Source organism: Streptomyces sp. NPDC021115 (assembly GCF_044333065.1).
In the GTDB taxonomy this organism is placed as follows: Bacteria; Actinomycetota; Actinomycetes; order Streptomycetales; family Streptomycetaceae; genus Streptomyces.
This window is the reverse complement of the sequence record NZ_JBIRQF010000025.1, coordinates 1-57,223: the sequence shown is the minus strand read 5'-3', so window position 1 is coordinate 57,223 and position 57,223 is coordinate 1. Positions and strand designations below refer to the sequence as shown.

Below are 57,223 nucleotides of genomic sequence, written 5' to 3'. Positions count from 1 at the left end.
CGCTGTTGATGCCCGGCAGTTTCATCTGGAGCAGTTGGCCACCTATGGGGATCCAGGGCGTGATCCCCGTGGGCGGGTCGTCTCGGTTGCGCATCTGGCGATCGCACCACGCCTTCCTGAGCCGGTCGCGGGAACGGATGCCGCGAATGCCTCATGGATTCCGACGGACACAGTCCTTTCCGGGCAGGTGAAGCTTGCTTTCGATCACGATCGGATAGTGACGGACGGAATTGAACGTGCCCGCACGAAGCTCGAGTTCTCCGCATTGGCCACGGCGTTCTGTGGAGACCCATTCACCATCGCCGAGTTGCGGCAGGTGTACGAGGCGGTGTGGGGCGTCACGCTCGACACCCGGAATTTCTACCGGAAGGTCCAGGCCGTGGACGGGTTCATCGTTCCGGCCGGGACGGGACGCAGGACCACGGTGGGGCGCCCCGCACGCCTGTTCCGCGCGGGACCGACCACGGTGCTCTCGCCTCCGCTGGTCCGGCCCGCGCCAGCACCGGCGGGACAGCAGGTGGATGAACAAACAGAGGAACACGCAAAGGAATGAGAATACATGTCAAATGACCTGGTGGTGATTCTCGCTGCCCTCAATCTCGAATACGAGGCCGTGCACAGGAAACTGGCCGATCCACAGGTGACCGTACACAAGAGCGGCACGCGGTTCGAGGTCGGTACCGTGCCGGGCACCTCGTGCCGTGTGGCACTCGGCCTGACGAGCAAGGGGAACCATTCGGCCGCAGTGCTGGCGGAGCGCGCGATCGAGCACTTCTCTCCGGCAGCCGTACTGTTCGTCGGTGTCGCCGGGGGCATGCGGAGCTCGATCGCGCTGGGCGACGTGGTGATGGCCACCCATGTGTACGCCTACCACGGCGCGACCAGCGAGGACGACGGACTCAAGGCGCGGCCCCGGGTGTGGGAGGCGCCGCACGGCACCATCCAGCTCGGCCAGCATCTGGCCCGGATGACGGACCGGGTCGGCCACGCATCGGAGAACGGGGAAGTGCCGCGGGTGCACTTCGGCCCGATAGCCGCCGGTGAGGTCCTGCAGAACTCGCGGAACTCCGCCGAGGCCGCATGGCTCCGGCAGCACTACAACGACGCGTTCGCGATCGACATGGAAGCCGCCGGCGTGGCACAGGCCGGCCATCTCAGCAGTCTGCCGGTCGGCATCGTCCGCGGCATCAGTGACCGGGCGGACGGCACGAAGAACGGTGCGGAGGACCGCGAGCGGCAGCCACGCGCCGCGGCGAACGCGGCGGCTTTCGCGGTACGGCTGGCTTCAGAACTGATCAAGGAAGCGGAACTGGCAGAGAAAGCGGAAGAAGAGGAGCGGACCGTCATGGCCCAGAAAGACAGAACTGGCAGGGGCAGCGGAAGCGTCGTCAACACGGCCTTTTCCAGCACGGTGGGATTCATGGCCGGAGAGGTCACCGGCAGCACCATCCACGTCGGCGGGGCAACTCCGAAGGCGTCCACCCCGACGGAACTGGTCGCGGAGCTGGACCACTTCCGTGACCACCTGACACGACACCACGCCAACGGGACCCTCGACGCGGACACTCTCCACGAGGCACAGGGCGAACTGAGCATCGCGAGGCGCGCAGCGGAGAAGTGCACCGCGAACGCCCCGGCGCATCCGAAGAAGGCAGCTATGGCGCTCAGGAAGTTGCGCGGCCTGCTCGCCGACCACCCGGAACTGGCCGCCGGTCTCGCGTCCCTGATCGCGGCGGCGGGTGACCCGGTATGACCGAGGGCTTTCCCTCCACGCACAACGAGGCGCACGATTCCTTCGTCGGCTTCCAGGCCTCGGACGTACACGACTCCACCATCAACATCGTCCCGCCGGACGCTTCGCCCCAGAAGAAGTACGAGGTCGGGGTCCGCTGTCTGGAAGAAGGCTTGCCCGGCCGGGCGCGGGAACTGATCTGGGACGCGATCACCCACAACCACGACGGCCCGCAGATCCGCTTCCACTGGACGCTCGCCATGCTCAGCAAACGCGCCCACCACGACCTCAGTGCCGAGGAGCGCCGTCAGCTGGACCGGACGCGGGACGTCATGCAGGGCTACGCCGAGGACAAGGACTGGAAACCCGGTCTGCAGGTCGTCTTCGATCTGCTGGCACTGCCCGGCAAAGCTGACAGTGAGACCGCCGCCGTGCTGAAGCGGCTGGGGGATCTGGCACCGCCCCAACGTGACCTGATCGTCCACCACCTCGACCTCGTGCTCACCAGTCGGACAAAAGCCACCCTGTGGGCCGAAATCTGCGAGCTCGCCAAGGCCGGGCAGTTCCGTGGTGACCGTTCCCTGCGGGTCCGGTACTACTTCGAGCCCGATCCCATCGGGGCACGGACCCAGCCTCCCGCGGAGAGCACCGCCTTCCGTTACCGTCCTCGTCTGGCGGCCTGGACAGGTCTGTTCGTCGTCGCCGCGGGATTCCTCGGGATCTCGGCAGTGATCGCGGAGCCGCTGACCGCGATCGTCGAGCTGCTGATCGCGCTCGGCACCGGATTCCTCGCCGCCCGGTTCGGCCAGCGATGGTGGCACAACAAGCACCGGCTGCAGGCCAAGGAGCAGGAGCTGGACCAAGCGTCGAACCAGGAGCCGGTACCGGATCCGGCCGCCCCCTCCCCCGCACCCGCGGGCGGCGGAGCCCCCGCCGCGGACGGGTTCACCAGCCGCGTCCGCAAGTCCTTCGAGCACTACTTCGGCAAGTACGTGCCGCACGGGTTCGACCATCCCGAGTGGCTCGCCCACTCCGCTGGCATCCGCGCCGTTCTGGCCGCCGAGGTCGCGTTCCTCTACCGGGAAAGCAGAATCAGCGTCGACCGGGTCAACTGGCTCATCCGCTACCTGGCCCGGGACGCCAAGGACCGCCATCACAACGGCGCGCTGTTCGCCCACCGGCAGCGGTACCGGACTCCGGTGACGACGAAACTCGCCTGCGGGCTCGCCCTGGCCGTGCTGGGCGTCACGTCCCTGGCCATCACTGTCACCGCCGCGACAGGTTCGGCGGGTGCGTTCCACGGCCTCCTCACCTTCGCCGTGTTCTTCGGCGCCATCGGGAGCGGGCGCCGGGCAGCTTCGGTGTGGCTGGACATACGCAGCGAGGAACAGCGGCTCGTCGAGGAGACGCAGGAGTACCACCGGCGGATGTACGCCCGTGAGGAGGAGTTCCAGCGCTGGAAGGAGCGACTGGAAGCCATCCGGCCCTCCGACGCCGAGATGGAGGCGTGGCTCAGCCACGACAAGGTCCTTTTCACCGCCGATGTGCTCCGTCACCACCAGCTCACCTGGTACGACATCATCGCCCACACGATCCTGACGACACCGGCACGCCCCTACAGACGAGCACGGCGCCGAGGCGGCCCCTGGCGCTACTCCCGATACACCCTCCGGCTGTTCCTGGCCACACGGAACGGTATCCGTGAGATCAGCACCGAAGTCGACTTCGCCCGCGCTACTCGCCCGGGCGAACAACGCACCAACTACCGCTTCAACGCCTTCTCCTCCGTACAGGTCACTGAGGACGACCGCATCGGCTACGAGATGGCGCTGCTCCTCTCCAACGGCCCCGCCAGAACCATCCGGATTAAGGACGCCGACAGCCACCAACTCGAACCGTACGAGAACGCCCGGGACCTCTCGCAGAACAACCTCGACGCGGCCGGCTTCGCCCATACGTTCCGCCTCCTGGAGGGCATCGCCGCCGACGGGAAGGCATGGATCGAGCGGAACAACGCCGACAGTCCACCGCCCGCGGACAGCACCGACTGAGTCCTCCCGGACCGGATCCGGAGGCCGACCGTCCAGGGAACTGTCGAGAGCACGGCAGCTCCCTGAAGGTCCAGGCACCACGGGCCGAGTACGGGTACCACCGAGCCACCCCTGCCAAGGTGTTGGGATACGAGGGTGACAGCCAGTCATGACCGCCAGTAACAGGAAACGGAGCACCAGCGCCGTACTCCTTGCCGAGTACGCACAGATCAAGGAAGAGCAGCGTGCACGTATCGGCTTCAGGGACAACCTGCTGTACGTGACTCTTGCGGCCGTGACCGCCGTCGCGGCCGTCGCCGCGCAGACGGACTACCCACAGCTGATCCTGGCCCTTCCGGTGGTGTGTCTTGTGCTCGGATGGACGCACCTGGTCAACGACGAGAAAATCTCAGCCATCGGGCGCTACGTCCGCACCGAGCTCGCGTCCCGACTCGCAGAGGCCACAAACGTGGAGGAACCGCTGTTCGGCTGGGAGACCTACCATCGCAGCGATGCCAGACGGGTCTCGCGCAAGACCACACAGACAGTCGTCGATCTGGTGGCCTTCCTCGTCACTCCCTTTGCCGCACTCATCACCTTCTGGTGCCACAACACGGATAGCGCCCCTCTGGTCGCGGTCTCCATCCTGGAAGCCGCCGGACTCGTCGTCCTGGGTGTGCGGTTCCTGCAATACGCCGAGAGGTGAGATGCTGCCCGACGCCACGGACTGAAAACTCTTTCTGAGGCGTTCCGGGGTTGATTGAGGCTCGGCACTCGTCTTGATCACTGATATGCGTCTGCTGGCTCGATTGTGCGGTTCTACAAGTCGATCTTCATTCTTTCGGGCGGAGAGTCCAGTATCTCTGCGCAGGGGAAGGGCCGTCGGGGCACGCCGATGGTGAGCAGCAATGAGCCCGGAGCAGGTTCGCCGGCGAAGACGGCGTCGAACGCGGCGGTGAACTTGCTGTCCCGGTCCCGGATGAGGAACCGGAAGCATCCAGCCCTGTCTCCGAGGTGCATGAGCAGGTTGCGGGCGAGCTGAGTGACCCATGCGCCGCTCGGGTGAGCGGTGACACCCAGGACGTGGACGCGCCGGGTGGCAATCTCCATGACGAAGAAGACATAGAGATGTCTGAGGAAAACGGCCTCCACGTGCATCAAGTCACAGGCGAGCAGCGTGTGGGCCTGGGAGTGCAGGAAGGAGCGCCAGGTCTGCTGGGAGGCGCGTCGCGGTGCGGGCGGCAGGCCGAAGCGGCGCAGGACGCGGCGGATCGTGGCGGCGGCAACCCGATGACCGAGCCGCCGCAGCTCGCCTTGGATCCTGACATATCCCCAGGTGGGGTTCTCTCGCGCTAGGCGCTGGATGAGCGCGACTGTCTCTTCCGGTAACGGTGGCCGACCGGGCCTGGCTGGTGCCTGTCGCCATTTCCAGCGCACCAGACGGCGGCGCCAGGTCAGCAGGGTGCCCGGGGTGACCAACCGATGGCGGCGCAAGGCGGATGGCAGGTGCCGGGCGAGAGCGGAGAGCACGGCACGGTCAGCCCATGAAAGCCGCGGCCGCTCGATCTGTCGGCGCAGCACGAGGAGGCAGCCCAGCAGGGGCAGAAGATCAGGTAACGCAGTCGCAGACCCACGATCACTGATCATGCCCATACGTGGGCGATCACAAAGCTTCAGGTCAACCACCGTGCGTCAATAAAGACACCCTTCAACCCGCAAGGGTGGCTTACCAGCCGACTCGAAGACAACGTCACCTGGATGAACAGAGCCACGCCAGGCCGCGGCCCCGGCAAACGCCCGCAACTTCTACACCCTCACGGCCGAGGGCTACCGCGCCGCTCGGTACGAAACACAACACCGCACCAGGGCCTGAAGAATCCGACAGATCATCCGAACAAACCCCAACAAGACGCCTGGACAACACCGAATAGAGATGTCGTTGCCCAAATGCCTTGTAATCAACTTGTCGTTCGGACCAACCGCTAATGAGCGGCGAGGATCTCCTCAAGAACGACCGACGCATCCGCCGGGAGGCCGTCGCCATCGCGAACCGCTCCGGCGCAGACGACCAGGGCCTTCCAGAGTGCCCAGCCTTGTCCACGCTCCCAGGTCGCCTTGTCTACCCCTAGCCGATCGCGAAACGCGGCCCGGCTCGTGCCGGTCAACATCGTCCACGCGATCGACAGATCGCAGGTCGGGTCTCCGACTCCGCAGGTGCCGAAGTCGATGACAGCCGCGAGCGCACCGTCCTTCACCAGAAGGTTCCCCGAGGCCATGTCACCGTGGAACCAGGCTGGCTTACCATCCCATGAGGCTCGCAACGCCCGTTCCCAGATCTCCTCGGCGGCCTCGATCCGGATCAGGCCGCCCAACGTCTCCAGGGCTGCCCGGGCCCACCCGTCGTAGGTCGTCAGTGGTCCGCCTCGGAACCAATTGTGCAGTCCCGGGCCCGGTCCACCTGTCGGGTCGATCCGCTGCAGAGACACGAGGAACTCCGCAAGGTGGAGGGCGAACGCCGTCTTGTCCCCGACGGCGGCACGGGCCGCAGGCTCGCCACCGATCCACCGATAAACCGACCAGCTGTGCGGAAAGCTCTCATCGGGCACGCCTCTGGCCAGCGGAACCGGGACCTCCAACGGCAACGCGGGTGCGAGCACCGGCAGCCACCGGTGCTCCTTCTCCACCGCCAGCGCGTACTCCTCGGCAGTCGGTAGCCGCACCAGCATCTCGTCACCGAGGCGAAAGGTGCAGTTGTCCCAACCCTGCGCATCGACCGGCCGAACCTCAAGGTCGGACCACTGCGGGAACTGCGCGGCGATCAACCTGCCCGCCACCGCGGCGCCAACTGGTTTCCGGTCCGGCAACGGTAAAACCTCGGGCGTCTCGTTCATCGAAGGCGACCGTACGACGCCCCATCGGATCACCACAAGCGATTTCCGATCGTCCCGAACTCAGTCCGGGATGTCCGTCCCCCGGCCCCAGCGGCTCGAAGCAATGCACCCCAGCCGCTGCCCCGCCAAACGCCGCACCTACTACACCTTCACAGCCGAGGGCCACCGAGCCGCCCGGCGCGAAACCCAACACCGCACCACCGCCTGAGAAGTCCGACAGATTTATCGGACGAATCCTCGACAAGATGCCTGGACAGCACCCCAAAAACGCCAGGTCACGTTCCCACCGACCGACAAGTCAAATCGAAACCTACACTCGGCCCGGACACTGAACGAGCGGGCGGCCCCGGCTCACACCCGGCCTGGCGCTCACCGAGCTTCCCCACTCAGTTGGTGACTTGATCAAGTGGGCGACGAGTAGACCTGGTCGTTTTCCGGAATCCCCATTGACTCGAGCGACGGAGCCGACGACTGCCAGTCCGGGTGCATGCCTCCTACCAGGGCGGATGACATTCTCGGCAGACGCAGCGTCGAGACCGCGCTCGACATGACCGACCACAAAGCGGCGCTCGCTCGGCCGTGCCCGGAGTGCTCCGGCGAGCTGGTCATCGAGCGCGGGGCGGGAAACGGCCGACGGTGTGGTGCTCGGACTGCGGGCGTACCTGGCACGAGCCAGAGCCCGCCGCGGCCTGACGGCGGCCGGGCTCGACGCGTGAGGCGCGCTGCCCTGGCCTACCGCCTAGGTGGCACGGACAGAGGAACCGCTTTCGGTTGCCCGTCCCATTGGGCCAACAGCTTTACCGGAATGGGCTTCCCACTCGCTCCTGGCATGCGCAATCCGTGGCTGTCATCGGGCGGGATAGTCACGCCCGATGACAGCCAAGTGAAGGCATACGGCAGGTCCCGCCCCAAGAAGCGGACGTTTTGAGCGACGGCGTCACCGGCGTTGCGGACCCGATATCGATCGCCTTTCACGTGTTCCACCACCAGCCTGACCTTAGGCGCGGCAGCCCGCCGCCGCTCCTCCGCCTCCTCGCGCTGAAGCGCGAGCGAGTCTTCCGCAGCGACGGCTGAGCGCTCCGCCGCATCCGACGAGCGCTGAGCCTCTCTGGCCGAATCCTTCGCGGCGTCAGCGGACCGCTTGCCCAACACGTAGCTGACCGCCACCCCGACCACCGAAAAGAACAGTGCTACCCACGCGGGCACATCCCCCATGTCCATGGGCGGACGATAAGGGATCCCCCCCCAAGCACAGGGGTCACCACCAGGTCCGGTCCGCCGCTACGCCACTCGATTAGCTCCGGATCGTCGAGCCGGGCGTCCTCCGGGGCGCCGGCGCGTCGCAGGAACTCCAGCAGATCAGTTGGCCCGTGCGCGAGGCCGACGATCTCGCCCCGGATCGTGACCCGCCGACCACCGCTGGGCGACGGCGGGTGCACGATGACGGGCGGGCGCTCGGTCATGTGTCCAGCGTGCGCCGGTGACCAGGCCGGCGCATCCCAGAGTCTCAGCGTCAGGCGGAGCGGACTGGGCCGAAGTACGCAGGCGACAGGAACAGAGCCTCGAACGCCTTTGAGCCGCGCCGCTGGCGTAACCACTCGCACAGGGGCGTCAACAGCCCTGTGATCATGGCCGTGAGTACGGTGGCGTGCAGGTCCTCCGCCTCGTCGCGGCCGACCTCGGCGAGGAACCTCTCGTACTTCGCATCAATGACCCGCTCGAAGCCGCCCAGGGACTTCAGGAATGTCTCCGCGGCCGCGCTCAGCGCCGCCGCGGCGCACACATCGGTACGGGCCAGGTCGTCGGTGTCCGCCACGGTCAGGCGTCCGGTGATGTCCCGGAACGCGTACCGGTGGATGGCGTCGACCGGCTCGGTGACGCCGTACTGCCGGGCCGCGGCCCGTGCGATGGTCCGGGCCGCGCGGTCGCACGCGCCCTCCATCCTGCGAGACGGACGTCGGAGGCTGACAGCGATCCCGGCCCACCGGTCGCGGTGACTCGGGCCGTGACGAGCCTGCTAACTCGTTCCGGTTCGCTGCCCTGTTCGGGCTGATACGTCGACGCTACGGGCGTGCGGCCTTGCGTTGTCCGGCAACCGCGCGGTCGCGCACCTTCGTGGCTGCCGCGGTATGCGGGTGGGTGCCGCCGAAGGTACTCTCGCAGGCTCGTACGGCGTCATCGCCGAGGTGCCGCACGTCGTCCCATGTGAGCTTCTCCGGTCGAGCGGTGGTGACCGTTCGCCCCAGCCACTTCACCACGATCGCTGGGAACATCCCGACGCCTCGCATCTGCGGTGTATCCCCCCGTTGGAGAGAGGTGACGATGTCCGCCGTCACTTCGGCATGCGCCAGGCGTATGAGCGCGTCGTCCTCAGGGCTGTCTCGGTCGAGTCGTAGCTGGGCGAGGTGGGGGAGGACATCGTGAACCAGTCCGAGCGCCTCTTCCCACCGACGTTGGCGCACTACAGCCTTCGCGCGGTGCATCTGAGCGACCATACGGCCCGGATGGTGCGCGCCCTGTGTTCTCCACAGAAGCCCTACGGCAGCGTGCAGTAGCCGCTCGCTTTGCTCGTAACGCCGCATGTCGTAGAGGGTGTTGCCCATCGCGTGCTGTACTTCGGCCATGAAGCCCAGCACGTCGCACTGCACCGGGGAGAGTTCTCTGGTGAACGGACCGCTCGCGTTCTCCCTGAGGATGTCCCTCGTACTGGGGCCGGTTCGCCCGGCCAGCGACAGCCCGTGTGCGTGGGCATCCTTCTCCGCCCGAGCCAGGACCTGTCGGAGCACTGCCTCAGCTTCGGGGAAGTCGCCGCAGCCCCTGCGTAGTTGGCCGAGCGCCAGGTCGTCCTTCAGATCGCCTCGCCCGGTCTTGACGATCTGGACCGCGAGCGGCAACCCCTCCTCGTACGCGCCCAGAGCCAAATAAGCGTCCCGCACCCGGCGCGCGGCCGCGACGGCTCGTGTCGGATTGTGGCTGTCGCGCCACAGCAGTGCCATCGCGTGCGGCGTGAGCAGGCGTAAGGTGGAGCCATCCGGAACCACCGTCACCGCGTGATCCAGAAGAGCGGCGGCATACGCGCACACCTGGGCGTGTTCATGGGACATCTCGCGTGCGGTCTCCGCCTGCGTGGCTGCGTCTCTGCTGACGCAGGGCACGGCGGGTGCGCCGGGTTGTCCGGACGCCGTGACGGAACGGACGGTGAAGTGGCTGAGATCAGCTGATACGCGATCCGCGGAGAGGTCCGGTATGCCGACCGAGGCGATGGCTGCGGGGGACAGCACGTACAGAGGCAGCGGCGCGTCCGCGAGGCAGGACAACAGGTGCCGTACCGATAGGGGCGAGCCCTTCCGCGGGGTGCTAAGGGCGCCCTCTCGCTGTGACGGAGGTACTCCATCCGATGAGGTGAGGGAGGCGGTAGCCGTCGTTGGAGACGCCGGTAGCTGACGGATGACGGCGACGGCGGCCGCCGCGGCGTGGGCAGCCGCCCGTGGCTGGTGTTCGGCATCGGCGTCCGGATACTTGTTGCCGTCGGCCTTGTCGCTGATGCCGCGTATGGTCAGCGCGTCGATGTGACCGATCTGGGCGGCGTGCGCCATTCCCGCGCTTTCCATCTCGATTGCCGCGACGTCGTTGTAGTGCGTATGCACTTGTCGACGCAGTGCGGAGGCAGAGGAGTTGAGCACTACGTCCCCGGCTGCGATGGGCTTGAAGTACACCTGTGGTCCCCGCTGCCCTTCGGCGTTCCCCGAGGCCGGCTCCGGCCGCCACGACGCCGAACGCAGGGCGAGACGAGCGGTCTGCAGCAGCGCGTGGGAGCCGGCCCAGCCCTCCGGGCGAGCCATGAACCCTTCGGGGGTGTCCTTGCCTCCGTGGATGGCGTGGACCCGGGTGGCGATCACGACATCGCCGAGCTCCACGTCGTCTTTGAGCGCGCCGGCGACACCGACGAACAGCAGCGCGCCGGGGGAGAAGAGCTGGCGGGCCTGCTCGGTGACGACGGCAGCCGGACGATTGCCTTCCCCGAGCTCCGCCAGCGCCACCTGCCAGGGTGTCCCGTCCAAATCGCCCACTTCGAAGACCGTTCCGGTCTGATGGCGAACCACGTCACAGCCGGTCAGGTACTGGCGCACCGACTGGTATTCCAGACCCAGTGCCGTAAGGATCACCACTGTGCTGCGCAATCGCGTCGCCCCGGTCATCCAGGTATCTACGCCCATCAGTACTGTATAGCCCTCTCCCGGCGGGGGCGTTCGGGCGGGGCTCGCGCGACCACCGGAGCGATGGCGCCTCTTCCCGGCGATGAGCTGCCTGCCTCGACCGGGGCACCGGCTGCCGGATCCACGCGCCCGTCCGTGCCGACGGACGGTCTCGCACCCTCCTGGCCACCGGGAACCCTGTACGTGCCAAAAGCCTCATCCGTGCTGCGCGCACCCTGTGGGTGCCGAATATTACATCCGCCCTGGTCAGGTGCCGGGTGTTCTTGAGGGGCTGGTAGCGGTCTCATAGGTTTCGAAACCTGCATAGTTGCGTTGTTCGGTGGCTCGCGATGCACCGCGTCGAAGTTGCTCCATGTGCCACTTGACCGCTTCCGCCTACGGCGTCGTACAGACCTTGACGGCGCGGCAGATCCGCGAGAGTCTTAAAGTAGAGCATAGAGGGAGAATTGCCGCGCGACTGGGGGTCAAGGGGTCGCAGGTTCAAATCCTGTCGTCCCGACGGTGTTTACGCAGGTCAGGGTCGGTTTCCGCGGAAGCGGAGACCGGCCCTGATTGTGTTTGTGGGGCTCTTTCTGGTCCCCAGTGTGGCGTCGATCATGCCGCTCTCTCTTCAATCCTGTGGACATGGCGGCAATACTCCATGCTTTCGAAGGTATTTCCCCGCTTGTTCGGCGGAATCTATGACTGAATGGTGCTGGCCCCATCGGTGAACGGTCAAGTGCGTTTGGGGCCGGTCAAGTGGGTTACGGCAGGCGATCCAGGGGGTTCTCGGTGCGGAGTTGTGTGCTTTCTCGGCGGTGTTTCGTTGTGGAGGTTGCACAGTAGGGAGGGCGGTCGGGAGCGTGGTGATTTGTGGTCAGGTGGTGGGTGAGTGTGGTGCTGGCGCGGGTGAGGTGGCGGATGTCGGGGTGGAGGTAGCGCTGGGTGGTGGTGATCTGGCGGTGTCCGGCGATGTGTTGGAGGACGTGGAGGGGGATTCCGGCGTCGGCCATCCAGGTCAGTCCGGTGTGGCGGAGGTCGTGGCGGCGTAGGTGTTCGTAGCCGAGCTGGGCGACGACGTCGTTCCAGTGGGTGGCGTCGCGCAGGACGGCGGTGGTAATGCGGCCGCCGCGTGGTCCGGTGAAGAGCCGGGCGTGTGGATCGCCTCGGGCTGCTCGGAGGTGCCTGGTAACCAGGGGGCGTAGTGGGGGAATGATGGGGACCTGGCGAGCGCGCCTGCCTTTGGTGTGTTTGGCGGTGAGTCCGCCGGGGGCGGGGGTGGTCTGGCGGCGGATGGTCCAGATCCACTGGTGGGTGTCGATGTCGCTGGTGCGGGTGGCGGAGACTTCGCCGATGCGGGCTGCGGTGCAGGCGTTGTAGATCACGACATCGCCCCAGCCGGGGTAGTGGTCGTGGGAGGCGTCGACGAGGGGGGCGGAGAGCTCGGTCAGGGTGGCCCAGTCGGGCAGGGCGAGGGCGCGGGGGTCGTCGAGTTCGTCCTCGGTGGTCTGGTATTCGCGTTGCCAGTTGGTGATGTGGGCGGGGTTGTGGTCGAGGATGGCGTCCCGGACGGCTTGAGCAAGGGTGCGGGTGAGCATGGCGAGGGTGTTCTTGACGGTGGATCGGCTGCAGCCGTCGGCGATCCAGCTGTGGACGGTCCGGTCAATGGCGCCGGTGGTGATCATGTTGAGGGGGATGTGGCCGAGGTCGGGTGCGATGCGCAGTCGCCAGCCGGCGAGGTAGGGGGCGTGGGTGGTGGTCTCCAGGCCACGCAGGATGACAGCCATGTTGTGATTGCCATAATCGACCAGGCGAGTGGAGGCGAGGGCTGGGCGCAGGGTGGTGCCGGTGGCGTCGGCGAGTAGGGCCAGCCAGTGGGTGACCAGAGCGGGATCGACGCCGTTGCGGGTCGCGTCCACCAGCAGAGAGGTCCACCTTTGCGCCTGCTCCGCCGTCGCAGGGGCAGGGGAGCGGCCTGGGTCGGGAGGGGGTTCGGCGTCGCGCGTTGTGCGGAGTGCGTCGTGAGGAGAAGTCGTCGGCAGGAGGACTCTATAGTCGTCGGGAAAGAGCGGATAAGTATCTATTGCGTCATTCATGCTCCTGATCTTCTCGCTCGGTGGAGCGACGTTCGATGGACCCGTTGCTTGGCCCGCGATAGGTCGGCATGGCGGCCTCTGGGGGCCAGCGCAGCACCGTGCCGGGGCGTACGAGCAGCCGTACGCATGGAGATCGCTTCCAGCGATTGCACATTGAACTACTACCTCGATAGTCGGTCTCCGCTCGTAGATCACGCGACCACCTTGCGGCCGTATTCCCCCGAGGGTCCTCCTGGCTTGCGGGGATCCCTTGCCGTGGTCCCGTCGTCTGGCAGATCCGAACCAGCAGGTCAGCCCGGGTGACATGCCTCCCGGCACCTACAGGGGTAGGCACGAACTTGGCGCCTGCGAATTAGCGCCCGGCGGGGCTTGCCCTCGGCAGACGGCAAATCCGACCGCCGCACCGGCTCCGCACCTACACAAACCCCAAGACGAGGTGCCGCTTGCGGTCGGTGGGCGTCAGGCATGGTCAATCGTTGTGGCGATGCCGGACGCCCTGAGAAGTTCAGCAAGCAGGGAAACTTCCACAAGAGTTCCCCGATACCCTTCTTCCTCGGCAAACTCCATGGCCGATTGCTTCGCCTCGCCGATGGATACCCCGAAGGTATTCCGGAACGCTCTGAGGACCTTTCCTCCAGAGGTAATCGGTCCCTCGACTCGGAGGCGTCGATACCCGTGCTCGGCCAGGATGAGCCGCCGTACTTCGTCCGGAGCGGCGCCCCAATCACCGTCGTGTGAAACGCCACAGTCATCGCAGGCCCACTCAAGTTCCCAGCGGAGCCTGCCCTCCTTCACCAGTTGCACCGCCCACCCTTCGCAGGACCGACCGCAATCGCCGCACGGCTCAATGAGCCTGGCTGCCTGCTCAATCATCACCAGCCTGCGTTTTCATGCATCTGTCCGCCGTTTTGTAGAATTGCACGGACATGCCGGAGCCGTCGCGACGGTGGTGTGTGCCACCGCGTCCGGTGATAGGCAGGTCTGGCGGGCTGCCTCGACCAGCCGGAGCATTATGTGTGAAGTTCTGGGTGTGTGTTTTATTCGCTTCCGTCAGTGCCATCCACCAATGCTCTCCGGGCTTCCTCCAGAGACTCCGCCATCTCTTCTTCGTCCGTATACGGGAGCCCTTCCCCTGGGCGGTACAGGGAGACGGGTTCGCTGAGGATCTCATAGACGTCCGAGTCAAGGAAGTAGTCGATGATGACCGCTTCGATCTGACTCACGATCTGCATCGATCTGTCCTGGCCGGATAGAAACTCGTCGATCAGCTTGAGTAGAGATTCCCGTGGGTTCACGGCAAAGTTACCTGCTTTGGGATCATCACTGTGACGACATATTGAGGGTTGCTCGCGCTGACGGCTACGAATGGCTTTCCTGGGAGCGAGGGGGCTCTCACCTGAATGGTATCCCTGTACGGATCGAACTTGATCTTTGTCCCCTTGTTCAGAATGTGGTCCACCACGTCCAGTGTCGTAGGTGGACGGCCAGGCCCGCTTCCGGCGACGCGCTCGGCAGCGTGTGCTGAGAGTGTTCGGCCACCAGGAGTGATCAGCCTTGGGACGTGGAGGTTGATTTCCTGCCGGTGGGAGAAGACGCGGTCATAGCGAACCAACTCGCCCCGAGGAGCCGAAGGCAAGGGCTCCGGAACCATGTAGGAAGGCTTTTTGGGCGCGAGGCCGTCTGGATCTGCCCAGATGTGGGGGTTGTGGACGTAGGTGGTGGGGTTGGGCGAGGGTGCCAAGCCGAGGGGGTCGGGGGTGAGGTAGCGGGCGGTTTCGGGGTCGTAGTGGCGGTGGAGGTTGTAGTGGTGCCCGGTTTCCAGGTCGTGGTACTGGCCGGGGAAGCGGAGCGGGATGTAGGCGGTGGCGTCGGTGTTCCAGGTGGTGGTGCCCCAGAGGGTGGTGCGGGACTGCCAGGCGGTGTGGCCGGTGTCGTCGACGAGGTGGGTGGGGGTGCCGACCAGGTCGGTGATGATCGCGTAGAAGCGGGCGTCGATCTCGTCCTGGGGCGTGTCGACGGTCGGGGCGTAGCGAGTGGTCTGGGCGAGGGGGATCAGCCCGGTCTCGTCGTGGTCCCACGTGAGGTTCTGCCGACCGGTCCAGTCGGTCGAGGTCGTGCTCTGTTCGATGAGGGTGGCGCCGTGCCAGGTGAAGTGGGTTTCCTCGGCGACGGTGCCGTCGGAGGCCAGCCGTTGTTTGGCGGTGCGCCGGCCGAGGGGGTCGTAACCGTAGCGCCAGGTGGTGCCGTCGGGGGTGACCACCTGGGTGAGGCGGTCCTCGGCGTCCCAGGTGTAGCGCCAGGTGTCGGGTTTCCTCGACAGGCGGGTCTTCTGGCGCAGCGTGGTGTGGCCTGCGGCGTCGTATTCGTAGCGGGTGGTGCCCGCGGTCCGTATTCGAGTTCCGGTGTAGGCGCGTTCGCCCGTCGCGTCCGCGCCGGGGTGTTGCTGGGGCCAGGTGGCGTGGGTCTGGTTGCCCGCCGAGTCGTAGGCGTAGGACTCCTGCCAGGTGGCGGCCTGTACCTGGGTGACGCGACCGGCCGGGTCCAGGGTGAAGCGCCTGTGCCCGGTCGTGGTGTCCTCGAGACCGGTGAGGTAGCTGTCGTGGCGCCAGGTGTAGGTGTGTCGCAGCAGGCTCTGCGGGCCTGCGGTGCAGGACTGGCCGATGAGGCGGCCCGACGGGTCCCATGCTTGAGTCAGGGACAGTCCCCCGGCCCAACTCCGTTGGGTTTCACGGCCTGACGCGTCATGGGTGACGGCCAGCTCCCTGCCTCCGGTGGCCAGCGTCGTGCGGTTGCCCCCAGCGTCATAGGCGTAGGTGGTCTCCGCCCCCGCTGGGGTACGGCGGGAGGCGAGCTGCCCTGCCGCGTCGTAGGCCAAGTGCAGGGTGCGGCCGTCCACGGTCTCGGACAGCATGCGGCCGAGGGGGTCGTAGGCCCGGTTCAGCTCGGTGTCCGGGCCGACGGCTTCGAGCAATTCTCCGGCCGGGGCCCAGCGGAAGGTCGAGACCTGCCCGGCGGCATCCTGGGCCACCAGGCGGCCCAGCGCGTCGTAGGTGTAGTCGGTGCGTCGGCCCATCGCGTCGGTGCGCGAGATGAGTTGGCCGACCGCGTCGTGCTCGTAGGACACCCTACGGTCGTCGAAGTCCGTCTCGGCTATCAGATGGCCTGAACCATCGTAGGTGTAATTCCACGTCAGGCCCTGCGGGTTGGTGACCTTGGTCAGCCGCAGGGCCGCGTCGTGCTCGAACTCGTGGCGGACGCCGTCCGGGCCGGTGCGGGCGGCCAGGAGGTCGAAGTGGGTGTACTCGTACGCGGTCGTGCCGCCGACGGGGTCGGTGTGGGTGAGGCAGTTGCCCTCGCCGTCGTACGTCCAGGACTCCGCCGCCCCGTCCGGGCCGGTGCGGCGCAGGAGTCTGCCTTCGGGGCTCCACTCGTAGCGGGTGATCGCGCCCAGTGGGTCGGTCTCGGCCACGGTGCGGCCGAGCGTGTCCCGCTGGTAGCGGGTGGTGGCCCCCAGGGGGTCGGTGATCTCGACCGGGAGTCCGGCCCCGTCGCAGCGCAGCCGGGTCGTCGCGCCCAGCGGGTCGGTGACGGCGAGCAGGCCGCCGCGCGCGTCGTAGAGGTAGTGGGTGGTGGCGTCCAGTGGGTCGGTGAGCGAGGTGCGGTTGCCTGCCGCGTCGAAGGTCTGGCGCCACACCGCGCCGCCCGGGTCGGTGATCTGCACCGGGTTGCCTTGGGTGTCGAGTACCGCGCTGATCTCGCTGCCGTCCGGCCGGATCACGGCGGTCAGGTGCCCGTGTTCGTCGTAGCGGAAGCCCGTGGTGCGGCCCAGCGGGTCGGTCTCGGCGACTGTACGGCCGACCTGGTCATACGCGGTGCGGCTGATCGCGCCTGCCGCGTCGATCTCACCGACGACCTGGTGTGCCTCGTCGACCAGATAGCGGGTGACCGCACCGTCCGGGGAGGTCAGGGTGGTGATCTTCAGGCCGGGGAAGTCCGGGTCGGTCTCGTCGTAGTCGATGCGGAGGGTGAAGTGGCCGCCTTCGCCGCGCTGGGCGGTGACCCGGTCGCGCTCGTCGTAGGCGTAGGAGTACCAGCGGTTGTTCGTGTCGGTCCAGGAGGTGATCCGCCCGGCCCGGTCGTAGACGAAACGCAGCGGCAGCCCCGAAGAGCCCGTGGTCTCGGTGAGGTGGCCGTCGGTGTAGCCGTAGCCCATCACCCGCACGTCCCCGGCGTACAGGCCAGTGATCCGCCCGTTCTCCGACGTCAGCCGCAGACGGTAACCTCCGCTGTGCAGGATCTCGACCGGCGCCCCGGAAGCGCCGTCGTAGGCGAAGGTGATGCGGTTGCCGTTGCGGTCGGCGATCTCCCGCAGGAGTGCCGCCGCGCCGTCGTGGTACGGGGTGAAGGTGCGGATGAGCCCGGCCTCGGGGTCGGTGACGGTATACGTGCCGCCGTCCGTCGTCCGTGCCAGCGGCCACCGCGGCCCCTCCGCGGGCAGAACCGCGGTGCCGCCCGGCACCGGATGCGGGTAGGCCAGCAGCAGACCGTCCTCGGTGAAGAAGACCACGCCCTGCTCGTCGGCCTCCAGCCGCTGGTCGGCGGTCGAGGCCCAGGTCGGGCCGAACCACCGCCCGGCGCGGTATCCGGAGTCCACCCGGCGGGAGAACACCAGCGGCAGCACCCCCGCCAGCTCCACATCCGTCTGGGGCAGGAACATCCGCCCGGTCGCTAGGTCCACCGGGTCCGTACGGCCGTGCCGGATCCGGTCCCATGCACGGGAGAACACGCCCCGGCCACCGCCCCGGAGGGCGCCGCGCGCCCACTGCATCGTCTCGCGCGCCGCCAGTCTGGCCCCGACGCGGGAGGCGATCGGGGCCAGGGCGCGCGGGGCAAGGCCCATCAGCAGTGTCTCTGCCAGCCCTCCGCCCATGGCGAGTTCGAGCGGCAGCGCGTACGGCATGGCGAACATGGCGAGGGTGAGGAGGAGGGGAAGGCCGACCTCGAGGAGCTTTTCCAGGAAAAAGTGGTCGGTGCCGAGGATGCGGTAGCCGGAGAGGGGCGCATCGCCGTCGGCGATCGCCGACCAGCGGGACAGCAGCAGGGCGCCGACGACGAGGCTGCCCGCGCAGACCGCGATGCGGAACTGGACCAGGGCGATCGTCTCACCCAGGGGAGACGCGTTCGCCGTCCGGTAGCCGTGTACGGCGGAGATCAGGCGCCACAGCGTCAGGGCCAGCCCGGCCAGACCCACGCCGACCAGGACGTGCAGCCCGGTGCCCTCGGCGAAGTACTCCTGCAGATCCTTCGTGGACGGGAAGGAGCCCACCGCCAGATACACCAGGGAGGGGATGGCCAACAGCAGGCTGAGTACCAGGAGCACCTTCTCGTGCCCCGGAAGGCGGGGACGCTGCTCCCGAGCCCGGCGCCACAGCTGCCGGAAGGTCACACCACGCCATACCTCCTGGCTATGGGTCGCATCCATTTGTCGGGTCTGCCGGGCGACCGACTCGCGCAGCGGCTCCAGCTTCTCCGCACGGGCCCGGGGGTGGGCTGCGGCGTACAGCAGCGCTCTGCGCTGCCGGGCGTAGCCCAGGGCGATGATCCAGGTGACTGGAAGACGCAGCAGGGCGTACCTGAAGAGGGCTTCCGGGGCGGTCCGGCCCTGGAGTTCGGCAGCTAGCGCGACATCAGGCTCGCGCCGTCGGCCTAGGCGGGACCGGCGCATATCCCAAATCCACGCAGCGGCAAGGCAACCCAGGATGATCCATAGGCCCCAGTCCCCGGCCAGCTTCTCCCGCCACTCCATCACGGTGTGGTCGCCCGGGAAGGCCGCGGCGTAATTGGTCACCCAGTGGATCGCCACTGCCCCGGCCATCGGCACCAGCGCCGCGAACCGGGTCAGCGCGCGGGAACCACACCACAGCAGGCCCACCGCCAGCCCGCCGAGCGCGCTGGCGAAGATGTGCACCTCATAGGGGAGTACCGGCCCCCCGACTTCGACGGCGCCGGTCGGTGAGGGAAACCAACTGCCGACGATCTGTCCGGGGCCGGGAACGTACGGAGGGTCGACCAGTCCCTCTGCGATCTGCCAGCCCCCCTCAGTGAAGGGAACGGCCTTACTCCCGGACTCGGCATACATCAGAAGCTTTTCCAGCAGACCGAAGCCCGCCCCGGCAGCGCCGCCCAGCACCACGAAGTCCGCCAGACCCCACTGCATCCGCCCGCGCAGCGCCCACCCGGCGACCAGGAGCGGTGTGACCTTGATCAGCTCCTCCACCACCGGAGCCGTCGTCCACGACACCACATCCATGACGGCCGCCAGTGACTTCTCCCTCGCGGTCGCCAACTGACGGGCCACCAGAAGTTCAAGCAGCATCGAGAGCACACCGCAGCCGTACGCGCCCACCCCGAAGGCGAGGAACACCGTCGGCCACCGCACCGTCCGCACCGGCCAGGACAGCAACAACAGCTGCAGCACAGCCCATACCGACGCAGCAGCCATCCAGAACGCCACGCCCTGCAACCCCCTCCAACAGTGCCATTGATCCGTCACGCTAAGTCGAGCGGTTGTTACGCACAAGGGGCCGCATTGGGCACGCAGCACATGGTGCCTCGATCTTCGCACTCGGCAGGGTCAGAGAGATGACCTTGGAGGAGACTTGGCTGGCGGTCCGCGCGCACGCGGAGGCCGAGGACGGCGAGGTACTCTTCGCCGACCAGGTGGGTACCCGCTGACCAGGTCACCGACCGCGCCTGGGGCGCCAGGGGGTGTACTCCGGCCGTCCGCCACACAGACAAGCGCTTCTCCGTCAGCGCGATGTCCGAGAGCAGCGCGAAGAGCCGGATGCACTTCATGGTCTTCACCGAGACCTTCGAGGGTGACGTCATGTGCCGCTTCCTGGAGCGGCTCGCGGGGGTACTTCGGCGGGAAGGTGTACTTCGTCATGGACTCCAGGGTGACGCCGCGGCAGAGCCGGTCGGACAGGAGGCTCAGACCGTCGCCGGGAATCGCCTTTTCGGCGAACGCGGAGGGGCCGGCGGCGTGCAGACTGCCGCCGCAGGCGAGGAGGAACTTGATCTGTCTGATCTTCGTCCTCGCGTACACCCGCGGTGGGCGGATCGGGGAGAGCGTGAGCGTCCACTGGCACGGGAAGTCGATGTCGCCGATCGGGGCCGTGATCTCGACTGTTGGGGTTGACCTGGTCGGGCTCGAACGGGCTGATGGCTAATCGGCCGTCGCGAACGGCGATGGTGATCTCAAGGCCAGTGAGAAGGGCTACCCGGAGCGCTCCGCGTCAGTCCTCCGCTGATCTGCGGGCGTTCGAGCCGAGGGGTGCAGCGGTTGCAGTGGCTGGTCGGCATGTTCCCGGATCCCGATCACCCTCCGGAGGGCAAGCTGTTTCTGATCCCGGTTTCGAGGGTTCGAGAAGATCTATGCTGTGGCCCCCAGGTGAAGCTCGGCCTAGTGCGATGGTCTCCCACGAGAGAGAATTCGGACTTCCCGATTGGACGCGCAGCAGGTCGTGCGCGCTGGCAGCGGCGTCGAGCTGAAGCGTGTGGGTGGCGGGAGGCGGGCCCCGTGAGCCCACGTTCCTCGTCAGGCCAGCAGTCGGCAGGCGCAGACGCCCTTGGTCTGGCACCCGTCCTGGCACACCACATTCTGCACCGCCTCCCCCGAGGGGCGGACTGACCACCGAGATGTCTTCGCCAGGCATCGACCAGACCACCGTGAACGATGGCACCTCTCGTTGTCGGTGGTGCCGTTTATCTTGTTTACACCTGAAGTAGCAGTACTGACTGTGTATTTCAGGGAGACATGGTCGCAGGAAGCTCGAAAGCGGGGCGGCAATGATGCAATGGGACAGCAGCCGACTGGATCCGGACGACCTGATCAGGGACCGCGAGGTCGACAACGCCCAGGACGACCGGCTGGCTCACAGGCACATCGCCGACCAGCTTCGCGACGTGGTGCTTTCAGTCCCCACACCGACCAACATCGCTGTGTGGGGTCCCTGGGGCTCCGGCAAGTCGGGCGTAGCCAATCTGCTGAAGGAGCTGCTCGAGCAGCGGCGGGGTGTGCGGTTCGTGCGCTTTGATGCCTTCAAGTATGCGGAGAACCCGCTGCGCAGGAACTTCATCGTTGCGGTTGCCACGGCCCTGGGGGACAAGGACCCGAAGTTCCACGACGGGCTGTACGGTGGCCGGGTCGCCGTGAAGCTTCAGTTCGAGAAGAGCGACGTGTGGCGCCTGTTGAAGATGTTCGGCCTGACGTTCGGAGCTGTGGTCGCCTTCTTCGGGGCCGCCATGGCGCTTTTCGCTTGGTTGCACGGAGGGGCTTTCCGGCCCACGTTCGCGAACATGGCGGCCGGAGCACTGAAGGCGGGCATCGCGCCGGCAGCCCTGCTGACGTCCTTGATGCTCCTCGTCTCGCGCACCCTCACGCGCGAGCACAAAACGGAAGCCGCAGACAGTGACGAGCAGTTCGAGAAGCTCTTCTGCGACCTGATTGCACGTTCTCGCGAAGAGCGGCTCGTCGTGTTCGTGGATGAGCTGGACCGGTGTAATCCCCCCGACGTCGTGGCAACGTTGGACGCCCTGCGCACGTTCTTGGGAGCTGGCGGTTGCGTCTTCGTCGTCGCCGCCGACCAGCAGGTTCTGGAAGAGGCTCGACAAGGTATTCCAGTACCAAATCAGCCTCCCACCGCTATTGGTGCCGAAGGTGACCAGCTTCGCTGCCGATCTGGTGCGCGGGCGGAGCGGCGTCTGGGCAGCGATAAACATCAACCTGGTGGTGAGTGTCCTCGTACCCTCCCATGTGCGCAGTCCCCGCCGGGTCAAGTCGCTACTGAACACGTTCGTGCTGACGTACCGGCTGGCTCAGCGACGGGCCGCCGACGGGCTGCTGGAGACTGATCCGTCAACGCGTGCCGAGGAGATCGCGAAACTGGTCTGCCTGCGGGTGGAGTTCCCCCTGTTCGCCAGGGATCTGCTGCTGGACCACCGCCTGTGCGAATGCGTACTGGCGCTAGACGCAGATCCCAACGCCCATCTGGCCCTCCATGTTCAAGAAAAAGTCAGGGAGGCCGCGCGCAGGTATGCGAACCTCGACGCTCCCGTCGACCACCATCTCAGCGAGCCTGAGGACCTTGATGACGAGGACGATGAGGTGAAGGCGTCCGACGATCAAAGGCATCACGGTCAGCAACTCGTGTCCTACCTCAAACGGACAAGGAAAGTGTCAGGCCCGAGCCGTGACCTGATCTTCATGGAGACCAGCGGCAGCGTCTTCGGGCTGCCAGCCGTTGTGGCCGAGACCCTGGAGCAACAGGCACAGAACGGCGAGCTGGACGCCGTACTGTCTTCCGTCGAGAGCCTGCCCGCCGAAGAACGCTCAGCTGCGCTGGCTCTGCTGACACAGCAGACACGGGACGCGATCGGTGTGGAAGAGGAAAACGTCGCCTACGCCGTCCTGGCTGTCTGCGGGGACCCAGACATCTCTCTGGCCGGCACGGCGGACACAGCGGTCGAGACTCTCACACCGATTCTGACGAGCTCCTCCCACCAACTGCCGGACGATGTACTGGCCGGATCCTGGCGGCTGGCACTAGCGAGTGACCGTCCGGCAGCTCTTGAGATGCGCACGATTCTCCTCAGGCACCCTTCAGTCAGTGAGAGCGCTTCGGCGGCCGCCATGGTGGTGCGCCATGTCGAGCCGGCCATGGCGGCGGGCTCAGACCTCGTACAAGAGCTGGTGTCCCGTCATCTGCTGGGCGACGAGGAGGATATGGCGGACATGCTTGCCAAGCTCTCGGCCCCGGATGCTGAGATCCTCATGCCGCGGGTCGGCCCTCATGTCGCGAAAGCGCTCCGAGCGGTGATCGAGGAGCACGAAGAATGGACGAAAGCGCAAGCTCAGCCGGGAGTCGTCGCGTCGGAACCTTTGCCGGAGCCGAGATCTCCTGCCGATGCGCTGCGCAGATTGGATGAGCTTCTGGGGCACTGGTGCGAGGGGAGCCCGGGAGCAACCCATGCCGTTGTGGGAATGCTGTTGGCAACAGACAGCAACCTTGGTCGGGACATCGTGGAGCAGCACGCGACCGCGATTCCCACAGTGCGGGAGACTGCCCTGGCACAGGCGGTGCTGACCAGCGCCCGGCGACGTTCGTCCTACTTGTGGCCGACGTGGCTGGGGCTGCTGGACCCGCGGTCATCCATCGACGACATGACCGTGCACTTTCACACCCTCCTGGAGGACTTTTGGGCGAGTGTGAGCAAGCCTGAAAAGGCCCTGGAACCCGATGCGGTTGGGCGCGTTGCGGACAGCTTCATGCGGATCTTCGACCACCAGCCCCCAGGGCGGCATCCGCACATCACACCTGCTGTCCTGCCATCGCTGTCCTGCCCTTCCAGCGATGAGGAAGCCGCCGAGCAACTGCGGCTGCTCGGTGTGCTCCAGCCGCTGGAGAACAGCGGTCTATTGAAGCGCACGGACTTTGTCCCCCATCAAGTGGCGGTGCTCAGCGAGTTGCTCGCCGATGGGGACGACCTCGCCATTACGCACGACAGCGCGATTTTGGCCTACGTCGAGTCGGTCATGACGGACTGCCTGCGCGGGCTGGGATCTCCCGGGTCGGCACCGCTGAGTACGCAGGAGGCGCATGCTCTGGTGGGCACCCTCGATGGCTGCGCCTGGCTCCCGGAACCCGAGCACATCCGACTACGGGTCCACGCGCACCATCTGCTGCTGGCGGGCGGCATCGACAGAGGAGGTCTTCAGGCATTGCCGTCGGCAGCGACCATGGCCGACTACGCTCGCAGCCACCGCAACCGTGTCGGCGAAACGCTGGCCGCGTGGATCGCACTGGAAGAACCATCGGTATCGGAGCTGCTCGCGGCCGTCTCGGAAGGTCTGCGGCAACAGTCGCCGTTGCAGACCGACGTGGTGCTGTTGCAGGCAGTGGCCTCGCGGCTAGCCACTCTGTCCTCGCAGGACCAGGCCGGCTTCTGGAAGGATCTGCTGGGAGGCCCCAGTACACGTCTGCCGGACCAGACGCTGATCCTGGCCGGATGGCCGTCGCTACCAAATGCGCTCGTGGCGGAACTGTTGATCGACAGGTATGCCCGAACATCCAAGAATCCCGACCGCCGCGCGGTTCTCGACCTGTGGAAGGCCGCGGGCGTCACGCATATAGCCGCCCGCCGCGACCTGATCCAGGCAATCCTCCTCCCCATGCTCGAGGCCAATCAGGGAGCCGCCGAACTCGCCGTCCTCTATCTGCCACAGCTGATGGAATCCGTACCCCGAGGCATGCGGACCACCGTGCGTGAGACCGTCGAAGCTGCCGTCAAGAAGTGGAGGAACTTCGAAGACCGCGGCATCAAGGCGCTGAAGGCTGTCGGCTACTCCGAGGAGCGCACCGGCCTGCTGGGACTGCGCGCACGCATCAGCCGCAGCAACGACGACTGAGGTGCCGACGGAGCCTGTCGCGCCCAAGGCCATGTCGTACAGATCGGGCGAGGTTTTGCCCTCCCCCGGGGCACCGTTTGCCACCGGGGGCAATGCGCTGGGGTTGGGGTGATGGGCGTCAGGCTAAAGCGGACGGTGGCCGTCGCCGGCGATGCTCTCGGGGGCTGGCCAAGAGGGTTAGGGAGTGCGATATTCACCGCTGCACTTCGGGCCGCCAGCGGGCACTCGTTGAGCGTCCCGCTCAGGATCGTGTCCGCACAAGATCGACACGTCTGCTTGTGTCGGGGGCGTTCGCTTCTGGGCTTCGGATCGTGCCTGGCCCCGGCCCGGTGACGGTGAGTGCGTGGCGGCCGCGCGGCGGGCAGATGCGCTCCCGGACGGTTCACGGATATTCCCGCTGCTGGCGTCTCGTTGGCATTTCCTCCTTCTTCTGGTGGGTTCTTGTCGGATGTTGCCAAGAGGTGCATGATGGAAGTGGAAGCGAAGCTGGCTTATGGAGGCATTATCGTGGGGACCATTTGGGGACCACACGGTGTGCGCGACCCCGCACAACTTAGGCGTTACCGTACGTACTTCGCGTGCGAAAAGCGCTGCAATTCGGGGGAATTCGGTGTTCGCACTTGCTGGGGCTCAAGGGGTCGCAGGTTCAAATCCTGTCGTCCCGACCAGCGTTTTCGCAGGTCGGAGGCCGTTTCCTCGAAGTGAGGAAGCGGCCTTTCTGGCGTTTTGTCGGCTTGTGGTCGCAAGGTGGTCGCATGCGCCCGAGCGTTTCGGGGCCGGGCTGCTGTAACTCGTGGCTTCTGTGGGCCGCCTGATGATGGTCACCTGGTTGTGTCGTTTCGGGATGTGGTCGCAGGGTGGTCGCGGGGCCGGTATGGGGCGTGGGGGAGTGGTCGGCCGGGCGGCCTGGGTGAGGGTTTTGTCGATGGCGTCGACTGCTTCGCGTGCTGCTTGCGCGGTGAGGTGGCTGTAGATGTTCGCGGTGGTGGACAGTGTCGAGTGGCGCAGGGTTTTCGAGACCACGGTCAGTGGGACGCCGGCGTTGATCGCGATGGTGGCCGCGAGGTGGCGGAGGTCGTGAAGTGTTGTGCGCGGGACGCGGGCTTCTCGGCACAGTAGGTGGAAGCGGTTGAGTGCGTATTGCGGGTGGAGCGGCCTGCCGTCGGGGCGGTGGAAGACGAAGTCGCCCCGGAGTCCCTGCGCCGTCGAGGCGCACTTGTCCCGGGCGCGGTGGCGGAGGACGGTGGCGACGCGGTCGGAGATGGCGACCCAGTTCTTGCTGCCGCGGGTCTCGGGTGTGGTCAGTGCGAGCTGGTTGTTGTCGATCGCGGAGAGCGTGCGGTGTATATAGAGGACGCGCTCGTCGAGGTGGATGTCCTCCCAGCGCAGTCCGAGGGCTTCTCCCTTGCGGATGCCGGTGCCGATCAGCAGCTCGGCCAGGTCGGCCATGAGCGGGTCGGCCGTATGGCTGTACTGGAGGAAGGCGAGGGCTTCCTGGACGGTCCAGATGTGGCGTTCGGCCGCTGCGGGGCGGGGGATGATCGTGGGCCGGGCGGGATTGCGGTCGAGGCGGTGGTGTCTGACGGCTTCGCCGAGCGCGCTGGAGAGGGTGGCCAGGATCCGGTGAACGGTGACCGGCCCGCGGCCGTGGGCGAACTGGTTCCGCACGAAGGCGGCGATGTGTGCGTAGCCGAGGTCGTCGAGCTTGATGTGTCCGAGAGCGGGGGCGAGGTCGGCCCGGACGTAGGCGCGGTAGCGGGCCATCGTGGTCGGCTTCAAAGTCATGGCCTTGGCCTGGAGCCAGGCCGTCAGGTAGTCGCCGACCGTTTGGTTCGGATCGGCGAAGAACCCATCCCCGTCGCTGGCGACCAGCCGCAGCAGGGCATCCGAGGCATCGTTCTGCGTGAGGAAGCCGCCGCGGCGAACGGTACGACGGTGATGAGCGGGAGAGGGAAGATCGACGGCAAAGGTCCAGGTGCCGTGACCAGACTCCTCGGGAAGCCGTGGGCAGCGAGAGCCAAGCTGCTTGTCCCGCTGGTCCCGGCAGCCGCACCGGCGGTAGACGCGCCCGCGAGCCGTGGCGGAGCGCATGGTGATCGCTTCCAAAAGTTGCACATTGAACCGCTACGACCATTGTCGCGCACGGCCTGGGAAATCCTGCGACCACATGCGACCACAACGGCATCTGTAGTCCTCCTGACCTGCGGCGATCCCTTGGTGGAGCGACAAGTGCGGTGGCAGATGCGTGTCGACAGTAAGGGAAATAATGTGCCAAGCGGCCAGTATCAGCCCATGTGGCGGGGAGGGAGAAGAGGTCAGAGCTGTTCGTCAGGGAGGTGCGGTGCGGCGTCGACGACGGCGTGCACGACTCCGGCCACGAGCTGCCGGTTGAGGGGGGCGGTGTCGAAGCGGCTGTGCATGGGCCAGCCCTCGATCAGGGCGTCGAGGGCCCGGGCCACTCCGGGAGTGAAGTGCAGGGCGAGGCTCTCCCGGCTGCGCGCCAGCCAGGAGCGGGTGGTCGCGGCCACCGCGGTGTTGTGGTTGGCGTAGGCGTACATCTCGAAGATGAGCGTCATGTCGCGGTCGGTGGCGTAGGCCGGCCCGCAGATCAGCTCGACCACGGCTGCCTCGGCCTCGGCGACCGACCCGGCGCCGTGCACGGTGCGGCGATAGAGCTGGGACATTGTGTCGGAGAGGCGGGCGAACGCCAGCGCCAGCAGCTCGTCCATGCCGTCGAAGTAGTACGTCAGCGAGCCCAGGGGGACGCCGGCCCGTGAAGCGATCTTGCGATGGGTCGTCTTGTGCACACCGCCCTCGGCGATGACATCGAGTGCGGCATCGAGAATCCGGTCCCTGCGCCCGGGGTCGTTCGGGATCTCGCGCCGTGTGCCGCTCACGGCCCCCAATGTGTCACAACGCGACTCCACCCAAGTGTGTACGATCGTACAGACTTCTGTGTTCGGTCATCCACTGGAGGCATGCCCCGTGACTGTCAGCCTCGGCCGACGTCGGACCGCCACGTTCGCCCTGTTCTTCCTGCCCGGCCTGGCCATGGCGTCCTGGGTGACGCGCACCCCCGACGTGCGCGACCTGCTCGGAGCCTCCACCGGACGCATGGGCCTGGTCCTGTTCGGGCTCTCGGTCGGGTCCATGGTGGGCATCCTGTGCTCGGGACCGCTGGTGGCCCGCTGGGGTGCCCGGCCCGTCATCGCGGCCGGAACGCTCGCGACCGCCGCGGGATCCGCCGTCATCGGCCTGGGGGCCGCGGCGGGCGCGGACGCGGTCGCGGCCCTCGGGCTCGGACTCATCGGCCTCGGCATGGGCGGCGGCGAGGTGGCCCTCAACATCGAAGGGGCTGAGGTGGAACGGCTGCTCGGCCGGTCCACCCTCCCCGCGATGCACGGCTTCTACAGTCTCGGGACGGTGGTCGGCGCGGTCGGCGGCATGACCCTGACCGCCATCTCGTTCCCCGTCCTGTGGCATCTCGCCATCGTCACCGCCGTGGTCCTGGCCTTACTGGTGCCGATGATCCGGTACGTTCCCGCCGGGGTGGGCCGACGAACCGGCAACGGCAACGACGGCGCCACGCACGCACAGACTTCCGCCCGCCCCGCAGTGTGGCGGGAACCGAGGCTGCTGCTCATCGGCGGCATCATCCTCGCCCTCGCCATGGCCGAGGGAACGGCGAACGACTGGCTGCCGCTGGTCATGGTCGACGGCCATGGCTTCGACCCCGCGCTCGGATCGGGCGTGTACGCGGTTTTCGCCGCCTCGATGACCATCGGCCGCTTCGCGGGCGGCCGGTTCGTCGACCGCTACGGACGCGCGGCCGCCCTGTGTGCCAGCGCGGTCGTCGGCGCCGTCGGCATCGCCCTCGTGATCCTGGTCGACAACCAGGCCGTCGCGGCGACAGCCGCCGTCCTGTGGGGCATCGGCGCGTCCCTGGGCTTCCCCGTCGCGCTGTCCGCGGCCGGCGACTCCGGCGACAACTCCGCCGCAAGGGTCTCCCTCGCCGCCACCCTCGGCTACGTCGCCTTCCTCGTGGGTCCGCCCTCACTCGGCCATCTCGGCGAGCAATTCGGACTCCGCAACGCCCTGTTCCTGGTCCTGATACTCGTGGTGGCCGCATCCCTCGCCACCCCCGCCGCCCGTACGGCCCACCCCGCACGCACTCCGTGAACGGCGTCGGCGAACGGACGGCACCACGCGAGGGGCGGCGCCCCGTGCAGCCGGGGCACCGGCTGCACGGGGCGTGCGATCCGGGCGCGGGTCATCTCAGAGGTGCTGTTCGGTGGCCCTGGCCCGCTGGTACTCGTCCTGCGGTGCAAGAAGCGAGAACAGCCGTCGCCGACACTGGGGAACGACGGCCGGTAGTGCCACCGGCCGCTGCATGCGCCCCTCGCCGACTCTGGCTGAGCTCATTACGGGCTGCGCTCGGCGATGCTGGCGGTTCTCGCGTCGCCTCGGCCGTCGTTATCGCGCCCGCTGCCAGAGCCCGCCCCCACTCCGGAAACCGCGCGCCCTGACTACGCCGCCCACGGGCCGGTGGGCCGTAGCTCGGATGTTGGCTGTGGTGGAGATCGTGGAGTGGCGCAGGGTTTTCGACACGATGGTCAGCTCGACGCCGTGGGTCAGTGCCAGCGTTGCGGCGAGGTGGCGGAGGTCGTGGACGCTGGTGCGCGGAACGCCTGCTTGGCGGGCGAGGTAGTGGAAGTGGTTGAGGACGTACTCCGGGTGCAGTGGGCGTCCGTCTTCGCGGTGGAAGACGGATCCGCCTCCCGGGTCGTTGGGCGTGTAGTAGTGAGTTTTGCGGCGGGTGAGGATGGCGTGGACGCGGGGTGACAGGGCGACCCAGTCGCTGCTCTTCGGGTCTACGAGCGGGTCAGTGCGAGCTTGTTGTTGTCGATCGCCGAGAGGGTCCAGCGGACGTAGACGGTGTGTGCGTCGAGGTGGACGTGGTCCCGGTGCAGGCCGAGGGCTTCGCCCTCGCGGAGGCCGGTGCCGAAGAGGAACTCGATCAGGTCGGCGAAATCCGGATCGTTGGCGTGGCAGTGGTGCAGGAAGCGGATCACCGGCGGCATCGTCGGGGGCGCCGAGGTGGCCGATCGGATCGCGGGCGAGATCGCGGACTGGCAGGAGCGAGGTGTGCCCGCCGGAGACGATCAGTGTCATGCAGGGGTCGGGCAGCGGGTCGTGCTCCAGGGGGTCGGCGGCGACGTGACCGGCGAGGGATGCGGCACGCGCTCAGAAGGATGGGCCGGAGACAAGGAGTGGCCAGGTCACGGCGGCCATCTCGGCAGGGGTCCGGGGGCAGCCGCGCTCGAGCCAGTCGGTGGCCACGCCGAGGAGCGCTCCGGCGGTGAACGCGGCGGGCACGTCGTGCGGGATGTCGGTCGACGAGACGCTGTCCGGCGGGGCGCCGGTCTTCAGGCGTACGGCGACGTGGACGGTGGCGGCGATGCGGCTGCGGATGTGGTCGATGACGCGGGCGCTGCCCTGGGGTCCCAGCAGGCTGCGGTAGAGGCCGGCGTGGTCGCCGAGGGTTTCGAAGAAGGCGATCAGGGGCCGGGCGGGGTCTGCGTCCGGGTCCGCCTCGGTGGGGTCGAGGACGGGGAGGGACTCGATGAGGTTGTCGATCGTCGAGGTGCAGGCCGCCTCGGCCAGTTCGTGCACGTCCCGGTAGTGGTCGTAGAAGGTCGTGCGGTTCACCCCGGCCTGTTCGGCCACGTCCGCGACGCTGATCTGCCCCAGGTCCCGTTCCTCGACGAGTTGGATCAGCGCTCCCTGCAGGGCCGCGTGAGTGCGGCGCACGCGGCGGTCGCCGGACGGGGTGCCCTGTCTCGTCGTGACCATGGGCTCCACCTTACCTAACCGACACATGTTGGATTACCGACGAGTGTCGGTTAACTTGTCTCTCGGGGGGCTTCCACTCGATCCGCAGAGAGAACCCGACATGAAGATCACCATCGATGAACCCAAGTGCGTGGCCTCCGGGCAGTGCGTCCTGATCGCGCCCGAAGCTTTCGACCAGCGCGACGAGGACGGCATGGTCGTACTGCTCACCGAGGCACCTGAGCCAGATCTGCACCAGGCTGTCCGCGAGTCGGCCCTGGCCTGTCCCGCCGCCGCCATCCACGTGGCGGAGTCGTGAACCGGATCGTGCTGGTCGGTGCGTCGGCCGGCGGACTGTCCGCGGCGGAAGCGCTGCGCAGGAGCGGCTACCAAGGGGTGATCACGCTCGTGGGAGACGAGCGGCGACTTCCCTACGACCGTCCGCCGTTGTCGAAGCAGATACTCACGGGGGAGTGGGAGCCGGACCGGCTCGCTCTGCGTGGACAGGCGGCCATCGATGCCCTGGATCTGGACCTGCGGCTGGGAGTCGGCGCGGCCGGGTTGGACAGCGCCGCGCGGACCCTGCTGCTGGCGGACGGCACTGAACTGCCGTACGACTCACTGGTCGTGGCGACCGGTGTACGGGCTCGTCGGCTGCCCGGTACCGACGAGGGCGTAGCCGGGGTGCACACTCTGCGCACCGTGGCCGACGCGCTGGTGCTGAAGGCGCGACTGCGCCCGGGGCGGCGGCTGGTGATTGTCGGTGCCGGGTTCCTCGGTGCCGAAGTGGCCGCCGTCGCGCGGGGGCTCGGAGTGGACGTGACGTTGCTGGAAGCGGATCCCGTTCCGCTGGCACAGGCCGTCGGCGAGGAGGCCGGGCAGTTCCTGTCGCGGCTCCATCGCGACCACGGCGTGCGGTTGCGCACCGGCGCCATGGTGGCCGACGTGCTCGAGTCCGGTGGCGAGGTCACCGGTGTCGCCCTGGCCGACGGGGACGTACTGCCGGCCAACGACGTGCTGGTCGCCATCGGCTCGGTGCCCAACACCGAATGGCTGGCCGGCAGCGGGCTCACACTCGGCGCCGGGCTCGTCTGCGACCGCTACAGCGCGGCCGCGCCCGATGTGTACGGCGTCGGGGACGTGGCGAGCTGGCACAACCCGCTGTTCGGTACGACGATGCGCGTCGAGCACCGCACCAACGCCGGTGAGCAGGCCCTCACCGTCGCCCACAACCTGCTCGCCCCGCACGCCCGGCGGCCGTTCGCGCCCGTGCCGTACTTCTGGTCCGACCAGTACGGCACCAGGGGCCAGGCATACGGGTACCTGCGCGACCACGACGAAGCGCTCGCCCTGGAGAGCAATGTGACGGAGCGCCGGCTCCTGGTGGTCTACCGCCGCGCGGACCGGCTCACCGGCGTGCTCGCCTTGGGCAAGCCGCCCAAGGCCCTGCGCTCCTGGCGGGCCCTGATCGCCTCCGGCGCCGCCTGGGACACGGCCGTCTCCGACACGGCCGCTGCGTGACACCCCTGTTCCCTTCGAGTGATCCATTTCAAGGAGTGATCCATGACCACGGCGACCGACGCGACTGGCCCCATCGACCACACCGGGCTGCCGCCGTACCCCGGCGTGCGATCCGGGCGCTGTCCCTTCGATCCACCGGCCGAGTACGCCGACTGGCGCACGGACGAGGGCCTGCGGCGGGTGCTGTGGCGCGGCCGCCCGATGTGGATCGCGACCCGGTTCGACGACATCCGGGCCGCCCTCGGCGACCCGCGGCTCAGCGCGGACGACCGCACGCCCGGCTTTCCCATCTCCAGCTCCTCCGGCCCGGACGTGGCCCAGGCATTCATACGGATGGACGACCCGGAACACATCCGCCTGCGCCGGATGCTCACCGGCGAGTTCACCGTCAAGCAGATGGAGCGGTTGCGCCCGCTGATCCAGGAGCAGGTCGACCACTTCCTGGAGCAGATGATCGGCCAGGGACAACCGGCGGATCTGGTGAGCGCCTACGCCTTCCCGATCCCGTCCATAGTGATCTCGCTGCTGCTCGGTGTGCCGTACGAGGACCACGCCTTCTTCCAGGAGCACAGCGCCACCATCGTCACGGCCGACGCCACGGAGGAGGAACGGCGGACCGCCTCCGCGGCGCTGGCCGGCTATCTGTACGAGCTGGTGGCACGCAAGGAGCGCGAGCCCGCAGACGACCTGATCAGCCGACAGCTACAGCGGGTCGCCGCGGGCGAGATCGGCCGCGAGACCGTGGTGGTCAACGGGATCACGCTGCTCGTCGCCGGGCACGAGACCACGGCCAACATGATCGCCCTCGGCACCCTGGCCCTGCTGGAGAACCCGGAGCAGCTCGACCGCTTCCGCGGCACCGACGACCCGGCCGTCGTGGCGAACGCGGTCGAGGAGCTGCTGCGCTATCTGACCATCGTCCAGGACGGGGTGCTTCGCGTCGCCACCGAGGACATCACCCTCGGCGGGCAGCTCGTCCGAGCCGGTGAAGCCGTACTCATGAGCCTGCCCGCCGGAAACCGCGACACGGCCTTCTCCGCCGACCCCGACACCTTCGACCCCGACCGCAACACGCGCGGCCACCTCGCCTTCGGCTACGGCACCCACCAGTGCCTCGGCCAGCCCCTGGCCCGCGTGGAACTGCAGATCGCACTGCCCGCCCTGCTGCGCAGACTGCCCGGCCTGCGGCTGGCACAGCCGCTGGAACAGATCACCTTCCGGAACAACACCATCACCTACGGCCCTCACCGGCTGCCGGTCGCCTGGTGACCATCCCGGCCTCACCACAGCAGAGCACCGCAATTCCACCCATTCAACGATCACTACATAGAGAGTCAGGGGTACCCCTCATGGGCAAGCTGGACGGCAAGACCGCGGTCATCACCGGAGCAAGCAGCGGCATCGGCCTGGCGACCGCCAAGACGTTCGTCGCCGAAGGCGCGTACGTGTACATCACCGGCCGCCGCGCGGAGGAACTCGACCAGGCCCAGGACGAGATCGGCCGCAACGTCACGGGCGTGCAGGGAGACATCTCCCGCCTGGAGGACCTTGACCACCTCTGGCAGCGGGTCAAGGAGGAGAGGGGAGCCGTCGACGTCATCGTCGCCAACGCCGGCCATGGCGAGATGGCCACCCTGGCCCAGGCCACCCCCGAGTCCTTCGACAGGGTCTTCTCCGTCACCGCCCGGGGCACATTCTTCACCGTGCAGAAGGCGCTTCCGCTGCTCAACGACAACGGCTCGGTCGTCCTGATCTCTTCGGGCGGACACATGGTCGGCACGCCAGAGTTCACCGCCTACTACGGTGCCAAGGCCGCCGTGCGGTCTTTCGCCCGCACCTGGGCGAGCGAGCTCAAGGACCGCGGGATCCGGGTGAACACGGTCAGCCCGGGAGCCGTCGACACCCCCGCCTTCGACGGCCATGACGACCCGGAGGCCCTCCGCGCCGCCCTGGCCGCCATGGTCCCCATGGGCCGCATGGGCCTGCCCGAGGAGATCGCCGCAGCCGTGCTGTTCCTCGCCGCCGACGACAACCGCTACACCACCGGAGCCGACCTCGTCGTCGACGGCGGCCAGACCCAGCTCTGACACCCCGGCTACAGCACCCTGCGGGCGGGCGTCAGTTTATTCGGCCGAACCTTGCTGAGCGCGACGGCGATCCTGTTGGGCTCGTATTACCGCTGCCGACGTTTCTCTGGCACTTAGTTCTTTCTAGTGGGTTCTTGTTGGATGTTGCCAAGCGGTGCATGATGGAAGTGGCAGCGAAGCTGGCTTATGGAGGCATTATCGTGGGGACCAGTTGGGGACCACACGGTGTGCGCGACCCCGCACAACTCAGGTGTTACCGCACGTTTTTCGCATGCGGAAAGCGTCGTAATTCCGGGGAATTGGGCGTTCGCACTTCTGGGGGTCAAGGGGTCGCAGGTTCAAATCCTGTCGTCCCGACCAGCGTTTTCGCAGGTCGGAGGCCGTTTCTGCCGGAAGGCGGGGGCGGCCTTTTCCGTTGGTGGTCGTTGGGTGGTCGTAGATCGGGTACGGGCACGTTTCTGCCCCTGACTTTGTCTCATGCTGCTTGTGTGTACTGGTTGCTGTGAGGCTGGCTTCGCGGGGCGGGCGGGTTGGTGGTCGTTTTGTGGTCGTAGCGCTTTTCCTCGCGGTCGAGCTGCTGGGCGATGGCGTTGACGGCTTGGCGGGCTGCGGGTTTGGTGAGGTGGCCGTAGATGTTGGCCGTGGTGGAGATTGTGGAGTGGCGCAGGGATTTCGACACGATGGTCAGCTCGACGCCGTTGGTCAGTGCCAGCGTTGCGGCGAGGTGGCGGAGGTCGTGGACGCTGGTGCGCGGGACGCCTGCCTGGCGGGCTAGGTAGTGGAAGTGGTTCAGGACGTACTCCGGGTGCAGCGGGCGCCCGTCTTCGCGGTGGAAGACGAACCCGCCGCCAGGTTCGCTGGGCGCGTGGTGCTGGGTTCTGCGGCGGGTGAGGATGGCGTGGATACGGGGTGACAGGGCGACCCAGTCACTGCTCTTGCGGGTCTTCGGGCGGGGTCAGGACGAGCTTGTTGTTGTCGATCGCCGAGAGGGTCCAGCGCACGTAGATGGTGCGTGAGCCGAGGTGGACGTCGTCCCAGTGCAGGCCGAGGGCTTCGCCTTTGCGGAGGCCGGTGCCGATGAGGAACTCGATCAGGTCGGCGAAGGCCGGATCGCTGGTTCGGCAGTGGTGCAGGAAGCGGATCGCCTGGGGTGGGGTCCAGATGGTGCGCTCGCCGGAGGCTGGGCGGGGGATGACGGTGGGCCGGACGACGTTGGTGGGGAGTCGGTGCTGGCGGACGGCGTCGCCGATCGCGCTGGAGAGAGTGGCGAGGATGTGCCACACGGTGGGTTGTCCTCGGCCGGCGGCGAGCTGGGCCTGTACGTAGTGGTGGATGTGTTCGTAGGCGAGTTCGTCCAGGCGGATCGGGCCGAGGGCTGGGATCAGGTCGTGGTGGACGTAGTCGCGGTAGCGGACCCATGTGGTGGGCTTGAGTCGCAGCCGTTTGGCCGCGAGCCACTGGAGCAGGTAGTCGGCGACGGTCTGGTTCGGGTCGGCGCTGATGCCGATCCGGCGGCCGGCGCGGTAGCGGTGCAGGGCGGTGCGGGCGTCGTCCTCGGTGGGGAAGCCGCCCCGGCGCACGGTGCGGTTGTGCCCGCCGGGCTCGGTGGCGGGAAGGTCGACGGCGAAGGTCCGGGTCCCGTGGGCGGGGTCGGAGATCAGATGGGGGCAGTGGGCGCCGAGCTGGCGGCGCTGCTCGTCGCGGCAGCCGCAGCGGCGGTAGACGCGCCCCACGGTCTCGTGGGCGCGCATGACGATCACCTTCTACGGCGACATGGAATTGTTGCGGCATTTTCATTGTGAATCGCGACTGAGGAGGAAAGGAAATTCCTTACGACCACAATCCGACCACAATGGCTCTGATCCGCTGCCTGACCAGCGGCGATCCCTTTACTTTCCCGCCAAGTGCGGAGGTGTACGGAGATCTGCTGGGCATGATGTGACAGAAAAAATAGTGTGCCAAGTACTGTGTCGGATTCTATCCAGGGCAACCGTCGCCACGCACCTGACACTGCCCTCGCCGGAAACCTCATCCGTGCAGGTCACGCTGCGTGTTGATATCCATGGAGGATGCTGCCGAGGCGATCGTGTCGGGGTATGTCGAAGCGGGCTAACGCGTCGGGATCGTCGATCGGCGGGGGCAAGGGGGGTAGCGGCTTGGCGTTCGCGATGCCCTGTTTCCGGGCTCACTCGTCGTCACTCGGATCCGGTCGCCGGCAGGGTGATACCGCGCCGGGACAACCACTGCTCGCCCCACTCGTTCAGGCCGAGCAGCAGCGGTTCCAGCGACCGCGCCTCCTCGGTCAGGGAGTACTCGACGCGGGGAGGCACGACCGGGTAGACGGTGCGCTCCACAAGACCGTCTTCTTCGAGTTCACGGAGCTGCCTGGTCAGCGGTCGCGGGGCGATGCCGCGCATCTGGCGTTGCAGCTCGTTGAACCGCATGGTGCCGTCGAGCAGGTGGAACAGGATGACGCCTTTCCACTTGCCGCCAATGATCTTGACGGTTGCCTCCATCGCGCAACCAGGCAGGTCGTTGAACGGTCGTGTTCTCGGCATGGGGCCAGCACCTCAGATTCGTGATACCACCAGGGCAGCGGGGGTGCCCCCGTTGATTCTCCACCGGGTGCGGGCGAGGCCCGGGGTGGGGACGCTCCGCAGGTGCGCCCCCACCAGCCGGTGAACCACCAGCAAGCTCGCAGCAGTGGGCGGATTCGCTGCGGGGCCGGCTGCTGGGCCGGCCCCGCCGACCGGTCAGGACACGGTCGCGGCCAACGGCGCCGCAGGCAGTGGCGGCTGCGAACGCTGCCAGGCCGAGCCGTAGCGGGTGTACTGCAACGGCGGCTCGACCGGCGTGCGCAGTTCGTCGGCGGCCGTGCGCGCCCAGAACGGGTCCTTCAGCATTTCCCGGCCGAGCAGGACGATGTCCGCGCGGCCGTTCTGCAGAATCTCCTCGGCCTGGCGACCGCTCTCGATCAGGCCCACCGCACCGGTCTTGATACCGACCTCCCGCCGGATCAGATCGGCAGCGGGAACCTGGTAGTTCGGGTAGGAGGTGACCTTCACCGGAGCGATACCACCCGAGGAGGCGTCGATCAGATCGACGCCCTGGTCCTTCATCCAACGGCCGAAGACGACGAAGTCCTCCGGGGTGTTCCCGCCCTCGGCGTAATCCGTGGAGGAGATGCGCACGAACAGCGGGCCGTCCCATTCACCGCGCACGGCGTCGATGACTTCGCGCACGATTCGGTAGCGGTTCTCGTGGCTGCCGCCGTACTCGTCCGTGCGCTGGTTGGCCAGCGGGGAAAGGAACTCGTTGAGCAGGTAGCCGTGGGCCGTGTGCACCTCGATCACGTCGAACCCGGCCGCCTTCGCACGGACGGCGGCCTTGCGGAAGGACTCGACGACATCCTTGATGCCCTCGACCGTCAGCGCCTCCGGCACGCGTGAGTCGGGGCCGAAGGGGATCGCCGAAGGAGCCACCGGCGTGATGGAGTCGACGCCGAGCTGCCGGCCGGCGTGGCCGATCTGCGCGCCCGCCTTCGCCTCGAAGCCGTGGATTACCTCGACAACACGCGACAGTCCCTCGATGTGCTCGTCATCCCAGATTCCCAGGTCTCCCGGGCCGATCTGACCATCGGGCAGCACCGCCGTCGTCTCCAGCATCACCAGGCCGGCGCCGCCCAGGGCACGTGCGCCGTAGTGCACCAGGTGGAAGTCGGAGACGCGGCCGCCCGCGTCAGCCGAATGCATGCACATCGGGGACATCGCGATCCGGTTGCGGAATTCGATACCGCGGATCGTGATCGGCTCGTACAGCTTCGCGGACAAGAAAAATCTCCTATCTCAAGTCATGGATGGTGCGACGACTACGAGATTAGGAAGTTCTTCCGTAGTGCACCAGTACGCACTTTTTGTGAATGTACTACCAAAAATGTAAGTAAGTGTTCGGTGTGAGTAATGCGGGGGAGGTTCGACCGGACTCCGCTCCGAGTAGCGAGGTCTTGTCGTCACACGCTCTGTGTCGCGACGTGCTCGGTCGCGGAGGGTCAGCCGTGCAGCACGATCTTGCCGATCGCCTTGCCGGAGGCCACGAGTTCGTGTGCCTGGCGCAGGCTGTCCACGTTGATGCCGGTGATGGCCGTTCGCAGTGTCGTGCGCAAAGTTCCCGCGTCGACCAGTTCACTGGTCCGGTCGAGAATCTTTCCCTGTTCTGCCATGTCCGGCGTCTCGAACATGGCTCGTGTGAACATCATCTCCCAGTGCCACGCGATCGACTTCGTCTTGAGCGGCAGGATGTCCAGGCCCGGCGGCTCGTCGAGCGCCGCGATGTGACCGAACGGCGCGACGATCTCGGCGAAGGCGTCCACGTTGCCACGGGTTTGCGATGCCAGGACGTAGTGCACGCCACCTGCCGCGGCGGACGCGACCTCCTCGACCAGATGATGGTGGTCCACGACGTCGTCGGCGCCTTGCTCCAGCACCCATGCGCGGGACTCACTGCGCGACGCCGTCGCCAGTACTTCCAGGTTGGTGAGCTGTTTCGCGATCTGGACCGCGATCGAGCCGACCCCGCCCGCGCCGCCGAGCACCAGCAGTGTGCCGGCGCTGTCACCGTCAAGGCGGAAGTGGTCGAAGAGGACTTCCCAGGCCGTGAGCGTGGTGAGCGGGAGTGCGGCCGCCTCCGCAAAGGACAACGACCTCGGTTTCGACCCCACCACGCGTTCATCGACGGCGTGGTAGGTGGAGTTGCCGCCGTTCCGCGTGACATCACCGGCGTAGTAGACCTCGTCTCCGACGGCGAACCTCGTGACGTCCGGCCCGATCGCCGCGACCGTTCCGGATACGTCATAACCGAGGACCTTCGGCTCGTCGCGGCCGAGCCCCGTTCGGATCTTCGTGTCGACCGGGTTGACCGATACCGCCCGCACCCGCACCAGGAGATCCCGGGGCCGGAGCTCGGGCACCGGTACCTCCTGCTCGACGAACGCGTCCGCGTCACTGATCTCTCGTCCGCCCTGAGCGACGAGCGCGGTCATCTGGCTGGCCACGTCATTCTCCGTTTCTGTGCTTGGTACGCCGTTGGCTCCCGGCGGTGGCGCGTGGCGAAGCTATGCCAGCGGCAGTGGTTACCTGCAAGGGCGTAAAGTATCCATTGGATACCGTGGGCGATGTGGGATCGGAGGCTGAGGTTGTCGTCCGCTGCGAACTCGGAGCCGAGCAAGAGCCATGATGTCTACCAAGCGGACTGCCCTTGCCGGATGCTCCTGGACGTCGTCGCCAACAAGTGGTCGGCGCTCGCCATCGGAGCGCTTGAGTCCGGGCCTGCGCGGTTCGGCGCGCTGAAGCAACGCCTCAACGGGGTGACCCCGAAAGTCCTTACGGCGACCCTGCGTCGCCTCGAGGCGGCAGGGCTCGTCGATCGCGAGGTGTTCGCGGAAGTTCCTCTCCGTGTCGAGTACTCGCTCTCGCCGCTCGGCCGCTCGGCCGCGGAGCCACTCGCGGCGCTTCGCTCCTGGGCGGAGGACAGCCTCGACGGGACGTCGTCGACTCCGGACGCAGGGACCCGCTAGGCGCCACGGCGCAGCTGGTCACCTCGTGTGTGACGCGCCCTCGTGCCCCTTGGCCATGGCGCGCAGGCAGGCGTCGAGCAACCCTGGGAAACCGTGGTCGAGGTCCTCGCGGCGCAGAGCGTTCATTCGTGAGGTGCCGACGTAGTACTGACGGATGATCCCCGCGTCCCGCAGGACATTGAAGTGGTGGGTCGCAGTGGAGCGCGCGACAGGAAGATCGAACGAACCACAGCTGATATCAGCCGAAGCGGTGGCGAGCTGGTGGACGATGCTCCGCCTGACCGGGTCGGCGAGCGCCTCCAGTACTCCCTGAAGGCTCGCTTCCTCCGCCGCGGGCGCCGGGGGGATGCGGTTGCTGTAGCGCGTCATCCGTACTCCTGCGACCGGTGACAGTCCGGCGCTTCACTACTCATGCGCCATGATTCTACCCCCAGCGAATTTCGATTCTCATCGAAGTTTGACACTTCTCGTACTAGGGGTGTCCACTGGGGCTCAACCACAGGAGCGCTCGAGTGCGAGCGGCAATCCAGCACAGCGCCCGTGTTCACGTACGCGTCAACCGCCAACATCGCGTGGTCCCGCGCCGACACAAACCAACGAAGGAGTTCGCATGCCCAGGAACGTCCGCTTCCACCAGGTCGGCGGCCCGGAGGTCCTCAGCCTGGACGAAGTCACGGTCCCCCCGCCTGGAAAGGGAGAGGTCCGCATCCGCACAAAGGCCCTCGGTTTGAACCGAGCGGAAGCGATGTTCCGCACTGGCGAGTACGTCGTCGACCCTGTCCTCCCCTCGGGCGTCGGCTACGAGGCGTCCGGTGAGATCGAGGCCGTCGGCGCCGGAGTCGACGGCTTGGCCGTGGGCGATGCCGTCAGCGTCGTCCCTGCCTTCGCCATGACCGACTACGCCGTGCACGGCGAGCTGGTCATCGCGCCGGCTCACGCTGTGGTCAAGCATCCCGCCTCGCTGTCATGGGAGGAGGCTGCGGCGGTGTGGATGCAGTTCATCACCGCCTACGGCGGGCTGATCGACCTCGCCCAGCTGAAAGCCGGGGAGACCGTGCTGATCCAGGCCGCCTCCAGCAGCGTGGGGCAGGCCGCCATCCAGATCGCCCGCATGGTCGGTGCCCGACCCGTGGCCCTCACCCGGACAAGCGCGAAGCGCCGACCGCTCCTGGATGCCGGAGCGGACGAGGTCATCGCCACGGCGGAGGAAGACGTGGTGGCCCGGGTCCGGGAGCTTACCGAAGGCCACGGCGCCCGCGTCATCTTCGACCCGGTGGCCGGCCCGACGCTGACCGACCTGACCGCCGCGGCGGCACCCCACGCGATCATCATCATCTACGGCGCGCTGAGCCCCGAGACCACTCCCCTGTCCGTGATGGACGTTCTCGGCAAGCACCTCACCATCCGGGGGTACGAATTGTTCGAGATCACTCTCGACGACAAGCGACGCCAAGCGGCCATCGATTTCGTCCTTGACGGGCTGTCTCGCAAAGCCCTTCAACCGATGATCGACACCACCTTCCCGATAGACGACATCGTGGACGCCCACCTGTACCTCGAGGCCGGATCCCAGGTCGGCAAGGTGGTCGTAACGGTGCCGAGCTGAACTGGACGCTGACCGCGGCAACGGAGCCTGAAGCGTCACAGGCTCCCACTGACCTTTCCGATGCGTTGTCGGCCTTGTATCTGCGACCGGGGCGAGAGCCTGGCAGACATCCTCATCGCGGACGCAGGGACGGCCCGCGCCGAGCGCTGAGCCGCCCCGCCCTCGCCAACTCCTCGTCAAACCACCGGCGTTGTTCCGTCCGGTGATGCCCCACCTGAAAGAGAAGCACTGTGAGCACTCTGTTCGCCCCCCTCAAGCTGCGCTCCCTCGAGATACCCAATCGGGTCTGGTTGTCGCCGATGTGCATGTACTCCGCCGCTCCCGCGGGCCCGGAGACCGGCGTGCCGACCGACTTTCACCTCGCCCACCTGACCTCCCGGGCCGCCGGTGGGGCGGGGCTGGTCGTGGCCGAGGCGACCGGTGTCCGGCCGGACGGACGCATCAGCGCCTGGGACCTGGGCCTGTGGAACGACCGTCAGCAGGAGGCGTACATACGGGTCACCGAGGCCATCAAGGCGCACGGAGCCGTCCCGGCCATTCAGCTCGCCCACGCCGGCCGCAAAGCCTCAGTCGACAAGCCCTGGCTCTCCGACCGGTACGTACCCGAGAGCCAGGGCGGCTGGCAGACCGTGGCGCCCAGCCCCATCGCATACGACGGCCTGCCCGTCCCGCACGAACTGACCGTGAACGAGATCCAGCAGCTGGTGAGCGACTTCGCTGACTCCGCGCGGCGGGCGCTGGCCGCCGGGTTCCAGGTGGCGGAGGTCCACGGCGCCCACGGCTACCTGATCAACTCCTTCCTCTCCCCGGCCTCCAACCATCGCACCGACACCTACGGCGGTAGCTTCGAGAACCGCATCCGCTTCGCCCTGGAGGTTGTCGACGCCGTCCGCGCCGTGTGGCCCGAGGACCTGCCAGTCTTCTTCCGTACATCGGCCACCGACTGGCTCACCGAGAACCCCGAGGACGAGCGAGAGGGCTGGACCGGCGAGGACACCGTCCGCCTCGCCAAGGAACTTCAGGCCCACGGCGTCGACCTGCTCGACGTGTCCACGGGCGGCATGGTCCGCGACGCCAAGATCGCCGCCGGGCCGAGCTACCAGGTGCCCTTCGCCGCCCAGGCACGCCAGGCCACCGGTATCCCCACCGGTGCTGTCGGAATCATCACTGACCCCCACCAAGCCGAGGAGATCATCACCTCCGGGCGGGCCGACGCGGTACTGCTTGGCCGTGAACTGCTGCGCGACCCGTACTGGCCGCAGCACGCGGCCCTGGCCCTTGGCGACGAACCCCGTTGGCCGGACCAGTACGCCTACGTGGTCAAGCGTCGCAAGGGCTGAGCCCTTGGCGTGCTGCCCGAGCTGCGCGCCCGATACTGATCTCCCCAGAAGCCCCAGCGGTGAAGGGGCGCGGGGCCTTCCGGTGAGTTCCGCAGCGGAGCAGGCGATGGCGGACTCCGTTCCGAGTCAGAAGGGCTGTGCCGTCGGGCGGAGGAGTACCTCGTTGACGTCAACCGTCATGGGCTGGTTGATCGCGAACGCGATCGCGCCCGCCACCACGTCCGCTTCGATCGCGACGGCCCGGACCTTCGCTTCCTCGGCCCGGCTCTCGGCGTCACTGATTGTCGCGGCGAGATTGGACTGGACCGCTCCGGGCGAGATGATCGTGACTCGGATGGAGTCCCCGACCTCTTGGCGCAGCCCCTCGGACACCACGCGCACCGCAGCCTTCGTCGCGCAGTACACCGCGCTGTTGGGGGTGACCACGTGCCCCGCCACCGACGCGATGTTGACGAAGTGTCCGCTGTTCTGCGCCTGCATGACGGGGAGCGCGGCGCCGATGCCGTAGAGGACGCCCTTGAGGTTGATGTCGATCATCGCGTCCCACTCGTCGACCTTCAGTCGCTCGATGGGGGATAGGGGCATGATTCCGGCGTTGTTGACCAGCACGTCGAGTCGGCCGAATTCCTCCACGGTGCGGGCGACGAACGCCTCCACCTGCTTGCGGTCGGTGACGTCGACGGCGCACCACACCGCGGTGCCGCCTTCAGCCCGGATGTCGGACACGATCTTCTCGAGCTCGGGAATCGTGTGCTCCAGCGCACCGAGGATCACAAAGTTCCCTTGGGCGGCGAGGGCACGCGCCGTCGCTTCGCCGATACCGCTGCTCGCGCCTGTCACAGCGATGACCTTGCCTGCGTTGCGGACTGCCATGATTTCCTTCGCGTTGTGGGCTGAGGGTCTGATGAAGGGAGCTGCTTAGGACAGTCGGTGGTAGACGACGATCTCGGCCGGCCCTGCCAGCAGGGCGTCGAGCTTCTTGCTCGTGGCCGCTACGTGCTCGCTGCCGGCGTGGGCAGCGAGGGCTTCTGAGCTCTCCCAGCCGTCGAGGATGACGAAGTCCCGCGGATCGGCGTTGTTCTGCTGAAGCTCGTAGTAGAGACAGCCCGTGTGGGATAGAGACGGCGCGACGAACTCCGCGAGCGTGCGCGCGGTTTCCTCCTCGGAACCCTCGCGTGCGCGGAATCTGGCTACGACATGGACCGGGGTTATGGACATGGGGAACGGACGTCCTCTCAGGTAGGTGATGGCCATCAGAAGGTGACGACAGGCTTGATCGCACGGCCGGCCACGGCGTCGGCGATGGCAGTGTTGATGTCGTCGAAGGCGTACCGGGTGACGAGACGGTCGAAGGGAAAGGCCCCTTGCAGGTGCAACTGCACCAGATGCGGAATGAAGGACTGCGCGACCTGGTCACCGAGAATGGCGCCTTGGACCTTCCGGTTGAACACCAGAAGGTCCAGATCGATCGGCACCGACTTGCCCAGTCCGTCGAGTCCGAGCACGACGGTGTGCCCACCGGCGCGGGTGGAGGCGATGGCGTTGCGCACTACGGGCACCGCTCCGACTGCGTCAACGGCGTAGTCCGCGCCACCACTGGTCAGGTCGTGTACTGCTGCGACGACGTCGGGCTCTTGGCCGGCATTGACTACATGGGTCGCGCCGAGTTCCTTGGCAATGGCCAAACGGGACTCGTTGAGGTCGACCGCGATGATCGTCGCGCAGTCGGCGACACGGGCGGCCATGACCGCGGCCATCCCGACGGCACCGACACCATGGATCACCAGCGTCGATCCGATGTCGGGCTTCAGCACGTTGAGGACGGCGCCGGCGCCGGTGACCATCCCGCAGCCCAGGGGGGCGGCGGTGTCGAGCCGTAGTTCCTTCGGCACGTGGCACGCGTTGTTCTCCGAGGCCAGGATCAGTGAGCTGAACGAGGACTGGCCCACGAAGTTCGCGCCGATGTCCTCGCCGGCGAAGACGGGGCGGCTGTTGGGGCGGCGTCCCGAGAGGTTGAACTGTTCGTACCGCTCGCAGTTCATCGGATGAGCGGAACGGCAGGTGACGCACCGGCCGCAGGAGTTCTGAGTGAGTACGACATGGTCTCCGACGGCCAGGTTCAGCACGTCCGGGCCGACGGCATCGATCACGCCGACTCCTTCGTGACCGGGCACTACCGGGTGTGGTGGGCCGAAGAGACCGTCGCGCAGCAGGATGTCGGTGTGGCAGATCCCGGTGGCGACTGTCCGAATGAGGACCTCATTGCCTTCCGGCTCGACGATCTCCAGTTCGCGCATCTCGAGATCGGTGTGGGGGGCGAGCGCGACCGCGACGCGGGCTGTGGGCATGGGGTGTTTTCCTCTCGGTGAGTGTCCGCCGGGCTGGGCGGCTCGCGCCGTCCGGCACGGCGGTGGACCGGCGGGGGTTACTTGTTGACCTGGCGTCGCGTCCGGTCCAGTGAGGCGATCACTGCAAGCACGATGATCGCGCCGAAGATCACCTGCTGGATGCGAGGATCGATGCCCAGTACGGAGGTGCCGATGGGGACCAGTGACACGGTCAAGGCCCCGACGAGCACGTTGCCGGGGTTGGCGACTCCGCCCGTGATCGCGCAGCGTCCGACGACGGCAGCGGCGATCGACGGGAGAAGCAGTCCGATGCCGGCTCCACTGGCCGTCGCGGTTCCCTGCTGAGCGGTGAGGACTATGCCGGCGACGCCGGCCAGCCCGCCGGAGATGGCGAACGCGGCGGTGCGCACTCGGATCCGTGGCACGCCGGACAGGGCGGCAGCGCGTTCGTTGAGCCCCATCGCCCGCAGCTGCTGCCCGAATGCCGTCCAGCGCAGCATGGCTGCGAGCGCGGCGGTGGCGGCGAGGGCGAGCCAGATGGCGAGTTCGAGGCCGGCGAACCGGTAGTTGAGCAGCCACTCGATGGCCCCGATGTGGCCGGTGACGTAGACCGTGGTCTCGTCGGAGAGCAGCAGGGCTGCGGCCTGCCATATGCCGAGCGCGCCGAGGGTGACGGCGAAAGTCGGCAGCTGGAAATAGGCGCTGAGAAGGCCGGCGAGGCCGCCGAGAACAGCCATCGCCGCAATGGTCAGCAGCGGCGCGGCGAGGGCCGTCGATCCGAGGAGCTTCGCCACCGTGATCGCACCGAGTACGGCCAGTGCCGCGTTGGCCAGGTCGATGCTGCCGAGCAGCATCACCACCATCTGCCCCAGCGCGAGGAAGATCAGCGGTGTGGCCTGGACAGTCGCGATCCGTATCCCGCCTTCCACGAGGAACGTCGGCTCACCTGCGGTGAGCAGTGCTGCGAGGACGAGGAGGATGGCGAGGGGGGCGAAGCCCTGCAGCCGACCCCAGCCGAGGCGGGACGGGGCGGTGGCAGCGGTGGGCGGTGCGGGAGCGGCGGTGTCGGTCCGCTCGATGTCACGGGTATCGGTCATCGTCAGACCATCTCTTCCATCAGCTCGACGGCAGACGGCGTGCCTTCGGCGAGTACGTGGGTCCCGGTGATCCGTCCATCTCGCATCACGACGATGTGATCAGCCATCTCGATGGCTTCTTCCAGCGTGTCGGCCAGCAGGAGCACGGCGGTGCCGCGGTCTCGCTCCTCCCGGATCAGCTTCTTGATCGTCTCGATGGCGCCGGGGTCCAGCCCGCGCAGCGGGTGATCCAGGATGAGCAGACTCAAAGAGTCCGCGCCGAGCCACTTGCCCAGCACGACCTTCTGGGCGTTGCCTCCGGACAGCCGGGCAATGTCGGACTCGGGCAACGGGGGGCGGATGTCCAGGCGCTTGATCCAGCGCTCGGCCAGCTCGGTGCGGGCCCGGGTGAGGATAAGAGCACCGCGTCGGACGGCGCCGCCATGCGTGAGGGTGAGGTTTTCCGCGATACTCATCCCGGGGATCATGGCCTCAGCCTTGCGCTCGGCCGGCAGGTAGGCGATACCGGAGCGGATGGCGCTGCGCACGGTCATCGAGTCGATGCGCCGGCCGTGAACGTCGATCACGCCGCCGTCCGGCTGTTCCGCGCCGAACAGACATCGCGCAAGTGATTCCCGTCCGGAGGAGTGGGTGCCGATCAGGCTGTGAATCTCGCCCGGGCGAATCGTGAGCGAGACGTCCGCGAACTCTCCGGCGCGGCTGAGCCCGCTGACGCGCAGCACGGGGGCCGCTTCACCGAGGGCACGCTCGGCGCGTTTGGGCTTGGCGACCTCACGCCCCGTCATCAGCTGCAGCAGTTCGACCTCCTCGACTTCGGAGGACTTCCGCTCGGCGACGATCCGGCCGGCCCGCAGGACGTAGATGCGGTCGGTGAACGAGAGCACCTCGTGCAGTCGGTGCGAGACGAAGATGACCGACCCGAGGGCCCGTATCCGGGCGATCTCGGCCGCCAGAACGTCGACCTCCTCGTTCTCCAGGATCGAGGTCGGTTCATCCAGGACGACGATCGGCTCGGAGCCGCCGTCGGCGCCGACGCGGACGGCCTTGGCGATCTCCACCATCTGTCGCTCGGCGAAGCTGAGTTTCTCCACCAGCACGTCCGGGCGGGTCGTGATGCCCACTCGCTCCAGGACCGTGCCCGCCTCGGCGTTCACGCGCCGCCAGTTGACCAGCCCAAGCCGCGCCGCCAGACCGGAGCGGCCGCCGGGCGCGGTCGCGTGCAGGTTCTCGGCGATCGTCCAGTTCGTGAGCAGGCTCTGCTCCTGGTGCACCACGCCGATGCCCAGCGTGGCCGCGTGCGCTCCGGAGCGCAGCACCGTAGGCCGGTCGCGCAGCACGATCTCTCCGGCATCCGGTTGGTGGACGCCGGCGAGGATCTTCAACAAGGTGGACTTGCCAGCGCCGTTTTCGCCGATGAGGCCAATGACCTCGTGACGGTTCACGGTCATCGACACGTCGTCGAGCGCGGTGGTGCCCCCGTAACGCTTCGTAACGCCGCGCAATTGAAGAGCCGGTGTCGCGGGAGTGGGCTGGTCCGGCATGACGATGGGGCTCACTTCACCACCCCAAGTATGCTGCGTCGGCGCAGGCCGGTGACCAGGACCGCGGCGAGGATGATCAGGCCGAAGAAAGCCTGCTGGACGTTGGGATTGACACCGGAGAGCACCAACCCGTTGTTGATGACGGTCAGCAGCAGGACACCGACGACGGAGTACAGGACGCCGCCCTTGCCTCCGCTGAGGACGGTGCCTCCGACCACGATCGCGGCGATGGTGAAGAAGACCTGTCCGCTGCCGACCTCGACGACGCCGGCGCCAAGCCGGAGGCTGCCGATCACCCCCGCGAGGCCCGAGCAGAGTCCGGCGAAGCCGAAGACCATGATCTTCACCCTGCTGATCGGCACATGGGCGAGCGAAGCGACCTGTTCGTTGTCCCCGATCGCGTAGGTGTCGCGGCCGAATGTGCTGTACCGGGCGAGCAGGTGGGCCGCGACCACGACGACGACCGCGACGAGGAAGCTGTTGCTCACGGCCAGCGGAGTTCCGCTGATCCATCGGGTGAGGGCGGAGTCCCGGAGCTGGGTGACGGCGTCGCCGTACATCACGGTGGCCATGCCCAGCCCGATATACCAGAACCCGAGGCTCACGATGAAGGATGGAACGCGCAGCCGGGCGTGGATCGCGCCGATGATCAGGCCGAATGCGAGGCCGAGGCTCAGCGCGATGACCACCGCGAGGGGGCCGAGGTCGTTGCTGTTGGTGGTGTTCGCCGTCAGCAGGACGAAGGTCAGTCCGCTGGCCGCCATCACTCCTTCTACGGACAGGTCGATGCTGCCCATCAGAATGACGAAGGTGGCGCCCATCGCGAGGATCAGCGGGACGGCGGCCTGGTCGAGGATTGTCAGGAGGTTGTCGCCCGTCGGGAAGGTCGACGGGTTCAGTACTGCGAAGACGACGCCGACCACCACAAGGGCCATCAGGGGGCCGAGGCCGCGTAGGCGATCGCCCTGCAGCCCGCGCAGTCGTGAGGCATCGCGTGTCGTGGTGGTGACCGGTTCGGACGTGGAGATGGTCATGCCGTGCTCTCCTCAGGCCCCGGGCAGAGGGGGGCCGATCAGGCGATCGAAGTACCCCTTGTCGACTTCGGTGAGAATTCGCTTGCTGGACGGCCGCGTGATGTAGGAATCCACATTGGCTGCGTCGACGCCGACCTGCCGATACGTGCCCTCGCGCTGTTCAGGTGTCATCGAGGCCACTTCGAGAGCCCCGGTGGCAGCGCCGTAGGCCATCGCGAGGCCCATGGCTCCGCTGTAGAACGGGTCGGTGAACCACGCCGCGACGATCGGTCCTTTGTTCTTGATGCTGTGCATCGACTCTTCGAGGCAGTCGATGCCCGTCGCCTTCACCGAGATGCCGGCCTGTTGCGCTGCGGCGACCGCGCCGAGGGTCATCGAGTCGCTACCGGTCCAGATGCCGGTGACCCGGCTTCGGTATTTGGAGAGCAGTGTTTGGGTCTTCTGATACGCGGTCTGCCGATCCCAGTTGGCGCTGTCCGTGGCGAGAAGCTCCACGTTCGGGAAATCGGCGAGTGCCTTCAGCAGGCCCTGGTAGCGCTGCTTGGACGCGGTCGAGTCCAGCACGCCCTTCAGCGCGATGATGCCGCCCTTGCCGTTCATGGCCTCGAAGAGTTTCGTGGCGGTCCACCGGCCGGCTTCGACCCCGTCGAAGCCCATGTGAGTGACCCAGTGGGGGCCAAAGTCGACCGGATGCGCGTCGGCGGGTTTGTTCCAGGAACTGATCATGTAGCCGCCCGTCCGAGCCACGGCCTTGGCGATGGCCGGCGGGTCCGCGCTGGCCACCGGGTGCAGATTGAGAACGACTTTCTTCCCGGAGGCCATGGCGCTCTGGACCTGGGAGAACTGCTGTTGGGAGTCTCCGTAGGAGTTGATCACTCGTAGGGGAAGTCTCAGCTTTCGGGCGTAGGCGCGGGCGCCAGTGGCCCAGTTCTGCATGTAGTCGTTCGTGCCGGTGATCATGGTGGTCACCAGGAGGAGTTCGTGCGGCGCATAGGTGGGTTGGTCGGCTGACGCGGCGATGGCGGTGCGGCTGCACCCGGTCAGTCCGGCGGTGGTGGCGGCAGCAGCAAGGAGCCCGGCTGCCGAGAGAACCGAGCGGCGAGGGACGCTCTGGCCGAGGGCATGAGAGAGAGGGGGAGACATATCGGTGTGGCCTTTCACCGGTGAGCGGCATTGCGGCGACGAAGAGAACGACCGATTGGTCTGAGCCGAGAAGCCGTAGTCTTTTACTGCCAGAGCCGCGACGTCAGAGGGCCGGCTCGGTCCTCGTAGCGCTGAGACCGGCATGAACCGGATCGGCGACGTTTTGTTGCTTGCGCGAGAACAGGACCGCTAGGCCCGACAGCACGCAGGGGACGGCACCGAAGAGGAACGCGGCAGTGGCCCAGGTGCCGTTGCTATTCAGCAGCATGGCGGCCAGGGCAGACGAGAGGATTGCTCCGATCGGACCGACCGCGGCGACGAAGGCGGCGCCACGGCCTCGGATACGGGTCTCGTAGCTTTCGCCGACGAAGAACAGGACACAGGAGTAGGGACCGATCAGGAAGAAGGTCCCGACGCTGTAGAGCGCCACAACGGTCCAGAAGCTGCTGGGGCCGTAGATCATTGCCGTGAACACGATGCCGCCGGTGACCCAGCCGAAGGCGATGACGTTGCGCCTGCCGAATCGGTCGCCCAGGAATCCGTGAGTGAGATAGCCCAGGTAGGCGATGATGTTGGACATCAGCAGGATGGCCAGCGAGTTTGTGAAGGACACATGGTGCACGTTCACGAGCACCGTGGTGCCCAGGACGCTGAAGACCTGCACGGGGAAGTAGTTGAGGATGTGTCCGAGGCCCAGCGAGAGCGTGGTACGCAGGTCGCTGCCGCGGAAGATGTCGGCCAGGGTACTGCGGGTTTCGTGCTCCTCGATACCCAGGGACGCAGCGAGCTGTTCGGCTTCCCCACGCGCGCCGCGGGACTGCAGCTGTCGCAGCTTCTGCACGGTCTCGAACTGGGGGGACTCGCGCAGCTTGCGGGCGAGGACCGCGACGATCAGTGACGGAACTGCGGCGAAGAGGAAGCACCCCACCCAGCCGGTGATCGGCAGCATGACGGCCGTCAGCGCGGCGGCGAGGATCGCTCCGACCGGCCATCCACCCTGGACAAGCGAGTATATGAAGCCCTGCCGCTTCTTGATCCGTGGATCGTCCGAGGCTGCGTACAGCTCGCTGAGGTAGGCGCCGTTGACACCCTGCTCCGACAGGCCCAGACCGCTGAGGGAGCGGATGGCGACCAGCCCCCAGGCCGGTACGAGGCCGGCCAGAGCCGTGAGGGCCGAGGCGATGCCGGCCCCGGCGGTGGTGACGCCCAGACCGGCTTTGCGGCCGAACTTGTCAACGACCGGCCCGGCCAGCAGGCCGAGCACCACGGCGCCGATGGACATCCAGGTGACCAGGGTGGCCTGCTCGGCGGGGTTCAAGCCCTCGTCCTTGCCGATTTGCGGCAGGAGGGTGCCGAACAGAATGAAGTCGTAGACCGCGAACGCCCAGGCCAGGAAGGCCAGCACGGTGGCGAATTTGATCTGCCGGTTGGTGACGGGCTGAGGACGCCACGGGTTCTCGCTCTGGATCGACATTGCTCCACCTCCGTGGTGGCCGTGCGTGAGTAGTTGGTTGCCGAGAGTGAAGTATTAGGGATGTGCTGGAGGCGCCGCGTGCTTCGTACGTCTGAGGGAAAAGGGGGACGGGGCCGGTTGGTCAAGCCGGCCGCCGGACGCCGCTACTGGCTCAGGCTGGCGGCCTGGTTGGGGGCAGGCTGCCGGGAGCCGCCGTTGATCTCCAGCAGGATCGGCAGGAGGTACTTGCGGAACTCCTCGTAGTTCTCGGTCACCGGGAAGTGGCCAAGCTTGGGCATCTCCCAGTACTTGCAGCCGGGCACGAGGTCGGCCAGTTCCTTGGTGTCGGCCGGCGACGTGTTCGGGTCGTACTCACCGGTGAGCAGGTACAGCATGCATTTGCTGGTGTCGATGGCCCGAGCCTCCTCGGGGGTGACGTTGTGGTCGTAGTAGTAGTAATAGAGGTCGCCCGCAAAGATCCCGGGCCCACCGCACTGGTACTCCCACTGGATCTCCCGGACGTTGGCCTCGGGGCTGTAGGGGGAGATGTTCAGCAGCATCGCGGCCCCGGTGGAGGTGCGGGAGACGTTGGGGTTGTCGAACTCCCGGCGGATCCCGTCCATGCCCACGTCCACGTACTCGGCGGCTGAGCGCAGGGCCCCTTCCACGGCGATGGTCGCGCGGTAGCGGTCGGGGCAGTTGGAGGCCAGGTCGATGGCGAGGTGGCCGCCCATGGAACTGCCCATGTAGACCGGCCGGTCCAATTGCAGAGCATCGGCGAGTGCGTTGGGGAAAGCGATCATGCGCGCTTTGGTCATCTTGTACTCCTGCGTCCACCACGGCACTCCGTGAGGCGGCAGGGACTTGCCGTGGAACGGCAGGTCGAAGGCGATGATGCGGTAGCGGTCGGTGACTTCCGGGTCGTTGAGCAGGTGCCGGTACTGGCGCCCGTCGGAGCCGGCGGTGTGGCCCACGATGAGGGGGATGCCATGGCCGGCCTCCTCGTAGTAGACCCGGTGCTCGACGTCTTCCACGGTCAGGTAGACGTAGCGTCCGGTGATCGGTTCATGCCTGGCCATGGTTCACGCTCCTTGGGCGTTGAGCTGGCGGAAGATCTGCATTAGCCGGTTCAGGGCCGGCAGACGGGCGTAGAGCTGGTCTGTGTTGCTCAGCTGTACGCCGTGCTTGATGGAGGAGCTCTGCAGCGACTGGAAGAACGGCCGGGGGCGCTCAGCGGTCATTTCCTCCCACTGCTCGCGGGTGCCGGAGATGGCGATCGCCGCGTCCTGGGGGGCGGTCCCGGCTGGACCCACCGACAGGAGGCGGCCGTCTTCGTAATCGGCCAGCCACGCCTGGTCGCCGATGGCGACGTGGAGTTTGCCGGTGTAGTAGCGCATCTCCCGGGAGAACTCGAAGTCCTCGTTGGCCTGCTGCAGCACGGCTGCGAAATCACGCATGGGCGTGCCCTTCCTGTGTGGTCCGAAGGGGGTGGGCAGAGCGGTCGAGGATCTCGTACATCCTCGTGTGGTCCTCGGCGGCGAAGCCGTCGTCGACGGCCTTGTGCCACACGTCAGCGCAGTGATGACTCAGCTCCGCGTCAAGACCCAGTTCCTCGGCCAGGGCGATGGCTATGTCCACGTCCTTGGTCATCAGCCCGATGGGGAATCCGGAACCGAAGCTGCCCGAGAGCATGAACTGGGCCACCTTGTTCTCCGAGGTGTTGCTGCGCCCGGAGGAGGCGTTGAACACGTCGGTGAGGGTCTGCGGTTCGATTCCGAAGCATTGCCCGACGTGAAGTGCCTCGACGGTGACGGCGACCGACGTGGCCGAGACCAGGTTGTTGAGGGCTTTGGCTGCGTGCCCGGACCCCGGGCCGCCGACGTGGATGACGGATTCGCCCATCACCTCGAATAGCGGCTTCGCCTCGTGCACGTCGGCGGCCGTTCCGCCTGCCATGATCGCCAGCTGTCCGTTGAGCGCCCCGCGCACTCCCCCGGAGACCGGGGCATCGACGTACCTCATGCCCTTCTCCTCCAGGGTGACCCCCAGCCGCTCGGAGCGGCTGGGTTCGGCCGAGGACATGTCGATGAACAGGGTGTTCAGCGAGGCCGTGGCTACGACCTGATCGGTGAGCAGGGCGGTCTCGACGATGGCAGAGGTCGGCAGCATCGTGATGATGACGTCGGCACGCTGCCAGGCCACAGTCCCGGCCGCCACGGCAGTGGGGTGATCGGTGAGGAATTTCTCCACGACCTCGGTGTTCTGGTCGTGGACGATCAGCGTGTTTCCGGCCTGGACGAGGCGTCCAGCCATGGGCAAGCCCATGTTGCCCAAGCCGATGAACCCGATGGTGGTCACGCCTCGGCCTCCATCTCGGTGAAGACCTCCCGCGCCAGCCGGAAGCTTTCGAGGGCGGCAGGGGCACCGCAGTAGACCGCGACCTGGAGGAAGACCTCCTGGATCTGCTTCCTGGTCACCCCGTTGCGGATCGCCCCGCGCACGTGCACCTTCAGTTCGTTCGGGCGGTTCAGGGCGCTGATCATGGCCAGGTTGATGAGGCTGCGCTGGGGTCGCTCCAGACCCGGGCGATCCCACACATCGCCCCAGCAGTACTGGGTGACCAGTTCCTGCATCGGCATCGAGAAGTCATCGGCACTGTCGAGGCTGCGCTGGACGTAGGCGTCGCCGAGCACCTCACGCCGGGTGCTCAAGCCCTTGTCGAACAGTTCCTTATTCAACTCGCTGCTCCTTCGTCGCTGGACGTGCGGTTCCACACGGCCTGGATATTGGTGAATTCGTGGACGCCGAAGTGGGACAGTTCGCGGCCGAATCCGCTGTTCTTTACGCCGCCGATGGGGATGCGCGGGTCGGAGACGGCGATGCCGTTGATGAACACCCCGCCCACCTGAAGTCGCGGGGCCACCCGGGAAGCCAGGTCCGCGTCGGCAGTCCACAGACTGGCGCTCAGACCGAACTGGGAGTCGTTGGCCTTCGCAAGAGCGTCCTCCAGGTCCTCGGCCACCACCAGGGGGGCCACGGGGCCGAAGACCTCCTCGCGGAAGGCAGTCATGGTCGGAGTGACCCCGGTGAGCACGGTGGGCTGGAAGAAGGAGCCCGGCCCCTCGATCGGCGCTCCGCCCGTCAGCAGCCGGGCGCCCTCGGCAATGGTGCGCTGGACCTGCTGGTGGATTTCCTGACGGATGCCGTCGCGGGCGATGGGCCCGATGTAGGTCGTCTCCTGGGTGGGGTCGCCCACCTGCAGTTCTTTCACCTTCGCGACGAACCGCTCGGTGAAGTCCTCGGCGATGGCTCGTTCGAGGAGGATGCGTTTGGCTGCGATGCAGATCTGTCCACTGTTCTGGAATCGGCCGTGGACGGCTGCCTCGACGGCTGTGTCCAGGTCGGCGTCGGCCAGAACGATGAAGGCGTCCGAGCCTCCCAGCTCCAGCACGCTGCGCTTGATCGCCCGCCCGGCCTGGGAGGCGATGGTCGAGCCCGCGCGAACACTGCCGGTGACCGTCACGCCCACGATGACCGGATGGGCGATGGCCTGGGACACCACGTCGTTGTCGGCATTGAGGACGCTGAAGGCCCCCTCCGGAACGCCGGCCTCCTGCCACAGCCGCTCAATGGCCAGACCGCAGCCGACCACATTCGGGGCGGGCTTGAGCACGTAGGCGTTGCCGCCCAGCAGGATCGGAATCGCTCCCCGCATCACCTGCCAGACGGGGAAGTTCCACGGCTCCACTGCCAGCACGGGGCCCAGGGGGCGGTAGGTCACGTGAGCCTCAGGCCCGATCGGGCTCGGGACGTCGGCGATCATCTCTGCACCGTTGTCGGCGTACCAGGCCGCCACCCAGGCCGCTTTCTCCACCTCGGCGCGGGACTGGGTAATGGGCTTGCCCATCTCGTCCGTGATCAGCGCGGCCAGCCCCTCCGCGTCCCGCCGCAGCAGCCACGCCATGCGAGCCAGAGCGGCACACCGGACCGCAGGGCTGCTCTGGCTCCACAGTGCGAAGCCTTGCTGGGCACGGCGAAGGACGGCGTCCAGCTCGTCATCACCGACGAACGGGTAGATGTCGATCACCTCTCCGGTGGCAGGATTGACCGACCGCGCAACTGCGGGTGCTTGCGGAGTCACAATCTGTGTCCTTCTCAGAGCCGGGATGGGGGAAGAGCGCATGGTGGACAGTTCTGCGCAATGAAGTCGGTGAGCGGCGAGCGTGCGCCCAGTCGCGCCGCTGTCGCGGCACAGGGCCACTTCTCCGTAATGGGCCGATGGTGAGATCTGAAGGCGCAGTTGAGCCCCCGCGCCGCCGTGCCAGCGACCTCTTGATAAAAGGTTAGGAGGGTGTCACGCTGCTGTGAACGAGCAGTTTCAGAACCTAAACTTCACTGAGAGAGAACCATGGAGTTCGCCCAGCTGGAGATGTTCGTGGCTGTGGCCGAGCATGGCGGGATCACCGCCGCCGCGGAGAAGTTGCTGCGAGCCCCTTCCAACGTTTCCACCCGTATCCGGCACCTGGAAAAGGAGCTGGGTATGGACCTTCTGCTGCGTGACAAGCGGCAGGTCACCCTCTCCGCCGAAGGTGAGGCGTTCCTTGTGTACGCCCGCCGGCTGATCGACATCGCCAATGAGGCGAAGTCCCTGGCCACGGGGGAGCGGCCCTACGGCCGATTCCGCATCGGCGCACTTGAAAGCACCTCGGCTGTGCGGATTCCGTCGCTGCTGGCCGAGTTCCACCTCAGCTACCCAGAAGTGGACCTTGAGCTGGAAGCCGGAGCCTCTGGCATGCTGTTCGATCATGTGCTCAACGGGCAGGTCAGCGCCGTCTTCACCGACGGTCCACCCGCCTCCCCGGTGCTCACGGGACTGCACGCCTACACCGAGGATCTGGTCATCCTCACCCCCGAGTCGGTGCAGACCATCGACGAAGACTTCCGACAGTCCACGCCCACCGTCTTCCTCTTCGGCACTGTGTGCTCCTACCGCCAGCGATTCGAGGACTGGCTGGAGGAGAGCCGCATCAAGCCAGGAAGGATGGTGGAGATCTCGTCCTACTACAGCATGCTCGCCTGCGTGGCCGCAGGCGCTGGCATCTGCATGATGCCGCGCTGTCTCTACGAGTCCCTGCCCGGAAGCAACCGTGTGATCTGCCATGCCATCCAGGGTGAGTTGGGACGTGCGCAGACCTGGCTCACCTGGCGCCGTGACGCCCGCTCTGCAAACCTCCGGGCCTTCGTGCGGCAGGTCAGGGAGCACCTGGCTCACGACTCCGAGCAGCTGGCTATCGTCGCCGCCTGAAGCCGTCCTGGAAGCCGGTCACCGCACGTGCTCGGCCACCGGTGGTGAGCGGTCGTGCCACCAAGTCAGCAGGCGCCTCAAGAAGGGCAGAGTGTCGGCGAGCCACGGACACTGTCGCCCGCGAGCTCGCGCTCCCCGGCCCCCGAACCCGCCTGAGACGGAAACGCCCGATCCGCGGCGGACGGTGCGGCCGGGTCCGCATCCTGAAGACCCCTGCCCCCGGCGTCGTCCGCGGGCGGCCGGGTCGTTGCCCTAGGGTGAGGCGCCGGGCCGGGGAGGGCCTGGCGCGGCATGGGATCAGGTGCCGAACCGCACTCCGCCACGCCGCTTGACCCCTTCGGGCCGTGATGGTCACGGCAGGGCGTCGTCGCCCTGCGCGCTGCGGCGAGGTGCGGGGGCATCGAACTGGTCCTTGGAAGGTCCGGTGCTGGACGGGTCCTGCTGGTTGGGCCACGGTCGAGCTGTGATCTGGCCTCAGTTCTGGTTGCGTACCGGGCGGCGGTGGAGGCCCCGCCGTGAAGCTTCCCCTTGTGAGTGGACACCTGGAGACTGGAACCTGAGGTTCCAGAGGAAGTAGTGCCAGGTGGGTAGTCAGTACTCGAAGCGGTATTCGGAGGAGTTCAAGCGGGACGCGATCGCGTTGGCCCGCTCCTCCAGCAAGACGATCACGGAGGTCGCGCGGGATCTGGGCGTGAGTCCGGAGAGCCTGCGCGGCTGGGTCAAGCGAGACCGGATCGACCGCGGTGAGGGCGGGGCGGGTGAGCTGACCAGTGTGGAGCGCGAGGAGCTCAAGCAACTGCGCCGGCAGAACATCGAACAGCACAAGACGATCGAGATCCTGAAAAAAGCCGCGGCCTTCTTCGCCAAGGACAGCGACCGGTGAGCGAGGTCTACCGGTTCATCGCCGGGGAGAAGGCCGTCCACCCGGTGGC

51 protein-coding genes and 1 pseudogene (1 of these 52 cut by a window edge) are annotated in these 57,223 nt (G+C 67.1%); 17 read left to right on the top strand and 35 right to left on the bottom strand.

Features of this window, described 5'->3' with window-relative positions; genetic code table 11:
• The 4 genes from ACH4TL_RS41335 to ACH4TL_RS41320 all read left to right on the top strand — a co-directional run.
• Nucleotides 1–553: the 3' portion of an NUDIX domain-containing protein gene (locus tag ACH4TL_RS41335; protein WP_123107487.1), read on the top strand. It extends 206 nt beyond the left edge of the window; 553 of the gene's 759 nt are visible here — the last part of the coding sequence; its start codon lies beyond the left edge, outside the window; it ends in the stop codon at nt 551–553.
• 6 nt (nt 554–559) lie between these two features.
• The gene (locus ACH4TL_RS41330) at nt 560–1,753 is read left to right on the top strand and encodes a 5'-methylthioadenosine/S-adenosylhomocysteine nucleosidase (RefSeq protein WP_123107488.1); all 1,194 of its coding nucleotides are present in this window, start codon (nt 560–562) and stop codon (nt 1,751–1,753) included.
• Nucleotides 1,750–3,783 (top strand): hypothetical protein, encoded by a 2,034-nt coding sequence (locus ACH4TL_RS41325; RefSeq protein ID WP_184503533.1) that lies wholly within the window; start codon nt 1,750–1,752, stop codon nt 3,781–3,783. Before ACH4TL_RS41330 ends, ACH4TL_RS41325 begins: the two co-directional genes overlap by 4 nt.
• A 148-nt stretch (nt 3,784–3,931) precedes the next feature.
• A complete protein-coding gene (locus ACH4TL_RS41320; RefSeq protein WP_123107489.1) occupies nt 3,932–4,468 on the top strand; it encodes a hypothetical protein in 537 nt (178 codons plus the stop codon).
• Nucleotides 4,469–4,581: 113 nt separating this feature from the next.
• On the opposite strand, the gene ACH4TL_RS41315 is transcribed toward ACH4TL_RS41320, so the two are convergent.
• From ACH4TL_RS41315 to ACH4TL_RS41270, 10 genes are all read right to left on the bottom strand, one after another.
• Nucleotides 4,582–5,448 (bottom strand): IS3 family transposase, encoded by an 867-nt coding sequence (locus ACH4TL_RS41315; RefSeq protein WP_257231755.1) that lies wholly within the window; start codon nt 5,446–5,448, stop codon nt 4,582–4,584.
• A gap of 296 nt (nt 5,449–5,744) precedes the next feature.
• Nucleotides 5,745–6,653: an aminoglycoside phosphotransferase family protein gene (locus ACH4TL_RS41310; protein ID WP_398329039.1), complete on the bottom strand. Its 909-nt coding sequence runs from the start codon at nt 6,651–6,653 to the stop codon at nt 5,745–5,747.
• Between the two features lie 732 nt (nt 6,654–7,385).
• A complete protein-coding gene (locus ACH4TL_RS41305) occupies nt 7,386–7,874 on the bottom strand; it encodes a hypothetical protein (RefSeq protein WP_398329036.1) in 489 nt (162 codons plus the stop codon).
• The gene (locus ACH4TL_RS41300; RefSeq protein ID WP_398329033.1) at nt 7,844–8,116 is read right to left on the bottom strand and encodes a hypothetical protein; all 273 of its coding nucleotides are present in this window, start codon (nt 8,114–8,116) and stop codon (nt 7,844–7,846) included. Before ACH4TL_RS41300 ends, ACH4TL_RS41305 begins: the two co-directional genes overlap by 31 nt.
• A gap of 50 nt (nt 8,117–8,166) precedes the next feature.
• Nucleotides 8,167–8,595, bottom strand: coding sequence for a hypothetical protein (locus ACH4TL_RS41295; RefSeq protein ID WP_398329031.1), 429 nt, complete (start codon nt 8,593–8,595; stop codon nt 8,167–8,169).
• A 121-nt stretch (nt 8,596–8,716) separates the two neighbouring features.
• Nucleotides 8,717–10,870, bottom strand: coding sequence for a hypothetical protein (locus ACH4TL_RS41290; RefSeq protein ID WP_179933327.1), 2,154 nt, complete (start codon nt 10,868–10,870; stop codon nt 8,717–8,719).
• 743 nt (nt 10,871–11,613) lie between these two features.
• The gene (locus ACH4TL_RS41285) at nt 11,614–12,768 is read right to left on the bottom strand and encodes a tyrosine-type recombinase/integrase (protein ID WP_398329027.1); all 1,155 of its coding nucleotides are present in this window, start codon (nt 12,766–12,768) and stop codon (nt 11,614–11,616) included.
• Between the two features lie 636 nt (nt 12,769–13,404).
• Nucleotides 13,405–13,749 carry a hypothetical protein gene (locus ACH4TL_RS41280; RefSeq protein WP_398329025.1) on the bottom strand — a complete coding sequence of 115 codons (345 nt, stop codon included), beginning with the start codon at nt 13,747–13,749 and terminating at the stop codon, nt 13,405–13,407.
• Between the two features lie 233 nt (nt 13,750–13,982).
• Nucleotides 13,983–14,240 carry a hypothetical protein gene (locus ACH4TL_RS41275; RefSeq protein ID WP_398329022.1) on the bottom strand — a complete coding sequence of 86 codons (258 nt, stop codon included), beginning with the start codon at nt 14,238–14,240 and terminating at the stop codon, nt 13,983–13,985.
• A complete protein-coding gene (locus tag ACH4TL_RS41270) occupies nt 14,237–19,447 on the bottom strand; it encodes a DUF6531 domain-containing protein (RefSeq protein WP_398329019.1) in 5,211 nt (1,736 codons plus the stop codon). Before ACH4TL_RS41270 ends, ACH4TL_RS41275 begins: the two co-directional genes overlap by 4 nt.
• A 442-nt stretch (nt 19,448–19,889) precedes the next feature.
• Here ACH4TL_RS41270 and ACH4TL_RS41265 point away from each other — a divergent pair, with 442 nt between their 5' ends.
• From ACH4TL_RS41265 to ACH4TL_RS41255, 3 genes are all read left to right on the top strand, one after another.
• Nucleotides 19,890–20,174, top strand: coding sequence for a hypothetical protein (locus ACH4TL_RS41265; protein WP_398329016.1), 285 nt, complete (start codon nt 19,890–19,892; stop codon nt 20,172–20,174).
• Between the two features lie 619 nt (nt 20,175–20,793).
• On the top strand, nt 20,794–21,858 hold the full coding sequence (locus ACH4TL_RS41260; protein ID WP_398329013.1) for a P-loop NTPase fold protein: 1,065 nt from the start codon (nt 20,794–20,796) through the stop codon (nt 21,856–21,858).
• A complete protein-coding gene (locus ACH4TL_RS41255; RefSeq protein ID WP_398329010.1) occupies nt 21,803–24,412 on the top strand; it encodes a hypothetical protein in 2,610 nt (869 codons plus the stop codon). The genes ACH4TL_RS41260 and ACH4TL_RS41255 overlap by 56 nt, the downstream gene beginning before the upstream one ends.
• Nucleotides 24,413–25,042: 630 nt before the next feature.
• Here ACH4TL_RS41255 and ACH4TL_RS41250 read toward each other — a convergent pair.
• Together ACH4TL_RS41250 and ACH4TL_RS41245 are read right to left on the bottom strand one after the other, a co-directional pair.
• A complete protein-coding gene (locus ACH4TL_RS41250) occupies nt 25,043–26,518 on the bottom strand; it encodes a tyrosine-type recombinase/integrase (protein WP_398329007.1) in 1,476 nt (491 codons plus the stop codon).
• 209 nt (nt 26,519–26,727) lie between these two features.
• The gene (locus ACH4TL_RS41245) at nt 26,728–27,309 is read right to left on the bottom strand and encodes a TetR/AcrR family transcriptional regulator (protein ID WP_398329004.1); all 582 of its coding nucleotides are present in this window, start codon (nt 27,307–27,309) and stop codon (nt 26,728–26,730) included.
• Nucleotides 27,310–27,397: 88 nt separating this feature from the next.
• Here ACH4TL_RS41245 and ACH4TL_RS41240 point away from each other — a divergent pair, with 88 nt between their 5' ends.
• Entirely contained in the window at nt 27,398–28,591 is a 1,194-nt protein-coding gene (locus tag ACH4TL_RS41240) for an MFS transporter (RefSeq protein WP_398329001.1), read from the top strand.
• A gap of 294 nt (nt 28,592–28,885) precedes the next feature.
• On the opposite strand, the gene ACH4TL_RS41235 is transcribed toward ACH4TL_RS41240, so the two are convergent.
• The 4 genes and pseudogenes from ACH4TL_RS41235 to ACH4TL_RS41220 all read right to left on the bottom strand — a co-directional run bounded on the left by ACH4TL_RS41235 (nt 28,886) and on the right by ACH4TL_RS41220 (nt 30,265).
• Entirely contained in the window at nt 28,886–29,236 is a 351-nt protein-coding gene (locus ACH4TL_RS41235; RefSeq protein ID WP_398329180.1) for a tyrosine-type recombinase/integrase, read from the bottom strand.
• Between the two features lie 47 nt (nt 29,237–29,283).
• Nucleotides 29,284–29,484, bottom strand: coding sequence for a hypothetical protein (locus ACH4TL_RS41230; protein ID WP_398329195.1), 201 nt, complete (start codon nt 29,482–29,484; stop codon nt 29,284–29,286).
• Nucleotides 29,483–29,641 (bottom strand): annotated as a pseudogene (locus ACH4TL_RS41225) (tRNA (adenosine(37)-N6)-threonylcarbamoyltransferase complex transferase subunit TsaD); the annotation flags it as partial. The gene ACH4TL_RS41230 and the pseudogene ACH4TL_RS41225, both read right to left, overlap by 2 nt.
• 15 nt (nt 29,642–29,656) lie before the next feature.
• Complete coding sequence (locus ACH4TL_RS41220) at nt 29,657–30,265, bottom strand: TetR/AcrR family transcriptional regulator (RefSeq protein WP_398328998.1); 609 nt, start codon at nt 30,263–30,265, stop codon at nt 29,657–29,659.
• 100 nt (nt 30,266–30,365) lie between these two features.
• On the opposite strand from ACH4TL_RS41220, the gene ACH4TL_RS41215 reads away from it, so the two are divergent.
• The 4 genes from ACH4TL_RS41215 to ACH4TL_RS41200 all read left to right on the top strand — a co-directional run bounded on the left by ACH4TL_RS41215 (nt 30,366) and on the right by ACH4TL_RS41200 (nt 33,852).
• Entirely contained in the window at nt 30,366–30,563 is a 198-nt protein-coding gene (locus tag ACH4TL_RS41215; protein WP_398328995.1) for a ferredoxin, read from the top strand.
• Nucleotides 30,560–31,765: an NAD(P)/FAD-dependent oxidoreductase gene (locus ACH4TL_RS41210; RefSeq protein ID WP_398328992.1), complete on the top strand. Its 1,206-nt coding sequence runs from the start codon at nt 30,560–30,562 to the stop codon at nt 31,763–31,765. The genes ACH4TL_RS41215 and ACH4TL_RS41210 overlap by 4 nt, the downstream gene beginning before the upstream one ends.
• A 42-nt stretch (nt 31,766–31,807) precedes the next feature.
• Nucleotides 31,808–33,034: a cytochrome P450 gene (locus ACH4TL_RS41205; protein WP_398328989.1), complete on the top strand. Its 1,227-nt coding sequence runs from the start codon at nt 31,808–31,810 to the stop codon at nt 33,032–33,034.
• Nucleotides 33,035–33,114: 80 nt separating this feature from the next.
• Nucleotides 33,115–33,852, top strand: a complete 738-nt coding sequence (locus ACH4TL_RS41200; protein ID WP_398328986.1) for an SDR family NAD(P)-dependent oxidoreductase — start codon at nt 33,115–33,117, stop codon at nt 33,850–33,852.
• A 475-nt stretch (nt 33,853–34,327) separates the two neighbouring features.
• On the opposite strand, the gene ACH4TL_RS41195 is transcribed toward ACH4TL_RS41200, so the two are convergent.
• The 5 genes from ACH4TL_RS41195 to ACH4TL_RS41175 all read right to left on the bottom strand — a co-directional run bounded on the left by ACH4TL_RS41195 (nt 34,328) and on the right by ACH4TL_RS41175 (nt 38,902).
• A complete protein-coding gene (locus ACH4TL_RS41195; protein ID WP_398329177.1) occupies nt 34,328–34,747 on the bottom strand; it encodes a tyrosine-type recombinase/integrase in 420 nt (139 codons plus the stop codon).
• A 31-nt stretch (nt 34,748–34,778) separates the two neighbouring features.
• Nucleotides 34,779–35,603 carry a tyrosine recombinase XerC gene (gene xerC, locus ACH4TL_RS41190; protein WP_398328983.1) on the bottom strand — a complete coding sequence of 275 codons (825 nt, stop codon included), beginning with the start codon at nt 35,601–35,603 and terminating at the stop codon, nt 34,779–34,781.
• Nucleotides 35,604–36,047: 444 nt separating this feature from the next.
• Complete coding sequence (locus ACH4TL_RS41185) at nt 36,048–36,410, bottom strand: winged helix-turn-helix transcriptional regulator (RefSeq protein ID WP_398328980.1); 363 nt, start codon at nt 36,408–36,410, stop codon at nt 36,048–36,050.
• Nucleotides 36,411–36,605: 195 nt separating this feature from the next.
• On the bottom strand, nt 36,606–37,682 hold the full coding sequence (namA, locus tag ACH4TL_RS41180) for an NADPH dehydrogenase NamA (RefSeq protein ID WP_398328977.1): 1,077 nt from the start codon (nt 37,680–37,682) through the stop codon (nt 36,606–36,608).
• Between the two features lie 218 nt (nt 37,683–37,900).
• Entirely contained in the window at nt 37,901–38,902 is a 1,002-nt protein-coding gene (locus ACH4TL_RS41175; protein ID WP_398328974.1) for a zinc-binding alcohol dehydrogenase family protein, read from the bottom strand.
• Nucleotides 38,903–39,112: 210 nt separating this feature from the next.
• On the opposite strand from ACH4TL_RS41175, the gene ACH4TL_RS41170 reads away from it, so the two are divergent.
• Nucleotides 39,113–39,424 (top strand): winged helix-turn-helix transcriptional regulator, encoded by a 312-nt coding sequence (locus ACH4TL_RS41170; protein WP_398328971.1) that lies wholly within the window; start codon nt 39,113–39,115, stop codon nt 39,422–39,424.
• An 18-nt stretch (nt 39,425–39,442) separates the two neighbouring features.
• Here ACH4TL_RS41170 and ACH4TL_RS41165 read toward each other — a convergent pair whose 3' ends face one another.
• Complete coding sequence (locus tag ACH4TL_RS41165; RefSeq protein ID WP_398328968.1) at nt 39,443–39,793, bottom strand: ArsR/SmtB family transcription factor; 351 nt, start codon at nt 39,791–39,793, stop codon at nt 39,443–39,445.
• 241 nt (nt 39,794–40,034) lie between these two features.
• Here ACH4TL_RS41165 and ACH4TL_RS41160 point away from each other — a divergent pair, with 241 nt between their 5' ends.
• On the top strand, nt 40,035–41,030 hold the full coding sequence (locus ACH4TL_RS41160; protein WP_398328965.1) for a zinc-dependent alcohol dehydrogenase family protein: 996 nt from the start codon (nt 40,035–40,037) through the stop codon (nt 41,028–41,030).
• A gap of 230 nt (nt 41,031–41,260) precedes the next feature.
• The gene (locus tag ACH4TL_RS41155; RefSeq protein ID WP_398328962.1) at nt 41,261–42,370 is read left to right on the top strand and encodes an NADH:flavin oxidoreductase/NADH oxidase; all 1,110 of its coding nucleotides are present in this window, start codon (nt 41,261–41,263) and stop codon (nt 42,368–42,370) included.
• Between the two features lie 126 nt (nt 42,371–42,496).
• Here ACH4TL_RS41155 and ACH4TL_RS41150 read toward each other — a convergent pair whose 3' ends face one another.
• From ACH4TL_RS41150 to ACH4TL_RS41090, 13 genes are all read right to left on the bottom strand, one after another.
• Complete coding sequence (locus tag ACH4TL_RS41150) at nt 42,497–43,243, bottom strand: SDR family oxidoreductase (RefSeq protein ID WP_398328959.1); 747 nt, start codon at nt 43,241–43,243, stop codon at nt 42,497–42,499.
• A 45-nt stretch (nt 43,244–43,288) separates the two neighbouring features.
• The gene (locus ACH4TL_RS41145; protein WP_398328957.1) at nt 43,289–43,624 is read right to left on the bottom strand and encodes a putative quinol monooxygenase; all 336 of its coding nucleotides are present in this window, start codon (nt 43,622–43,624) and stop codon (nt 43,289–43,291) included.
• On the bottom strand, nt 43,624–44,718 hold the full coding sequence (locus tag ACH4TL_RS41140; protein WP_398328954.1) for an NAD(P)-dependent alcohol dehydrogenase: 1,095 nt from the start codon (nt 44,716–44,718) through the stop codon (nt 43,624–43,626). The genes ACH4TL_RS41145 and ACH4TL_RS41140 overlap by 1 nt, the downstream gene beginning before the upstream one ends.
• Before the next feature lie 77 nt (nt 44,719–44,795).
• The gene (locus ACH4TL_RS41135) at nt 44,796–45,815 is read right to left on the bottom strand and encodes an ABC transporter permease (RefSeq protein ID WP_398328951.1); all 1,020 of its coding nucleotides are present in this window, start codon (nt 45,813–45,815) and stop codon (nt 44,796–44,798) included.
• A 2-nt stretch (nt 45,816–45,817) separates the two neighbouring features.
• Complete coding sequence (locus ACH4TL_RS41130; RefSeq protein ID WP_398328948.1) at nt 45,818–47,371, bottom strand: sugar ABC transporter ATP-binding protein; 1,554 nt, start codon at nt 47,369–47,371, stop codon at nt 45,818–45,820.
• On the bottom strand, nt 47,368–48,390 hold the full coding sequence (locus tag ACH4TL_RS41125; RefSeq protein WP_398328945.1) for an ABC transporter permease: 1,023 nt from the start codon (nt 48,388–48,390) through the stop codon (nt 47,368–47,370). Before ACH4TL_RS41125 ends, ACH4TL_RS41130 begins: the two co-directional genes overlap by 4 nt.
• Before the next feature lie 12 nt (nt 48,391–48,402).
• On the bottom strand, nt 48,403–49,551 hold the full coding sequence (locus ACH4TL_RS41120) for a sugar ABC transporter substrate-binding protein (protein WP_398425456.1): 1,149 nt from the start codon (nt 49,549–49,551) through the stop codon (nt 48,403–48,405).
• Nucleotides 49,552–49,636: 85 nt separating this feature from the next.
• On the bottom strand, nt 49,637–51,007 hold the full coding sequence (locus ACH4TL_RS41115; RefSeq protein WP_398328942.1) for an MFS transporter: 1,371 nt from the start codon (nt 51,005–51,007) through the stop codon (nt 49,637–49,639).
• A 143-nt stretch (nt 51,008–51,150) separates the two neighbouring features.
• Nucleotides 51,151–52,065, bottom strand: coding sequence for an alpha/beta fold hydrolase (locus ACH4TL_RS41110; protein ID WP_398328939.1), 915 nt, complete (start codon nt 52,063–52,065; stop codon nt 51,151–51,153).
• Nucleotides 52,066–52,068: 3 nt separating this feature from the next.
• On the bottom strand, nt 52,069–52,443 hold the full coding sequence (locus ACH4TL_RS41105; RefSeq protein ID WP_398328936.1) for a hypothetical protein: 375 nt from the start codon (nt 52,441–52,443) through the stop codon (nt 52,069–52,071).
• Nucleotides 52,436–53,344 (bottom strand): NAD(P)-dependent oxidoreductase, encoded by a 909-nt coding sequence (locus ACH4TL_RS41100; protein WP_398328933.1) that lies wholly within the window; start codon nt 53,342–53,344, stop codon nt 52,436–52,438. The genes ACH4TL_RS41105 and ACH4TL_RS41100 overlap by 8 nt, the downstream gene beginning before the upstream one ends.
• Nucleotides 53,341–53,724: a 4-carboxymuconolactone decarboxylase gene (pcaC, locus tag ACH4TL_RS41095; protein ID WP_398328930.1), complete on the bottom strand. Its 384-nt coding sequence runs from the start codon at nt 53,722–53,724 to the stop codon at nt 53,341–53,343. The genes ACH4TL_RS41100 and pcaC overlap by 4 nt, the downstream gene beginning before the upstream one ends.
• Entirely contained in the window at nt 53,721–55,169 is a 1,449-nt protein-coding gene (locus tag ACH4TL_RS41090; RefSeq protein ID WP_398328927.1) for an NAD-dependent succinate-semialdehyde dehydrogenase, read from the bottom strand. The genes pcaC and ACH4TL_RS41090 overlap by 4 nt, the downstream gene beginning before the upstream one ends.
• A gap of 225 nt (nt 55,170–55,394) precedes the next feature.
• Here ACH4TL_RS41090 and ACH4TL_RS41085 point away from each other — a divergent pair, with 225 nt between their 5' ends.
• Both ACH4TL_RS41085 and ACH4TL_RS41080 read left to right on the top strand, forming a co-directional pair.
• Nucleotides 55,395–56,291 carry a LysR family transcriptional regulator gene (locus ACH4TL_RS41085; protein ID WP_398328924.1) on the top strand — a complete coding sequence of 299 codons (897 nt, stop codon included), beginning with the start codon at nt 55,395–55,397 and terminating at the stop codon, nt 56,289–56,291.
• Nucleotides 56,292–56,874: 583 nt separating this feature from the next.
• A complete protein-coding gene (locus ACH4TL_RS41080) occupies nt 56,875–57,174 on the top strand; it encodes a transposase (protein WP_398425454.1) in 300 nt (99 codons plus the stop codon).
• The last annotated feature ends 49 nt before the right edge of the window (nt 57,175–57,223 follow it).

Bases quoted from the DNA above. Each gene is read 5' to 3' on its own strand.
- ACH4TL_RS41330 (WP_123107488.1), top strand. From the start codon at position 560: ATGTCAAATGACCTGGTGGTGATTCTCGCTGCCCTCAATCTCGAATAC.
- ACH4TL_RS41325 (WP_184503533.1), top strand. From the start codon at position 1,750: ATGACCGAGGGCTTTCCCTCCACGCACAACGAGGCGCACGATTCCTTC.
- ACH4TL_RS41320 (WP_123107489.1), top strand. From the start codon at position 3,932: ATGACCGCCAGTAACAGGAAACGGAGCACCAGCGCCGTACTCCTTGCC.
- ACH4TL_RS41310 (WP_398329039.1), bottom strand. From the start codon at position 6,653: ATGAACGAGACGCCCGAGGTTTTACCGTTGCCGGACCGGAAACCAGTT.
- ACH4TL_RS41305 (WP_398329036.1), bottom strand. From the start codon at position 7,874: ATGGACATGGGGGATGTGCCCGCGTGGGTAGCACTGTTCTTTTCGGTG.
- ACH4TL_RS41300 (WP_398329033.1), bottom strand. From the start codon at position 8,116: ATGACCGAGCGCCCGCCCGTCATCGTGCACCCGCCGTCGCCCAGCGGT.
- ACH4TL_RS41295 (WP_398329031.1), bottom strand. From the start codon at position 8,595: ATGGAGGGCGCGTGCGACCGCGCGGCCCGGACCATCGCACGGGCCGCG.
- ACH4TL_RS41290 (WP_179933327.1), bottom strand. From the start codon at position 10,870: ATGGGCGTAGATACCTGGATGACCGGGGCGACGCGATTGCGCAGCACA.
- ACH4TL_RS41270 (WP_398329019.1), bottom strand. From the start codon at position 19,447: ATGGCTGCTGCGTCGGTATGGGCTGTGCTGCAGCTGTTGTTGCTGTCC.
- ACH4TL_RS41265 (WP_398329016.1), top strand. From the start codon at position 19,890: ATGGACTCCAGGGTGACGCCGCGGCAGAGCCGGTCGGACAGGAGGCTC.
- ACH4TL_RS41260 (WP_398329013.1), top strand. From the start codon at position 20,794: ATGATGCAATGGGACAGCAGCCGACTGGATCCGGACGACCTGATCAGG.
- ACH4TL_RS41220 (WP_398328998.1), bottom strand. From the start codon at position 30,265: ATGGTCACGACGAGACAGGGCACCCCGTCCGGCGACCGCCGCGTGCGC.
- ACH4TL_RS41215 (WP_398328995.1), top strand. From the start codon at position 30,366: ATGAAGATCACCATCGATGAACCCAAGTGCGTGGCCTCCGGGCAGTGC.
- ACH4TL_RS41205 (WP_398328989.1), top strand. From the start codon at position 31,808: ATGACCACGGCGACCGACGCGACTGGCCCCATCGACCACACCGGGCTG.
- ACH4TL_RS41200 (WP_398328986.1), top strand. From the start codon at position 33,115: ATGGGCAAGCTGGACGGCAAGACCGCGGTCATCACCGGAGCAAGCAGC.
- xerC (WP_398328983.1), bottom strand. From the start codon at position 35,603: ATGCGCGCCCACGAGACCGTGGGGCGCGTCTACCGCCGCTGCGGCTGC.
- ACH4TL_RS41185 (WP_398328980.1), bottom strand. From the start codon at position 36,410: ATGCCGAGAACACGACCGTTCAACGACCTGCCTGGTTGCGCGATGGAG.
- ACH4TL_RS41170 (WP_398328971.1), top strand. From the start codon at position 39,113: ATGCTCCTGGACGTCGTCGCCAACAAGTGGTCGGCGCTCGCCATCGGA.
- ACH4TL_RS41165 (WP_398328968.1), bottom strand. From the start codon at position 39,793: ATGACGCGCTACAGCAACCGCATCCCCCCGGCGCCCGCGGCGGAGGAA.
- ACH4TL_RS41160 (WP_398328965.1), top strand. From the start codon at position 40,035: ATGCCCAGGAACGTCCGCTTCCACCAGGTCGGCGGCCCGGAGGTCCTC.
- ACH4TL_RS41150 (WP_398328959.1), bottom strand. From the start codon at position 43,243: ATGGCAGTCCGCAACGCAGGCAAGGTCATCGCTGTGACAGGCGCGAGC.
- ACH4TL_RS41145 (WP_398328957.1), bottom strand. From the start codon at position 43,624: ATGGCCATCACCTACCTGAGAGGACGTCCGTTCCCCATGTCCATAACC.
- ACH4TL_RS41140 (WP_398328954.1), bottom strand. From the start codon at position 44,718: ATGCCCACAGCCCGCGTCGCGGTCGCGCTCGCCCCCCACACCGATCTC.
- ACH4TL_RS41135 (WP_398328951.1), bottom strand. From the start codon at position 45,815: ATGACCGATACCCGTGACATCGAGCGGACCGACACCGCCGCTCCCGCA.
- ACH4TL_RS41125 (WP_398328945.1), bottom strand. From the start codon at position 48,390: ATGACCATCTCCACGTCCGAACCGGTCACCACCACGACACGCGATGCC.
- ACH4TL_RS41115 (WP_398328942.1), bottom strand. From the start codon at position 51,007: ATGTCGATCCAGAGCGAGAACCCGTGGCGTCCTCAGCCCGTCACCAAC.
- ACH4TL_RS41110 (WP_398328939.1), bottom strand. From the start codon at position 52,065: ATGGCCAGGCATGAACCGATCACCGGACGCTACGTCTACCTGACCGTG.
- ACH4TL_RS41105 (WP_398328936.1), bottom strand. From the start codon at position 52,443: ATGCGTGATTTCGCAGCCGTGCTGCAGCAGGCCAACGAGGACTTCGAG.
- ACH4TL_RS41090 (WP_398328927.1), bottom strand. From the start codon at position 55,169: ATGCGCTCTTCCCCCATCCCGGCTCTGAGAAGGACACAGATTGTGACT.
- ACH4TL_RS41085 (WP_398328924.1), top strand. From the start codon at position 55,395: ATGGAGTTCGCCCAGCTGGAGATGTTCGTGGCTGTGGCCGAGCATGGC.